This window comes from Vibrio xiamenensis (assembly GCF_900100015.1).
GTDB classification, from domain to species: domain Bacteria; phylum Pseudomonadota; class Gammaproteobacteria; order Enterobacterales; family Vibrionaceae; genus Vibrio; species Vibrio xiamenensis.
On the sequence record NZ_FNDD01000012.1, the window covers coordinates 1 to 57671 of the forward strand.

At 47.4% G+C, this 57671-nt stretch carries 41 protein-coding genes and 2 tRNA genes; 20 read left to right on the forward strand and 23 right to left on the reverse strand.

The window, feature by feature from the left end; all coding sequences use genetic code 11:
* The 10 genes from BLS03_RS11145 to BLS03_RS11190 form a co-directional block, all read right to left on the reverse strand.
* The coding region (locus BLS03_RS11145) for a beta-N-acetylhexosaminidase (protein ID WP_093273629.1) at positions 1–1560 on the reverse strand (1560 nt) is incomplete at its 3' end.
* Between the two features lie 45 nt (positions 1561–1605).
* Positions 1606–3327: a glycoside hydrolase family 9 protein gene (locus BLS03_RS11150; RefSeq protein WP_093273633.1), complete on the reverse strand. Its 1722-nt coding sequence runs from the start codon at positions 3325–3327 to the stop codon at positions 1606–1608.
* 129 nt (positions 3328–3456) lie between these two features.
* Complete coding sequence (locus BLS03_RS11155; RefSeq protein ID WP_093273637.1) at positions 3457–4449, reverse strand: ABC transporter ATP-binding protein; 993 nt, start codon at positions 4447–4449, stop codon at positions 3457–3459.
* 33 nt (positions 4450–4482) lie between these two features.
* Positions 4483–5466 carry an ABC transporter ATP-binding protein gene (locus BLS03_RS11160; protein WP_093273639.1) on the reverse strand — a complete coding sequence of 328 codons (984 nt, stop codon included), beginning with the start codon at positions 5464–5466 and terminating at the stop codon, positions 4483–4485.
* Positions 5467–5468: 2 nt separating this feature from the next.
* A complete protein-coding gene (locus BLS03_RS11165; RefSeq protein WP_093273642.1) occupies positions 5469–6500 on the reverse strand; it encodes an ABC transporter permease in 1032 nt (343 codons plus the stop codon).
* A 2-nt stretch (positions 6501–6502) separates the two neighbouring features.
* Positions 6503–7489, reverse strand: coding sequence for an ABC transporter permease (locus BLS03_RS11170; protein WP_093273646.1), 987 nt, complete (start codon positions 7487–7489; stop codon positions 6503–6505).
* A gap of 167 nt (positions 7490–7656) precedes the next feature.
* A complete protein-coding gene (locus BLS03_RS11175; protein ID WP_093273648.1) occupies positions 7657–9339 on the reverse strand; it encodes an ABC transporter substrate-binding protein in 1683 nt (560 codons plus the stop codon).
* Positions 9340–10031: 692 nt separating this feature from the next.
* Positions 10032–13421, reverse strand: coding sequence for a hybrid sensor histidine kinase/response regulator (locus BLS03_RS11180; protein WP_093273651.1), 3390 nt, complete (start codon positions 13419–13421; stop codon positions 10032–10034).
* Between the two features lie 183 nt (positions 13422–13604).
* On the reverse strand, positions 13605–14627 hold the full coding sequence (gene rsmC / locus BLS03_RS11185; protein WP_093273653.1) for a 16S rRNA (guanine(1207)-N(2))-methyltransferase RsmC: 1023 nt from the start codon (positions 14625–14627) through the stop codon (positions 13605–13607).
* Between the two features lie 62 nt (positions 14628–14689).
* Positions 14690–15775: an AI-2E family transporter gene (locus tag BLS03_RS11190; RefSeq protein ID WP_093273656.1), complete on the reverse strand. Its 1086-nt coding sequence runs from the start codon at positions 15773–15775 to the stop codon at positions 14690–14692.
* A gap of 77 nt (positions 15776–15852) precedes the next feature.
* Between BLS03_RS11190 and BLS03_RS26020 the strand changes: the two genes are divergently transcribed.
* Entirely contained in the window at positions 15853–15975 is a 123-nt protein-coding gene (locus BLS03_RS26020; RefSeq protein WP_281241229.1) for a hypothetical protein, read from the forward strand.
* 44 nt (positions 15976–16019) lie between these two features.
* Here BLS03_RS26020 and hemL read toward each other — a convergent pair whose 3' ends face one another.
* Positions 16020–17318, reverse strand: coding sequence for a glutamate-1-semialdehyde 2,1-aminomutase (hemL, locus tag BLS03_RS11195; RefSeq protein ID WP_093273659.1), 1299 nt, complete (start codon positions 17316–17318; stop codon positions 16020–16022).
* A gap of 272 nt (positions 17319–17590) precedes the next feature.
* Here hemL and erpA point away from each other — a divergent pair, with 272 nt between their 5' ends.
* Positions 17591–17932, forward strand: a complete 342-nt coding sequence (erpA, locus tag BLS03_RS11200; protein WP_093273661.1) for an iron-sulfur cluster insertion protein ErpA — start codon at positions 17591–17593, stop codon at positions 17930–17932.
* 66 nt (positions 17933–17998) lie between these two features.
* Here erpA and shyC read toward each other — a convergent pair whose 3' ends face one another.
* Complete coding sequence (gene shyC / locus BLS03_RS11205) at positions 17999–19285, reverse strand: peptidoglycan DD-endopeptidase ShyC (protein ID WP_093273664.1); 1287 nt, start codon at positions 19283–19285, stop codon at positions 17999–18001.
* Between the two features lie 127 nt (positions 19286–19412).
* Here shyC and tyrS point away from each other — a divergent pair, with 127 nt between their 5' ends.
* Entirely contained in the window at positions 19413–20600 is a 1188-nt protein-coding gene (gene tyrS / locus BLS03_RS11210) for a tyrosine--tRNA ligase (protein ID WP_093273666.1), read from the forward strand.
* Between the two features lie 47 nt (positions 20601–20647).
* Here tyrS and BLS03_RS11215 read toward each other — a convergent pair whose 3' ends face one another.
* Positions 20648–21052 (reverse strand): YbaN family protein, encoded by a 405-nt coding sequence (locus tag BLS03_RS11215; RefSeq protein WP_093273669.1) that lies wholly within the window; start codon positions 21050–21052, stop codon positions 20648–20650.
* A gap of 333 nt (positions 21053–21385) precedes the next feature.
* Here BLS03_RS11215 and BLS03_RS26190 point away from each other — a divergent pair, with 333 nt between their 5' ends.
* Positions 21386–21814: a magnesium transporter gene (locus BLS03_RS26190; protein ID WP_143015621.1), complete on the forward strand. Its 429-nt coding sequence runs from the start codon at positions 21386–21388 to the stop codon at positions 21812–21814.
* A gap of 68 nt (positions 21815–21882) precedes the next feature.
* Here the strand turns inward: BLS03_RS26190 and dacB are convergent, their stop codons facing one another.
* Together dacB and BLS03_RS11230 are read right to left on the reverse strand one after the other, a co-directional pair.
* Complete coding sequence (dacB, locus tag BLS03_RS11225) at positions 21883–23307, reverse strand: serine-type D-Ala-D-Ala carboxypeptidase (protein WP_093273674.1); 1425 nt, start codon at positions 23305–23307, stop codon at positions 21883–21885.
* A gap of 115 nt (positions 23308–23422) precedes the next feature.
* Positions 23423–24430, reverse strand: a complete 1008-nt coding sequence (locus BLS03_RS11230) for a porin (RefSeq protein ID WP_093273676.1) — start codon at positions 24428–24430, stop codon at positions 23423–23425.
* A 547-nt stretch (positions 24431–24977) separates the two neighbouring features.
* Here BLS03_RS11230 and greA point away from each other — a divergent pair.
* Positions 24978–25451 carry a transcription elongation factor GreA gene (greA, locus tag BLS03_RS11235; RefSeq protein WP_093273679.1) on the forward strand — a complete coding sequence of 158 codons (474 nt, stop codon included), beginning with the start codon at positions 24978–24980 and terminating at the stop codon, positions 25449–25451.
* 92 nt (positions 25452–25543) lie between these two features.
* Here greA and yhbY read toward each other — a convergent pair whose 3' ends face one another.
* Positions 25544–25840, reverse strand: a complete 297-nt coding sequence (yhbY, locus tag BLS03_RS11240; RefSeq protein WP_093273681.1) for a ribosome assembly RNA-binding protein YhbY — start codon at positions 25838–25840, stop codon at positions 25544–25546.
* Positions 25841–25950: 110 nt separating this feature from the next.
* On the opposite strand from yhbY, the gene rlmE reads away from it, so the two are divergent.
* From rlmE to truB, 12 genes are all read left to right on the forward strand, one after another.
* Entirely contained in the window at positions 25951–26580 is a 630-nt protein-coding gene (rlmE, locus tag BLS03_RS11245; protein WP_093273684.1) for a 23S rRNA (uridine(2552)-2'-O)-methyltransferase RlmE, read from the forward strand.
* Positions 26581–26689: 109 nt separating this feature from the next.
* Positions 26690–28663 (forward strand): ATP-dependent zinc metalloprotease FtsH, encoded by a 1974-nt coding sequence (gene ftsH, locus BLS03_RS11250; RefSeq protein ID WP_176765580.1) that lies wholly within the window; start codon positions 26690–26692, stop codon positions 28661–28663.
* A gap of 67 nt (positions 28664–28730) precedes the next feature.
* A complete protein-coding gene (folP, locus tag BLS03_RS11255; RefSeq protein WP_093273689.1) occupies positions 28731–29561 on the forward strand; it encodes a dihydropteroate synthase in 831 nt (276 codons plus the stop codon).
* 28 nt (positions 29562–29589) lie between these two features.
* Positions 29590–30930 (forward strand): phosphoglucosamine mutase, encoded by a 1341-nt coding sequence (gene glmM, locus BLS03_RS11260; RefSeq protein WP_093273692.1) that lies wholly within the window; start codon positions 29590–29592, stop codon positions 30928–30930.
* Between the two features lie 222 nt (positions 30931–31152).
* On the forward strand, positions 31153–31491 hold the full coding sequence (gene secG, locus BLS03_RS11265; RefSeq protein WP_093273694.1) for a preprotein translocase subunit SecG: 339 nt from the start codon (positions 31153–31155) through the stop codon (positions 31489–31491).
* 9 nt (positions 31492–31500) lie between these two features.
* Positions 31501–31584, forward strand: a tRNA-Leu gene (locus tag BLS03_RS11270).
* 56 nt (positions 31585–31640) lie between these two features.
* Positions 31641–31717: transfer RNA gene (locus tag BLS03_RS11275), tRNA-Met, on the forward strand.
* Between the two features lie 205 nt (positions 31718–31922).
* Positions 31923–32378, forward strand: coding sequence for a ribosome maturation factor RimP (gene rimP, locus BLS03_RS11280; RefSeq protein WP_093273697.1), 456 nt, complete (start codon positions 31923–31925; stop codon positions 32376–32378).
* Positions 32379–32413: 35 nt separating this feature from the next.
* Positions 32414–33901, forward strand: a complete 1488-nt coding sequence (gene nusA / locus BLS03_RS11285; RefSeq protein ID WP_093273699.1) for a transcription termination factor NusA — start codon at positions 32414–32416, stop codon at positions 33899–33901.
* A 27-nt stretch (positions 33902–33928) separates the two neighbouring features.
* Positions 33929–36640, forward strand: a complete 2712-nt coding sequence (infB, locus tag BLS03_RS11290; protein WP_093273701.1) for a translation initiation factor IF-2 — start codon at positions 33929–33931, stop codon at positions 36638–36640.
* Positions 36641–36768: 128 nt separating this feature from the next.
* Complete coding sequence (gene rbfA / locus BLS03_RS11295; RefSeq protein WP_093273703.1) at positions 36769–37164, forward strand: 30S ribosome-binding factor RbfA; 396 nt, start codon at positions 36769–36771, stop codon at positions 37162–37164.
* Positions 37164–38111, forward strand: coding sequence for a tRNA pseudouridine(55) synthase TruB (gene truB, locus BLS03_RS11300; protein WP_093273706.1), 948 nt, complete (start codon positions 37164–37166; stop codon positions 38109–38111). Before rbfA ends, truB begins: the two co-directional genes overlap by 1 nt.
* Positions 38112–38161: 50 nt before the next feature.
* Here the strand turns inward: truB and BLS03_RS11305 are convergent, their stop codons facing one another.
* The 5 genes from BLS03_RS11305 to gltB (BLS03_RS11325) form a co-directional block, all read right to left on the reverse strand.
* On the reverse strand, positions 38162–38584 hold the full coding sequence (locus tag BLS03_RS11305) for a DUF1499 domain-containing protein (RefSeq protein WP_093273903.1): 423 nt from the start codon (positions 38582–38584) through the stop codon (positions 38162–38164).
* 73 nt (positions 38585–38657) lie between these two features.
* Positions 38658–40070 (reverse strand): FAD-dependent oxidoreductase, encoded by a 1413-nt coding sequence (locus BLS03_RS11310; RefSeq protein WP_093273710.1) that lies wholly within the window; start codon positions 40068–40070, stop codon positions 38658–38660.
* 22 nt (positions 40071–40092) lie between these two features.
* Positions 40093–44556, reverse strand: coding sequence for a glutamate synthase large subunit (gltB, locus tag BLS03_RS11315; protein WP_093273713.1), 4464 nt, complete (start codon positions 44554–44556; stop codon positions 40093–40095).
* A gap of 406 nt (positions 44557–44962) precedes the next feature.
* Positions 44963–46432, reverse strand: coding sequence for a glutamate synthase subunit beta (locus BLS03_RS11320; RefSeq protein WP_093273717.1), 1470 nt, complete (start codon positions 46430–46432; stop codon positions 44963–44965).
* Positions 46432–50970 (reverse strand): glutamate synthase large subunit, encoded by a 4539-nt coding sequence (gene gltB / locus BLS03_RS11325; RefSeq protein ID WP_176765581.1) that lies wholly within the window; start codon positions 50968–50970, stop codon positions 46432–46434. Before gltB (BLS03_RS11325) ends, BLS03_RS11320 begins: the two co-directional genes overlap by 1 nt.
* A gap of 509 nt (positions 50971–51479) precedes the next feature.
* Here gltB (BLS03_RS11325) and mnmL point away from each other — a divergent pair.
* Both mnmL and arcB read left to right on the forward strand, forming a co-directional pair.
* Positions 51480–52430: a tRNA modification radical SAM protein MnmL/YtqA gene (mnmL, locus tag BLS03_RS11330; protein ID WP_093273721.1), complete on the forward strand. Its 951-nt coding sequence runs from the start codon at positions 51480–51482 to the stop codon at positions 52428–52430.
* 137 nt (positions 52431–52567) lie between these two features.
* Positions 52568–54916 (forward strand): aerobic respiration two-component sensor histidine kinase ArcB, encoded by a 2349-nt coding sequence (gene arcB / locus BLS03_RS11335; RefSeq protein ID WP_093273722.1) that lies wholly within the window; start codon positions 52568–52570, stop codon positions 54914–54916.
* A 109-nt stretch (positions 54917–55025) separates the two neighbouring features.
* Here the strand turns inward: arcB and arcA are convergent, their stop codons facing one another.
* A complete protein-coding gene (arcA, locus tag BLS03_RS11340) occupies positions 55026–55742 on the reverse strand; it encodes a two-component system response regulator ArcA (protein WP_093273724.1) in 717 nt (238 codons plus the stop codon).
* Between the two features lie 747 nt (positions 55743–56489).
* Between arcA and BLS03_RS11345 the strand changes: the two genes are divergently transcribed.
* Entirely contained in the window at positions 56490–56975 is a 486-nt protein-coding gene (locus BLS03_RS11345) for a putative 4-hydroxy-4-methyl-2-oxoglutarate aldolase (protein ID WP_093273725.1), read from the forward strand.
* Here BLS03_RS11345 and BLS03_RS11350 read toward each other — a convergent pair.
* The gene (locus tag BLS03_RS11350; RefSeq protein ID WP_093273727.1) at positions 56972–57454 is read right to left on the reverse strand and encodes a hypothetical protein; all 483 of its coding nucleotides are present in this window, start codon (positions 57452–57454) and stop codon (positions 56972–56974) included. The genes BLS03_RS11345 and BLS03_RS11350 overlap by 4 nt on opposite strands.
* Between the last annotated feature and the right edge of the window lie 217 nt (positions 57455–57671).

Consider the following 57671-nt stretch of genomic DNA (forward strand, 5'->3'; position numbering starts at 1 on the left):
CAAAATAACATCAAAGCCTTGTTTGGCACACTTAAGCGCCGCGTCTTCACTGAGCCAAGAATAGATCACCGTATCCTTGCTGACCTTGTCTCCATGTTGCGCTTCTTCCCATCCGACCATGCGTTTGCCCAATGCTTTAAGTTTGGTTTCTACGTAGCGCAGCAAGTGACCTTGCAACTCACTTGGCTGCTCGTAACCGTGCTTAGCCATTAATTCAGCGCACGCTTGGCTATCGCTCCACACTCCTTTTGGCACATCATCAGCACCAATGTGTATCCACGGCGCGGGAAACAGTGCCGCCACTTCTTGTAACACGGTATCAAGAAACTGGTAAGTGCCGGGCAGCGCCGGAGACAGCACGTTATCGGTGTAATGCTGTACGCTACGATAACGAGAGTGATCGCTTGGATCTTTTAACAGCTCAGGCAATGAAAAAATAGCGGCCCGTGAGTGACCGGGAATATCGATTTCTGGAATCACACTGATACCACGCGCATCGGCATAAGCGATGACGTCTTTGATCTGCTCTTGGGTATAGAAGCCTTGGTAAATGTCATTGATATGGCTAAATTGCGGCTTCAGTTCACAGCCATGGCCGCGCTTAGCGCCGATTTGGGTCAGCTCAGGAAACGCTTTGATCTCGATTCGCCACGCTTCGTCATCAGTGAGGTGCCAATGGAAAGTATTGAATTTATAACGTGCCAGTTGGTTGATAAGGCGTTTAACTTGAGCCACAGAGTGAAAATGGCGCGCGCAATCTAGCATCATGCCGCGATACTGAAAACGCGGCTGATCGCGAATCACCACGCACGGTGCAAATAACGGTTTAGCGTTGTCTGGAGAGTGTGTAAGCAGTTGCAGCAGCGTGGCACTGGCGTGAATAAACCCACAACGTTCGCGCGCTTCGATGGTGATATCGCACGTGGTGACTTTTAAACGGTACTCGCTAGCGTTGAAACTTGGGTTGAGCTTAAAGTGAATGCTGTGCTCGCCGTGTTCAGTGCTTGGCTGGCAGCTAAATTGGTTTGCAAGTTCTGCGCTAAGCCAATCGATGGCATTGGCGGCAAGTGGCGTATGACATTGCAGATGCACTTTGTTTAAGGCGAGCTCTCCCTCATAGCGCTCAAGATGATTTGGCATCGGCAGCAAGGCGAATTCGCTTTGCTCAACATTGGGCAATCGCGTTTTTTGACTGTATGGTGCGGCAAGTGCGATGGGAGTAATCACTACCTCAAAACGTTCACCTGCCGAGGTCACCAGCGCTGCATCTTTGAAGCCATCAGTATAAAAGCGAATTGGCATCGATTGAGCAAACAGTTCGCAGTAGAAATGACCATTGTCGGCCAGCAGAGGCTGATGCGGGGTCAAACGGCAAAAACTGCCAATTTGCTCGATGTCGGCGTTTTGAAGACTGCTTGGCTCAATATAACGGTCATAGAGAAATTCGAGCGACCAGTGGTGCAGCGCGTGGTCATTCAGATTATGCAGCGCCAGAGCAAGACGACATCCAGGTTTAGCGTCGGTTTCGGAAAGAACGGTCAGGTCGAGGCGATAATTCATGGTGCTTCCTATCAGATAATGGAGTGTTGTCGTAATAGCGTTCGCTTAAGCGACGTTCGTCGAATGGTAATGATGTGAGTGATGGCTTACCGCGAGTAAAAACCACGCCGCATGAGGAATCCATTGTTCCCCCCAGCGCCAGTTTTGCAGTAGATCGTTAGCATAAGGTTCGGGATTAAAAGCAATGCTGTGCGGGTCGGAAAACCCAGCGGTAATGCCATTACAGATCCCGCCTTTGGCGTTGCAAAAACCAAGCTCGGGTAAATAATTCGGGTTGTTGCGTCCGTGGCCGTCTAACATGCAAATATCAAACGGATTCAGGCCTAATATCCAGTTCAGCGCTTGCTGCGCATAACCGGCGAGTTGGGAAGTAAGTTTTTTATCGTCAATCACTTGCGCCGATTGATAGGCAAAGCATGCCAGTGAGCTAAGGCGCGCATTTTCACCTTGCCACCAATAGCCAGTTTCATTGTGCTGGGCGATAAAAAACGCGCTGCGTTTGGGGCCATCGAGGTCTTTTACGTACTGGCGTGGATAGCCAAATGGATTACTGACCTCAGCACTTATCGCCAGTTCAAACTGCGCTGCTTGAGTGATGGTTTTAACTATTTCTGTGCGGCGCTCGGCATCGGTTTCAATACGAACGTATTCACACAACGCAATGCCAGGCAGCCCAGCTTCAGCAGCATGAAAGTAGGGACGCGAGCCATCGTGATTGGCCGCCCAAAAATGGCGTATATGGCTGTCGCTTTGTTGGCGCGCAGCTAAGCGCTGGGCGAATTGACGGCTGCGGTCGAGATACTCAAGTTTCTGGCAGCTTTTATACAGCTCAACACTGGCAAGCAGGGCGCAGTAATCATCGATGATGTTTTCGATGCCATCGTCAAGATAGGCCGTATTGTGCTCAAGTAAATGTTGGTAGCCACGCTCGGCGGCGTCCAAATATTGCTGAGGGGAGTATTCACCGCCTTCACTTCCACGCGCCGCCCGAGCAAGTGCGGCTATGCTCACACCGCCACCTTGGCGAAATCCGGCTTGATAAGCTGCGGATTTAATGCCTTGCTGAGTAGCATACGCGCACACTTCGCGTTGCTCTGTCTGTTTGCTCCATTGGTCAAACACCGTCATATAGAAGAAGCCTTGCGGCGCTTGCATTCGCACTAAAAAGTCGGCGCCATGCAGTGCTTCTTCATTTAGGCGCCTGAGTAAAAACGGCGCAAACTGGTCATTTTCATTCACCAGTTCGGCGCTTTTGAATAGATTCCACACCAGCATCGGAATTTGTTGAGGGTTAAAATAGTTGGCGTAAGAGAGATGACTTAAGTACTTACTCACATCGCCTGAGGCGTCATACCATCCGCCGCGTGCGTCAATTCGTTGCTGTGAATCATAGAGTTTGATTTGCCGATCATGGCGTTCAAATTCACCACTGCAACGCTGCGATTTAAAGTAGTGCAGCAGATCGGAAAAGGTCGTCGTGAGCATGTTTTGATCTTTGATATCAAAAACTTGTGAGTGGGTCTTCGCATGAGCAAGATAAAACTGCCCGCTTTGCGTCAAGTGGGAAAAATCAATGCGATGGAAGTAACCGCGCTGCCAATTTGCCACGTCTGGCTGAGCAACCGCGTTTAGGCTTGCTAACACTTCGCCGTTATCGGCATTGACCAAACGCACTTTTGTATCGTCAAGTTGTGGCTGCTTGGTCACCAGAATCGCATGCTTTGGCGCTTGAGGTTCATAGCCTAGATGATTGATCAGTAACTGCATGCTTGTCTCCGCAGCCAAAATTGTTCAATTCAAAGCGGCACTGCATGCCGGATTGAGGTAATAACGCGCCATTTCAACCAAAGCAGGGCAGTGCGCTGGGGGGAAATGGCGGAGTAACGGTGCTTAGTGTTATTGGTACAAGTAACAGCGCACAAAATGGTTGTCGGCCAATTTGGTGACCTCGGGAAGCTGCTGCTGACATTGCTCGCTAGCGTGCTCACAGCGACCCGCAAATGGGCAGCCGACTGAGCTTGGCGTCCAGAGTGGAATCTCACCTTTGTTGCCTTTCAGTTTGGTATGAATCGATTTACTCGGATCCGGCACCGCTGAAACCAGCAATTGAGTGTAAGGGTGCTGAGGATCGTGAATGATTTGCTCAGTATCGCCCCATTCCACCATATGGCCGACGTACATCACCGCAAGATCTTCGGCGATGTAGCGTGCGGTGGCGATGTCATGCGTGATATAAAGCAGCGACATCTGCCGCTCAAACTTCATCTCTTCCATCAAATTCAGCACGCCGGCGCGAATCGATACGTCGAGCATCGAGGTGGGTTCGTCAGCCAATACCACTTCGGCACCGACGGCAATATTGCGCGCTAAATTGACCCGTTGTCTTTGCCCGCCTGATAGTTGGTGGGGGAATTTTTCGGCGGTTTCTTTAGGCGGAATCAGCCCCACTTGTTCAAGCAGTTCATGCACGCGCTCTTGCAGCTCTTTCTTGTTACCGCGTGCGACCTTATTGTGGATCAGCAGCGGCCGCGCAATATGATGAAAAATATTGTGAGTGGGATTAAGCGAACCAAACGGATCTTGCCAAACCATCTGAATGCCTTGACGGTAATTGATCAGATCTTTTTTGCCACGAATGGTTTCGATATCGCGGCCTTTGTATTCAATCGCACCGCCGCTCGGCGCGTACATTTTGGCGATCATTTTCGCTGTGGTGGATTTACCCGAACCCGATTCACCGACCACCGACAAGCCACGGCTTTTGTACATTTTGAATGACACATCATTGATCGCGCGCATCATAGGTTGATTGAGCGAATGGCTATTGATCGGAAAGTCTTTGACCAGATTCTTTCCTTCGATCAGTAACTCACCGTATTGATTACTCATAAAAAACTCCAAAATTCAGTTTGTTATCCGCGATTACAACTTACTGTGCACGATAGGTTCGCCATACAGATGGCAATTGGAAAAGCGCCCTTGCTCGATTTGACGTAGCTGCGTTGGGGTTTGAGTACAGGTTTCATGCACCCGTTCACAGCGAGCTTGAAAGCGACATCCAGTTGGAATGTCGAGTAAATTTAACGGGTTACCGGGAATGCCCGTCAGCTTGGTTTTCGGCCCCGTTAACGGTGGAAAAGAGCTACCCAAGCCTTTGGTGTAAGGGTGATAAGGGCTTTGTAGAATCTGCTTGGATGGTGCGACTTCGATCAGTTCACCGGAATACATGATGCCGATCCGGTCAGAAAACTCGACCATCAGCGACAGATCGTGAGTGATGAATAGGATCGAAAAGCCAAACTCTTGTTTTAGCGCGTAGATCTTTTGCAAGATTTCGCGTTGAACTACCACATCCAGAGCAGTGGTCGGTTCATCCATAATGATCATTTTGGGGTTAAGCGCTAGCGCGATGGCGATCACTAAGCGTTGGCGCATGCCGCCAGAGAATTGGTGCGGGTAATCGTTTAAACGGCTCGGATGAATATCGACGATCTCAAGCAAGCCTTCGGCGCGATTTTTCGCTTGAGCGCGAGTCATATTGGTGTGGCGCATGATCACATCGCAAAACTGCTCTTCCATGGTCAACACCGGATTAAGCGCATTCATGGCACTTTGAAATACCATCGACATTTGACTCCAGCGAAACGCCTGCATTTGGCTTTCGCTGTAACGGAGTATGTCTTCACCATTAAAAATCACCTCGCCGCTGGTGATGAATGCTGGTGGCTTGTGTAAACGCATCAGCGAAAACGCCACGGTAGACTTACCGCAACCAGACTCGCCAGCGAGACCAAAGATTTCACCAGGCGCGATATCAAAACTCACGTCGCTGCAGGCGCGTACGTCGCCTGCGTCGGTTATGTAGTCCACGCACAAGTTGCGGATTGAAATGAGAGCGTCCGTCATGGTTATTTGTCCCCGCTAATAATGGCATTGTGAGTAGTGATGGCTGGTTCGACTTGGCGCTTGCTTTGCTGCTGGGCGGTGAGCTTTTTCCAGCGCTTCATACCTTTTTGCGCGCGCAGTTGAGGGTTGGCAATTTCATCTACGGCAAAGTTAAGCAGCGCCAAGCCAGTGACCAGCAGCGTGAGTGCGATACAAGGTGCAAGCAGTTCCCACCAGGCGCCGATCAGCATTGAAGAGGAGGTTTGCACGTTGTAGAGCATGATGCCCCAGCTGATGGTATTGGGGTCCCCAAGCCCTAGGAACGAGATGATCGATTCCATGGTGATGGCGTACATCACCGAGCCGATAAAGCTGGCGCCAACAATCGGAATGAGGTTAGGTAGAATTTCAACGAAAATGATTCGAAACGAGGTTTCGCCAAGCACTTCAGCGGCTTTGACAAACTCTTTTTCGCGCAGCGCCAGCGTCTGTGAGCGCACCACGCGCGCGCCCCAAGCCCATGAGGTGCAACCGATGATAATGGCGATGGTCAGCGGCCCCGCTTCGCCGATAAACGCGGCGAGGACAAACAGCAAAGGGTATTGCGGAATCACCAGCATGATGTTCATCGCGGCGGTAAGAAAATCATCGATACGCCCGCCAAAATAGCCCGCAGAAATACCGATGACGGTTGCGAGAAAACACACGGTGATTCCTGCGCCAAAGCCAACCGCCAGCGACACGCGTGCGCCGTGGGCGAGTTGTGACCACACATCGCGTCCCATACGCGTAGTGCCCAGAATATGATCTTGTTTTTTCGATAGCGCTAGCGTTCGGCGATCGTCAGCTAAGTGGGTCGCCACCCAACCATTTGGGTTGGTTTTGGCCGCGTGAGTTATCCAACTTGGGTATTCGTGTGGATTGCCAGTGCGTTTATCCGGTGCGTGCTTGGTCAATAATGGCGCGGCTAAGGCGACAAAAATGAACAGCCCGACGATGATAGAGCCTGCACGCGCAACCTTATTACGCATTATGAGTTGAAATAGAGCTTGCATGATTATTTGCCTCCTTTGCGCAGACGCGGGTCAAGCACGACATACAGCATGTCGGCGAGCAAATTGAACGACAGCATAAACAGCGTCATGATCAGCAACTGACCTTGCAGCACTTGGTAGTCGCGTGCGTTGATGGCGTTTAGCAGCACTGTGCCAAGGCCTGGGTAGTTAAAGATGATCTCGACAATTAACTGACCGCCAATCGCCATCCCAAGTGACATCGATAGCGCCGTGACGCTCGGCAGCAGCGCATTGCGCGCCGCGTAATTAAATACCACTCGGTTTTCGCTCAGACCTTTGCCTTTTGCCATGGTGATGTAATCTTCTGCCAGCAAGTTGATCATGTTGTTACGCATATTGACCAGAAACCCGCCGATCTGAACCACCGAGGCGCACACCAGTGGCAGCACTGCGTGGTAGCCAACATCTTTAATAAATGCCCAGCTGGTCCAATCCGGCGTGGTGCCTGGTGTGTAGGCGTACCCGGTTGGGAACCATTTGAGACCGATAGCGAATACAAACAGTGCCAGCATTGCGATGACCACTTGCGGTACCGCTTGCAGTATCAGCGTGCCAGGCGTGATAAAGGTGTCGTATTTACTGCCTCGTTTCCAAGCCGCGAAAATGCCGAGAATCGAGCCAAGCGAGAAGGATAAAATCACCGCACTGCCCGCTAAAAACAGCGACCAACCAAACGCACTACCCAGCAGCGTATTCACCGACAGCGGATAGAATTGAATTGAGGTGCCGAGTTGCCAGCTAAGAATGTTTTTCATATAGGCGATGTATTGGGTAACCAAACCGCCATCAACAAAGCCCAATAACTCTTTCATTGCCGCAATGCGTTCCGGCGTGACCTGAACCGATGCGTTAGCAAACATCATGGTCACCGGATCGCCGGGCATTGCACGTGGAATAACAAAATTAAGCGTCGCAGCCACGATAAGTGCGACCAAATAAAACGACAGACGTCTAAAAAAATAACCCATAACTTACACCTTAAACTCACCCAGATATTGTTGGTTCTGGCTTGAGGTCACTTCAAAATTGCCAAATTCAAAGTGAGCGTCCCCCTAGCGTTGTGCGCTATACCTTAAATAGTTGAAATTGAGGGATAAGTTGCGGCGCGTAGGCCACGCCGCAACGATTTACGTCGTTACTGAACTGGTTTCAAATCCAGCACTTGCAGTAGACGCTCAGGAATGCCTGCCCAGATGTTCGGACGGCCTTTTGGATTTTCTTCGTTCCACCAACCGGTAAAGCGTGTGGTGTTGTATTGGAACATGTAAGCGCCCGACATCACTGGAATCGTCACTTGATCCTGAGCGATGATTTGCTGAATACCGTGGGCTATATCCATTTGCTCTTTTTTATCAGCCGTTTTGTAGAAGCTGTTGAGCAAGCCATCTAACTTATTGTTTTTGTAGAAGTGCATCGCGAAACGCGGCATACCTTCACCAGCTTGCAACGCTGAGTTATAGGCGCTGTTCCAGTAGGTGTATGGGTCTGCACCGTGGAAGTAGTTGGTGTAAGCCACATCATAACTGCCTTCCAACATTGCTTGGTTGTACACCGAGAAATCTGGCGTACGCGCTTTGGCTTTAATTCCAGCTTCTGCCAATTGCTCAACCGCCAGTTGCACTGTGTTGTTAAAGTCAGTCCAACCGTTTGGTGATTGAATCAGAAGCTCAAACGATTTACCTGATGGTGTTTCAACAAAGCCATCGCCATTGACGTCTTTAAAGCCCGCTTTTTTAAGCAGCGCTTTTGAGCCGTCAAGATTGTACGAGTTGTACTGCTTGTATTGGCTATGCACTTTTTCATCCGACCAAGCTTCAAACGCATAACCAAGGCCAGAGGCAAAATCGTTCACCGTACCGCCACCATAAAAAGCGATATCGATGATGGTTTGACGGTCGAGAGCCATCGAAAACGCGCGGCGAAAATCGACGTTAGTCAGCGCTTCGTTTTTAGCCGGATCAGGGTTTTTGAAGTTGACCACAAACGCTTGTGTGCCTGATGGCGGATACCAGTAATGGTGATTCGGACTTGCCGCTGCGTAGGTGCGGTCGATGTCGGGAATAAACGAAGAGGTCCAGTCCATTTCACCGTTAACCACTTTGCCAAGGAATTGATCGTTGTTGGCAATTTGCGGCACGCGTAAACAATCCACATCTAGATTGGCGTTGTCCCAGTAGTTTGGATTGCGACATTGAATGTAAAGCTGCGCCGTAAAGGTGTCGATTTCGGTAAATGGCCCAGAACCGACAGGATTTTCGTTGGTGAAGGTTGCAGGGTCTTTAACGTTTTTCCAAATATGCTCAGGCACAACGGGTACCTTAGCAATTTCATAAGGAACGTTAGAATTGGCCTCTGTTAGACGGAAACGGACTTGGTAATCGTTAAGTTTTTCGACACTTGCGACCCAAGAGTTAATGCCGCTCTGATCGAGTTCCGGTTTTTGTTTCACTAACTTAAAAGAGTACACCACATCATCGGCGGTAAAGGCTTCACCATCGGACCATTTCACGCCTTTACGAATATCAAAGGTAACACTCATTAAGTCATCAGACATGGTGTAATTTTCCGCTAGGCGAAAAACTGGAGTATTGCCGTGCATTTCGTTAAATACCACCAATGGTTCATACATAAAGTCGGTGGTGGTGTGAAGGTTCGTCGCACCTAAATACGGGTTGAAGTTACGAACAAAGGTGGTGAACTCTTTTGGGTGAATCGTTAACTCACTGCGCTCTGCAGCGACTGAAACTGAGCTGTATCCAGTTGCAGCGGTTGCGATCATCGCAGTTGCGAGAGCGGTTTTTTTTATATTGGCAAGCATAGCTGTTCCTTACTATTTGCTTTCATTTCACTTGTGTGTCGAATGTCACCAACGGGTTGAACATTCTCTAAGACCCACCTCAGTGATTCGCGGTTTGATAACGGCGTGATATGAGTGGCCTGTAGGCCTTAGTTAGGATTAAGAAAACACCTTCTCGAAGTGATTGGCAATTGCCTTGCTCGTCAAAACCGTCAAAACTACGCGTCGTTTCGTTAATAACGTCAAAACCGTCATATTGATCCCCAAACTGGCGTGGATTTTAACCATGAAGTCACTCGCAACTTTCTGGCTTTACAAAATTTAATGTAAGTGTTTACTTACTTTGTGGTCCTTTAAATATAAAGTGATTTAGCCTTTATTTCCTTTGGTGAGATCACCATCACTCGCGCTTTAATGGTTGTTTTTTTTGTTTAAATTAAAGCTGTCATAATGTTGTGATAGCACTCGCATTCTCACTGTTTTAGCGTCAAATTCGGCGTATATAGAGCCAATTTCAGCACTATTTGGCGTTAACTTATCCTTATTGGGACGGATTTTCAGGTTCGTTTTTGCGGTTAATTTTTGATGAATATAAAGCCGCGATTGCCAATAAATAAACAGACAAAAGCGGCGTCAATGACATTAAGCAGTATGGTCGTGAGTGGGGTGATAAATCATCGCTAGTTTACGCCGCCAGGCAATTTTCTGGCGGCTTAGTGAGTGAGCAGGTGCTGAAGTTTATCACGCAACATTTCAATATGTGAACGCTCGGGGCTTTGCTCTTTACAGTGGTCAAGAATGTAATCCAGGGTGCTGAGAACGGTGCGCCAACGTGGCGTTTTCGGCAATGTTTCAATGCGTAAGTACTTATCCAGCGTACGCGTTTGCAGCGTGCTACGATCGAGATAAACTCGCCACAAACCGCTTTGCTCGGCAAACGCAAACTTGGTTTGCCCGGTGACCCTTTCCCAATATTCCATGGCGTTGGTCATCGACTCGACTAAAATTTCCCGCATCAAATCTTGCTTAGATAGGTTGTCGTCACCGGTTTTGCTGACCAGTTGCGAGAATTCGCCACCTAACTGTTTCAGCGTATCGAGTTGGCTGGTGTCACCTTCAAACGCATAACTGGATAGGGCGGCGACGGCGGTTTCCAAATCATTGATTCGATTGTTATTGAGGTTGTGATTACTGGTAAAAATGTACATGGCTTTGAGTTCGCTGCCTTGTGGCAAGGTCAAAATGTCACAGCGAATCGATTGGCGCAGGCCGTCAATGTAAATATCGATGTCGCCGCAGTAGTGCTCTTGCGTGACACTAAGGTATTTGTCGGCAATCACTTCATTGGCGTTAGAGCGTTTGAGCTGCTCAGGACGACGTTTAAACAGTTGGCAGGCGGCATCATTGATGTAACGGATGCGGTTATCGTCACGCACGCATAAAATGGCTTCTGGGGCAGACTCCAGCTGTTCAAGCAAGCGACCTTGGGTTTCTAGCAAACTCGCTTCAACCATAGCGCGCTGTTTGATCTCAAGCTTCAACTGCTGGTTTTCGACGCGACGTTGCTCGGCTTTACTGGCGCTAAGATGAGCGTTAATACGGGCAGACAATTCCTGCTTATTAAAGGGTTTGGACAGATAGTCGTTGGCGCCGGATTCAAAGCCTTTCAGGCGATCATTTGGTTGATTTAAGGCCGTTAACATAATGATTGGCAAGCTGGCGTGGTCATAGGTTTCACGAAGCTTTTCACACACTTGATAGCCGTTTAAGCCCGGCATCATCACATCCAAAAGCAGCAATTCAGGCTGGTACAATGCCACTTGTTCAAGGGCCTCGACACCGTTCGCGGCGCTGCGAACGCGATAACCTTCCATGCGTAAAAAACTGTCCAAAATTCGCACGTTGACTGGCTCATCATCGGCGATCAACAGCAGCGGCGCATTGGGATCTTCTTCAATTGCAGGCGTGTCGCTGGCCAGCAGTTCATTACTATCTGGCAGGCTAAAGTGTGGATTATCATCGTGACTGGCAGCGATTTGCTCTGCACTGGCCGCAGGTAGCGTGAAGCTAAAGGTCGTGCCCACCATTGGCTGACTGCTGACATACAGTGAACCGTGCATCAACTCAACCAATTGGCGGCTGATCGACAGGCCAAGTCCTGCTCCTTGGCGATAACGGTTGGCATCGTTGCCTGCTTGAATCAAAGGTTCAAAGATGTGCTCAAGCTGATCGGCCGGAATGCCTTGCCCTGTATCCACGACTTGCACTCGAATTTGCGCGTCAATTTCCGCTGCAGAAATAACGATTTTGCCTTCGCTGGTGTATTTGATCGCATTGCCAACTAAGTTATACAGCACCTGCTCAAGACGCTGCGGATCGGCGTTCACCCACAGGGGCGTGTCTTCGATCTGATTAATGATTCGCAGTGGCTTATTACCAAGTAAGTGTGATGACAACTCAAGCACCAAGCGAGTGGAACTGGCGAGATCCACCGCCGAAGTTTGAATATCAAGGTTGCCATAACGCATCTTGTGGTAATCGAGTAAATCATCGACTAAGTTGGCCAAGCGTTGACCGCTACTGATGATGATGTCGAGTTGATATTTATGATCTGAAGTAATCGGGCCATTGGCGCCGCTGACCAGCGCTTCGGCAATGCCGACCATACCATGCAGCGGAGTACGCAGTTCATGCGAGGTGGTGGCTAAAAATTCATCTTTGAGTTTATTGGCCAGTTGTAGCTCATCATTTTGTTTTTGAATGAGTTTTAGGTTGTCGGCTAACTCTTGGTTTTTCTGGCTGATCAGCTGGATTTTATCGTGAATCGACCGCTGCATACGCTCAAAGCTTATTGCCAGACGGCCAATTTCATCTTTACGCTCGGTATGGATGATCTCGGTATCCAGTTCGCCAGCCGACACTTTCTCCGCCGCCCAGGTCAGTTTTAATAGCGGAGCGGTGATGAAATTCGATAAATAATGCGAAGCGATCACCACCACCACAATCGCAATTAACATCGCGAAAATAAACACGGTTTCAAGCTGGTTGACGCGCGCAAAGGCTTCTTTTTGCGGCACTTCGACCACGATAGCCCAGTGAATATTTTTGAGCGAAATCGGCGCGTAGGCAGCGATCATCTGTTCGTTATCGGTATTGGTGTAAGTCCCGAAACTGGCGATGCCAGCGAGGGCTTTGTCGATGACACTGACACTTTTGTTGATGGTTGGCTGCTGATACGCGAGGGTACGAGAGTGGTGATCTTGGCCAACCACTAAGGTTCTTAAACCTGACGAGCTGCCGGACTTATCGGCCACCAGTTTGGTTAAGCCATTATTTGGCAGGCGAAACATGGCGTAGCTGTGCAAATAACCTTGCTGAATAATCGGCGCGCCGAGCCAGGCAACGACGTGTCCATTACGATCGGGGACGAAATCAGAAATCACCACTGGGGTGTAGTCTTCGTTCGACTTACGTTTTTCCTGAACCTGTTGTTCCAGAAGGCGAAAAGTTTTGCCTAGATTGTCATTCTTGTAGCGACCACTGTGTAAGTTGGTGCCAAAGTTATCGTATTTGTACACCGAGTAGGTGACGTTTCCATCACGATCAACCAGCAAAATGTCGTCAAAGTCGGAGCGTTTAAGCAGCTCAAGGTAGCCCCAATGGTAGCGTTTATGCAGCAAACGGTAGCGCTCAGTGCCGTTAAACAGTGGCGATTGCGGTAAAATCGCCGTTTTGATTTGGTCACCAGAACCTTTGATATAACGTTGCTGCGCCGTTTCGCGTGCTTGTTCGGCATCTAGCCCTAAGTTTTGAAACGCGTTAACTAGGCCGTAGAAGCGCCCGCCACTGGCGTAAGCGAGTTCTGAGCGCACAAAACCCATCACCTCTGATTCTTTAGCTTGTAAGTAATCAATCACTTGCTGTTGTTTGCTGTCTCTGAGAGACAACAGGTGTGAAGTACTTTGTTCTTGGAGATCTTTACTGTGAGATTGGAGAAAAAACAGCGCGGTAATGGTGAGTGGGGTAATACTGAGCACCAGAAATGCCAGCATTAGTGTGTTGTGAAGACGTTTAAATTTCTGTTTTTTATACAACTTTAACATAAGTGCTGCTTTTATCCGTACCAGGAAGGCGAACGTCAAGGGAAGGGGAAACCTTTATCAGCACCAAATTAACGAGTTTTTTTTCTTTGACAAGTAAGTCCGCTGGGAATCGTGGTTAATCGCTCATTTTTGGCGAAATACGATGAAAAAGCCCGAAAAACACGCGTTTTTCGGGCTAGAAGGTTATTTTTTTGCGTAATAAATGTTGAATTTATTGGTCTTATTTAGCGTCTCGCAATGACCGTATGCTTGTTCGATGATCGGCGGGTAGCGCAGGAAACTGTTGGCCACGATATAGAGTTCACCATGCTTTGCTTGATGTGCGGGACCTTGCTCAAGCAGGGTTTCAGTCGCGTTATAGCTAGTATCCAATCCTGAATGAAATGGGGGATTACTGATGATGAAATCGTAATCTTTGCCGGTATCCGAAAAGATATCGGATGCGTACACTTTGGCGTTAAGGCCGTTGGCGGCGAGAGTCGCTTGGCTTGATGCTACCGCTAAGGCGCTAACATCGATCATTTCCAGTTCAATGCTTGGATTGAGTTTGGCTAATACGCTGCCGATAACGCCAGCACCGCAGCCAAAATCTAAGGTTTTACCTTTAATTTCAGGCAGCGTGTCTAACAGTAAGCGGCTGCCGAGATCAAACTCACCGTGGCTAAATACGCCGGGTAAACTTTTGACCGTTAAAGACTGACCTTGATATTCCACTTGGTAAGTTTTAAACCAATCGTCGAGCTGAAATGGTTTGGGAACTTGCTGACATTGTCCCCAGTAGAAAGAGCAACGACGTGCTGAATCATACTTTTTCACGCTGCCGTATTGGCTAAATTGCTTTTCAATACTTTTGATTCCGGAGCGGTTTTCACCAACGACGACAATTTCACATCCAGCGCCCAATTGACTCATGAGCATTGATAGCAAGAAGTCGGCTTCTGCTTTGGCTTTTGGCCAGTAGAGCAGCAACATGTCTGCGGGTTGTTGGCTCTGCCACTCGGCGCCAAAGCATACATTCAGCTCAGAATAGTTGCGCAACTGGCGATAATAACCGTAGTGGGTGGTAAACACGGATACAGACTCACAGTGGCGTGCGAGTTCGACCGGAAAGAGGTCTTCAATTTCGCCAGCGACGAGAACGTTTTTACCAGCAAAATAGTCGATCTGACGTTGCGCGATTTGGCTTGGGGCTGTGTAGGCAGACATAAATACTTCGTTGCAATGAGATTGGGGGCGATTTTCGCACAAAGCGCCCCCGGCTTGAAGTATTAGCTTTGATCTTGGTTATCGAGGAAGTGGGCGAATTCTTCTTCATACAAATTGAATAGCACGGTGGTAATGGCAAAAATCAGTGGCCCGTAAATTAAGCCAATTAAGCCAAACAGTTGCAAGCCACCCAGCAGTGAGAAGAAGATCATCAAGGTATTCATGCCGTTACTGCCTTGCATTAACAGCGGACGTAATAGGTTATCAATCGAACCAACTACCACAATGCTCCACACCGCAAGGAAAATCGCCCAGCTGGTATCGCCAGTGAAGAACAGATAAATCGCTGATGGAATCCAGATTAGCGCGGTACCGACCACAGGAATAAACGAGGCAAACGCCATCATGGTGCCCCAAAACAGCATCGGAAAACCTGTGATGCCCATACCGATACCGCCGGCGATGCCTTGTGCCAGAGCAGTGAGAAATGAGCCCATGACAGCAGACTTAGATACCTTCTCAATCTCTTCAAACAAACGGTCTTCTTGACTGCGAGAGAAAGGCAGAATGTGGCGCAAAATACTGAGAATGCGGTCGTGGTCGCGAAGCAAAAAGAACAACACAAACAGCATCAAAAAGAAATCGAGCAGGAAGTTGGTAGCATCACCGAGGATTTTGGCGCTAATACCGACTAATCGAGTCCCAAAACTGGAGGCAAACTTTGCTAGTTTCTGTGCTATCTCTTGCGGGCTCACAGCATCAAAAGGCAAATAATGATTAGCCCAATTGAGCGTATTGGTGACCCAAGGATGTTTGAATGCGGTCTGAATGCCGTCATGAGACACCCAGTCATAAATATTTTGCGATAGTACCGAGCCTTGCTGCACGATAGCGGATAATACAAACAGCAGCGGAATAACGATGATCACTGTGAGTACGATACAAGATAAAAATGCCGAAATATTTTTATGCGTAGGCAGTTTTTGTTCGATTTTCTCATGCAGAGGAAACATCAATAATGAGATGATAAACGCGAGAATGATCGAGTTGATGTAAGGCTCAAGCAGTTGATAACATGCAAACATCGCTGCGAGTAGCGCGATGATCAATACCCAATGGCTTGATGAAATTTTTATGTTGTCTCTCACTGAGTTAGTCCAGTCATTGGTTGGAATGGGAGTATAATGACCGCAAAGTGGTTTGTTAGCAATGGAGCGAAATAAAAATGGGATGTTGTGATAAAGGTGGCGATTGCTGCGGTAGTAAACCTAAAACCAGCAAGCGTATTCCGTGGTTTGCGTTAGTGGTTGGCGTGTTAGTGGTGCTGGTGGCATTAAATTGGCAATAAATCAGGCCACCGAAGTGGCCTGAGCGGTACTGATACTCGTAAAGTTAAGCTTCTGCTTCTTGAGCGATTTGCGCAAAACTGCGCTCTGCGGCTTCAAGAGTGGCTTCAATCTCTTTTGAGCCGTGTGCCAGTGAAGTAAAGCTTGCTTCAAATGCTGATGGCGCTAAGTACACGCCGTAACCAAGCATCAAGTGGAAGAAGCGTTTAAAGCGTTCTACATCGCACTGTGTCACGTGTTCATAGCAAGTGACTTCTGGCTGATCGGTAAAGAAGAACCCGAACATGCCACCAACTTGGTTAACCACCAAAGGAATGCTGTATTTGTCAGCTAATTCTTTAAAACCATCAGCAAGTTGCTTAGTTTTTGCTGCTAAGCGTTTCTCGTTGCCTTCTTCTTTAAGCATGTTCAAACATGCGTAACCTGCCGCCATGGCCACAGGGTTGCCTGATAGCGTACCAGCTTGATAGACAGGACCGGTTGGCGCAATGTGCTGCATCACATCTTTACGGCCACCAAATGCGCCGACTGGCATACCGCCGCCGATAACTTTACCAAGTGTGGTGAGATCTGGTTTGATGTTGTAGTGGGCCTGAGCGCCACCTAAAGCGACGCGAAAACCAGTCATCACTTCATCAAAGATCAGCAGTGCGCCTTCTTGGTCACAAATTTCACGCAGACCTTCGTGGAAGCCCGCAACCGGAGGAATACAGTTCATGTTACCGGCAACCGGTTCAACGATGATACATGCGATTTCACCTTGGTTGGCAGCAAATAGCTCACGCACCGAGTCAAGGTCGTTAAAGGTGGCAGTTAGTGTGTACTTGGCAAAGTCCGCAGGTACGCCAGGCGAGCTTGGTTGGCCTAATGTCAACGCACCAGAACCTGCTTTTACTAACAAGCTGTCCGCGTGACCGTGGTAACAACCTTCAAATTTGATGATTTTGTCACGACCTGTATAACCGCGAGCGAGACGAATCGCACTCATAGTGGCTTCGGTACCTGAGCTCACCATACGAATTTGTTCCATTGAAGGTACCAATTCGCTGACCAATTCCGCCATGCTGATTTCGAGCTCGGTTGGCGCGCCAAAACTGAGCCCGCGCTGAGCTGCTTCAATTACCGCTTCACGAATTACCGCATGGTTATGACCGAGGATCATCGGGCCCCAGGAGCCAACGTAATCGATATAAGCTTTACCGTCTGCATCAAAGATCAACGCACCGTCTGCACGCTCGATAAACAAAGGTGAACCACCAACACCGTTAAAGGCGCGTACAGGTGAGTTAACACCACCAGGAATACGTTGCTGTGCTTTTTCATAAAGCTCTGCGGATTTGGTCATTGGTATATCCTCTTTTGATTGCTCGGACCAATTTGCTGGGCATTGTACCTGCCCAGACCGAGACGAGAAATGATAACTTGGAAATAATCGCCAAATTGATGAAAAAAACGTCGCCGAATAAGAAAAACCTTTAACAAATGGCTTTGTTATTGGTGAATACTTGAACGCAGAACTCAGGTATTAGATAATTAGCGGATTGCAAAGAATGATGTGCGGTTGAATATGTCATGAATGGCAATAAATTCAACACACTAAAAATAAGAGAGGTCGTCGTGAGCGAAGTCAATGTCCCGTTAACGTTTTCCAATGCAGCGGCAACGCGTGTGAAAGCCTTAATTGCTGAAGAAGAAAATCCTGAGCTTAAATTGCGTGTGTACATCACAGGCGGAGGCTGTAGCGGCTTTCAATACGGTTTCACGTTTGATGAAAACGTTAATGATGGCGATACCACGATCGTCAACAGCGGTGTCACTCTAGTGGTAGACCCGATGAGTCTGCAATACTTGATTGGTGGTGAAGTCGATTATACCGAGGGCCTTGAAGGTTCACGTTTCTTCGTCAATAACCCAAATGCGACCACTACCTGTGGTTGCGGCGCGTCTTTCAGCGTGTAATTCAAGGTTTTGCAAAGTAAAAAGCACTGACTTGGTCAGTGCTTTTTTTGTATCGGAATTATGGTGTTATTGTTTGGCCAGTAATTCACTGTAGCGTTCTAGTTTGTTCAAGCGCAATTTAGCGTTGGCAATAAAGGTGGTTTTGTTTTGCCCGGTGAGTGAGGCTGATTGCGGCAGCGAAACCGTTCTTGGGTTTTTATGTACCCCATTGACTAAGAACTCATAATGCAGGTGCGGGCCGGTAACTCGTCCGGTGCCACCCAGAGTACCGATGGTTTGGCCCTGTTTAACCCGTTGACCCGTTTTGACTTTGCGCTTGGTAAGGTGAAGGTACTTAGTCACATAGGTGCTGCTGTGACGAATGAATACATAATTACCATTGAATTGGTTATAGCTGGATTTGAGTACCACACCATCACCCGCCGCCCAAATTGGCGTGCCCACCGGTGCGACGTAATCGGTGCCACGGTGCGGCTTCACTTGCCCAGTTACTGGGTGGAGACGGCGCGGGTTAAAGTTAGAGCTGACGCGACGAAAATCGAGTGGCGAGCGTAAGAAGGCTTTCTTCATAGCGCGACCATTTTCGTCGTAGTAGTTTTCACTGTGATCATCGAACACCGCTTTGAACGTTTGACCTTGGTTGGTGAAAATTGCCGCCATGATTTTTCCGCGGCCAATCACTTCCCCTTCCAACAACTCTTCTTGGTATAACACTTTAAATTGGTCGCCTTTGCGAATGTCGAGGGCGAAGTCGATATCCCAACCAAAGATTTTAGCTATTTCGATAATTTGGTTGGCGGTCAGGCCGGCAGAACGACCAGCATTCCAAAAGCTCGATTCAATCGAGGCTTGAGCATAATTGTATTGATAGTGGACTTCCTTTTTCTCGAGCTCAGAGACAAAACCAGTGTCGGCTTTGGTGATAATAAAGGTTTCATAAGGGCTTAAGCTGCGTTTAAGTTGAACCAATTCGTGGTCTGAATCAAAGCCAAACATCAGCACATCATTAGGCCTTAAATGCGTCAGCTGTTGTTTGATGTCTTTATCAGCCGAAGTAAGTTGATAAAGAAGTCGGGATGAAAGCCCTAAACGTTTGAAAAGTAGCGCAGCGCTTTCGCCGCTTTGCACAGTATGTTTTTCCCAACTGAGCTGAGCGGCTGACGGCGGCGCTTCAGGTGTGGTTAAATTTTCGAGGTTAATATCGACCGCATAGGGCTGGCCAATCTGATAAAAACTCGTCTCTTGATGCAAACTTCGCGGTGAAGGCAGAAAAAATGCGAAGATCATGAATACAAAACAAAGGGTAATTAAGACCCGGTGGAGCCTAGGTAAACGAGTAAAAATAGATAACATTATAAAATCGTATCGTTAAAATCATAAAAAACGGCTCTGTTAAGTCTAACTGGTTTCAAAAAGCATCGCTATTCAAGTAAGATGTGGAATTATCAAATTTTTGCCAAATCTGTGGGAGAGAACAAGAATGGCGAGTATTGAAGCAGCACTGGCCGAGATAAAGCGTGGTGTGGAAGAATTAATTCCTGAAGAAGAGTTAATTGCAAAGCTGAAAGAAGGGCGTCCTCTTCGTATTAAGTTAGGCGCGGATCCAACCGCACCCGATATCCATCTAGGTCACACAGTGATCTTTAACAAGTTACGTACGTTTCAAGAACTTGGTCATGATGTGACGTTTTTGATTGGTGACTTTACCGGTATGGTCGGTGACCCTACGGGTAAAAACACCACTCGCCCACCGTTGACGCGTGAAGACGTTCTGCGTAATGCCGAAACCTACAAAGAGCAAGTGTTTAAGATTCTTGATCCAGCCAAGACCAAAATCGAGTTCAACTCATCATGGTTATCTGAACTGGGCGCGGAAGGCATGATTCGTCTTGCGGCGAATCAAACTGTTGCTCGTATGCTGGAACGTGACGATTTCAAAAAGCGTTACGCGAATGGCCAGCCTATTGCGATTCATGAGTTTATGTACCCGCTACTGCAAGGTTATGACTCAGTTGCGATGGAAACTGACGTAGAACTTGGCGGTACAGACCAGAAATTTAACTTGTTGATGGGCCGTGAGCTACAAAAAGCCAACGGTCAGAAACCGCAAGTAGTATTGATGATGCCATTGTTGGTCGGCTTAGACGGTGAGAAGAAGATGTCTAAGTCTGCGCATAACTACATCGGTATCAGCGAGTCGCCAAGTGAGATGTTCGGTAAGATCATGTCGATTTCTGACGTCCTGATGTGGAGCTACTACGAGCTACTGTCATTCCGCCCATTGGAAGAAATCGCGCAGTTTAAAGCCGACGTTGAAGCGGGTAAAAACCCTCGCGATATCAAGATCCTGCTAGCCAAAGAAATCATCGCTCGTTACCACTCTGAAGCCGATGCGGACGCCGCAGAACAAGAGTTCATCAATCGTTTCCAAAAAGGTGCGATGCCAGATGAGATGCCTGAGTTCACCTTCGAAGCGGGTATTCCAGTGAGCAATTTGCTTAAAGATGCCGGATTATGTGCATCAACTTCCGATGCGATGCGCATGGTTAAGCAAGGCGCGGCGAAGCTAGATGGTGAAAAGATCGCAGATGCGAAGTTCACCCCAGAGGCTGGAACATACGTGTTCCAAGTGGGTAAACGTAAATTTGCCCGAATTACGATTCAGTAATAAAGCCAGACATAAAAAAAGCGCCTTAGGCGCTTTTTTTATGTCGATTATTCGGCGTTGGGCGTATAGGTCTTAAAACGTAAAATAAACCAAGTTTCAAACACTAACAGACTAATGATCGCGTATTGCCAATGGGTTCCGTAAGCAACAAAATACAGTACGCTGCCCATCGATAGCCAAATTAAGATCAGAGACTGCCATTTTTCGCGTCGAGTCAGGCCTTGCTTATCTTTAAGGCGACGCGCGATAGGACCAAGGGTTTTATGTTCAAGTAACCATTGCTGAAATTGTGGTGAAGAACAACCAAAGCAATAGAGAGCCAGCAAAATGAATGGCACGGTCGGTAGCAAGGGGACGGTGACACCAATTAAGCCAAGAATTACACATGTCCAGCCAACGCAGCTATATCCTTTACGTTTGATGGCTTGTTTTCGGGAGTTCGCTTGGTTCATAACTCTCAATTTAGTTTGCATTTGATACTAGTAGTATCGTCATCGCAATATTGATAAGCAAATAGATTTCAGCAATAGATAAATTTGGCTGCTTTTATTAACCAGTTTTGCTATAATCCGCCGCGCTGCCAGTTGGGCAGTTTATTTGGAGATTTTCATGAACAATACCGACCATCCTCCTAGTACGAAGGGAGAAAAATAACCGTATTTGGTATTGATATCATGATCTCTACCTTGCGGTAGGGTGCTTCTGTTTTACTTCCCCTTCATTTTTCTCCACTTCTTTCTAGTCAGAAATATTCGTAACTCACCAATCTAAATCACAGGTTTTGCGTGAGTGACTTTGTTTCGATGGTCGTTACCTATCAGCTAATCGGGAGATTTGCCATGACGGTAATGAGCAATACTTATTTCGACAACCGTAACCATTTTTCTAAACAGGAAATTGGAGCAGCACGCAATGCATGGTTGCGCTACGAGCGTCAGCAACAACTGCATTTACTTAATGTGATGCCAATTGATGAAGCTGTGGCTATTTTGCAACATTGCAGCATCAGTTATGCACAAAAAATGATTTTGGCTTTGGAAGCCCAAGGCAAGCAGTCACGTGCCAATCATTATGCTAAACAGCTTGGATTGAAGACTTCTAAGCAGCTTAAACCGAACTGGTGGCGCAAGATGATCAGCAAGCCGCTACGTATTGTCCTTACTTGCGGGCTATTGAGTTTGGCATCAGGTGCAAGCGCTTATATGTATTGGTAAACGCATTTTTATACTAATAACAAAGATAAAAGACCTTATCGGGAATCGATAAGGCCTTTTTGATCGAACTATTTTTTCGCTGTGGCTTGGCTGGCGTTGATAATTCTTTCGTACAGTTGCTGTTCAAATAGAGCCAGTGGTGTCTGCGTAGCACTTTGCGTGGGCTGCGGATAATAATCCGTCACATACTGAACAAACATCGTCTTTGGTTTGCCAAAGCTGTCGAGCGCAAAGCCGGCCATATTATGGCTGCCGTACAAAGATCCACTTTTGGCCACGATGTTACTTTGTACTGGTGCTCGGCGCATGCTGCTGCGATATTTCAAGGTGCCATCGACACCAGCGATAGGCATATGTGAGATCAAATTTAAGCTCTGATCATTTTGCCAAATGTAACGAAGCACGTTACTCATCATTTTTACTGTCATGCGGTTATTGCGTGACAACCCAGAACCATCCGCCATGGGCACATTTTCTAGATCGATACCAGCACGAGCAAACAATACCTGTTTGATCGCTTCCGTGCCGTTGGTAAAGCTGCCTGATTGAATATAAAAATGCGCACCAATGGTTTTGGTTAAACTGTCTGCAATCAGGTTATCGGAATTTTTCAGCATGCTATCAAGCAGTTGATCGAGATTTTCTGATTGATGGATCACTAAGGTTTCGATGCGTCGCCCCGGCGCTTTGCCGATTTTGATTTGACCATCGAGCTGAATTCCAAGCTGGCGCAGCTGGGCATAGATAACTTGTGAGGCGTACAAATTCGGGTTTTGCACGGCAAAACGCAGTGGCAGAGGTTTGTTGCGCTCGACTAAGCAGCCTTGAAGCTGGTAATGATTTTCTTGAGTTGGGAGTAATTCCAAGTCGCATTGAGCACTTTCTTGGCCTGCTTTGGTGACGGTAATCGCCTTGGTGGTAACTTGAATAGGGTAATGCTTTGGTACAAAAACGCGAGTTTTACCATTGTCTTGAGTGTAAATCGACGACTCTATGCAGTTGCCATCGATGATCGCAGAACTTGCTGGAGCGCTATAGCACACACCGAGAATATCCCAAGGAGAGCCAACCGCTCGGTCGTAGCCAGAAAAGGCATCGACGTCTAGCCAAATATCACCACGGATATGTTCTAGACCTTGCTTTTTGGCTTGTTCAAGCATTGATTTCAGATGTTCTGAACTGAGCGTCGGGTCACCTGAAAAGTGAAAGACCAGATCTTGACCAACTTGAGATAATTGAGTTTGATAGTGAAAATCATTGCCGAGCTCAAGCTTAGCCGCGAGGGCGGTCACCAGCTTTAGTGTGCTCGCTGGCGGGAAATACACCTCGTCGTTACTTTTCTCCAGCACCTCTCCGGAGGTGAGATCTTCAACGTACAGACCAACGCGAGTGCCTTCTGGTAATGGCGCAGTCGAATTAGATGCGAAGCTATAACTGGCGAAACACACAGAAAATAGGGTGGAGTAAATCAGAAGTCGAACACTATTGGTCATAAAAATGCTATGTAAAACGCCAGAAACAACAGCCAACAGTATACCTAGTAAAAAAAACGCCTGCTAGCAAGCAGGCGTCTTATCTTTATGACTTCAATCGAGTGATTGAATTTGATTAGAAGTCGAAACGTAGACCTAGAGCGATAGAGTCTTCAGAATCTGCTTTAGAAGCTGAACCGTTAGCGGTTGCTACTTCACCGATAGTATCGCCTTCGCTGATTAGGTTAAAGTTGTATGAAACATAACCACGGAAGTTAGGTTTGAAGTAGTAAGTTGCATCAATCGCGATGTTTTCTGCAGAAGTTTCATCGTTGGTTTCTGCGTTGTTGTACGTGGTAGTGAATACAGTGCGGTCGATAGTGTATGCCGCTGCAAATTCGTAACCAGTGTAGTCAACAGTATCTTTGGTTGTCTCGATTTGTTTTTCACCGTCAGTGAACAAGCCTGCTAGGTATAGGTCATCAAATGTCCAGTTCGCACCAACCATGTACTCGTTTGATTCGTCTTCAGACGCATAACCAGCACCTAGGTTGATACCTGTATTGCCTAGCGCTGCGATAGCTGAAACTGAGTAGCCGTCTGCATCGTTGTCGCCGCTTAAATCTTCGTCTGCATCAGCAAAACGGTAGCTTGCTTTCACGTTTAGGTTTTGGAAGCTGCCTTTGTACGCAATCATGTTATCAGTACGGTCTGCAACACCTAGTTTATCTGCAGCAGAGTTACCGTGGTAAGCCATGATATCGGTAAAGTCAGTGATAACACCGAGTGCACCTTCGGTTTTACCGTAAGCCACTTCACCAAAGTTGCCACCTAGACCAGCGTAAGCAAGACGGTTAGTTAAGTCGCTTCCGTCTTCTGCATCTGTTGAGCCTTCATCGGCAGTAGTGAATTCGCCTTCCCAAACGCCAAGACCGTATAGGTTCTCGTTGATTTGAGCTTTACCAGTGAAGTTTAGACGAACGCGAGAGTTATCTGTTGCTTTTCCATCTTGTAGGAACAAACGTGCTTCAGCACGACCACCCATGGTCAAAGTGTTGCCGTCTTGGTTGTAAAGTTCCGCGGCATTTACACCTGTCGCCACTGCTGCGGCTGATACTGCTAGAGCAATCAGAGTCTTGTTCATTTTATTAGTCCTAATTTACTGTCCATAAATAAATTTGTGTTAGGGAACTCACTTCAATTATTCAGAGCGCCCTATGGGGAAATCCTCAACCAACCTTCTTATATCTAAGACCTTGAGAAAATATAGAAAAGGTCGAACTAGCGCCAAGGAATCGTGGTGCTAGTTGTAACTCTAAAGTTCCGTAAGTAGATAGTAAAATGATATAAATTTCACTATTGAACGGTGTTTTATTTTTGTCGCTAAAAATATCAAAATACTGTTTTGAAAGGTTTTTTATGTATTTTTACTGATTTTTTTTCGCGGTGATATTTTAGTTTTTTTTAGTTAAATAACTATTTATATGCTCAAAATTGACCACAGTTATGAATTTGCCTAAATTCGTAACCTTTCATATTTTTTGAACCAGATCACACCCACTGGAATTTGAGTGATTTCGGCGCTAACTTTGTTTACACTACAAGAAATTGAATATTCACCACACTACCTAACCTCACAGGGTTGGGTAGTTTTATTTTGTCCAAAAATTACTTTGGCATAGAGGTATGAAATGGAAAAAGTCCCAATGACAGTGAGTGGCGAAGCTCAGCTACGCCAAGAACTTGATAGACTGCTAAAACTCCGCCCACAAATTTCACAAGCCATTGCTGAGGCGCGCGAGCTAGGCGATTTAAAAGAGAATGCAGAATACCATGCCGCTCGTGAAGAGCAGGGTATTTGCGAAGCGCAAATCCGCGATATTGAATACAAGCTATCGGTTGCTCAAGTGATCGATGTGACCAAGATGGAAAATACCGGTAAGGTTATTTTTGGCACAACAGTAACGCTTATCGATATTGATACCGACGAAGAGAAGAAATTTCAGATCGTTGGCGACCATGAAGCGGACATCAAAGCTGGGCGTATCTCGGTGAGTTCACCAATGGCGCGTGGTTTGATTGGTAAGATGGAAGGCGACGAAGTGTCGATTACCACTCCAGGTGGTGTTAAAGACTACGAAATCGATCGTGTCGATTATATCTAACCTCGAGTTGGGTCTCGTATATCTTCATTAAACGCCTCAGAAAATAAAAAAGGTCGTATCTACGACCTTTTTTTAATACCGAACACAGCAAATTATTTACGTGGTAACTCGATTTTTCGCTCTTCGCTTTGGCGATAAAGCACTAACGTTTTACCAATCACTTGAACTTTTTCTGCTTTGGTTTCACGCACAATCGCGTCAACAATCAAGTTTTTCGTGTCGCGATCTTCAGAGGCGACTTTCACCTTGATCAGTTCATGATGGTCCAGCGCGATTTCAATTTCCGCCAGCACAGCTTCGGTTAAGCCGTTTGCGCCCATCAGTACGACAGGTTTGAGGTTGTGAGCTAGACCTTTAAGATGCTGCTTTTGTTTGGTGCTTAGGTTCATTACGCGGCCAATTTTATTTACTATTAGGGTTGAAAAACTGCATTTTAACGCCATCTATCCCACAAGACTATAATTTATTGGGCTAGAGCGCACGCTACCGGTCAAAACGAATGAGTAAACAAAAACACTCAGCCAGCTCTGGTCGCTGGTTGAAGGAACATTTTGATGACAAGTATGTGAATGAGGCTAAGAAAAAAGGCTATCGTTCTCGTGCTATTTTCAAAATTGAAGAGATTCAAAATAAAGACAAGCTACTGAAACATGGAATGACGGTTGTCGATCTTGGCGCGGCCCCTGGTGGCTGGTCTCAGTATGCAGCAGGAATTGTTGGTGATGAAGGGCAAGTGATAGCTTGTGATATTTTGCCGATGGATTCGATTGCTGGTGTGGCTTTTTTGCAAGGCGATTTTCGTGAAGAAGCTGTGCTTGATGCACTACTCGAACGTATTCAACCGGACATGGTCGATGTCGTGATGTCGGATATGGCGCCCAATATGGCAGGCAATTTATCCGTTGACCAACCTCGTGCAATGTATCTGGTTGAGCTAGCATTAGATATGTGTCGACAAGTTCTGGCACCTAATGGTAGTTTTGTGGTCAAAGTCTTCCAAGGTGAAGGTTTTGACCAGTATGTGAAAGATGTCCGTGACATGTTTAACGCGGTGAAGATTCGTAAACCGGATTCCTCTCGTGCTCGTTCACGTGAAGTTTATATTGTAGCCACTGGTTACAAAGGTTAACTATTTAGCTCCCCGAAGCTAAGGTTTACCCTATAGCTACAGTTTATAATCTGTAGTACCCTACCTTTTAATTACAATTAGTTATCGAGAGGCTGACACCTTGAGTGACATGGCAAAAAATTTAATTTTGTGGCTCGTAATCGCTGTCGTATTGATGTCTGTTTTCCAGAGCTTTGGTCCTGGAGAGAGCAACGGCAGAGCGGTTGATTATACGACCTTTGTACAAGAAGTTGGCCAAGGCCAGATTCAAGAAGCAACCTTTAAAGACAGTGAAATCACGTTTACCCGTCGTGGCAGCGGTGCGCGCAACGTAACCTACATGCCTGTTTATGATCAAAAGCTTCTCGATGATTTGATTAATCAAAACGTCAAAGTTCAGGGTACTCCTCCTGAAGAACAAAGCTTACTTGGCACCATCTTTATTTCATGGTTCCCAATGATTCTGCTGATCGGCGTTTGGATCTTCTTTATGCGCCAAATGCAAGGCGGTGGTGGTAAAGGCGCGATGTCGTTCGGTAAGAGCAAAGCGCGCATGATGAGCGAAGAGCAAATCAAGACCACTTTCGCGGATGTTGCAGGCTGTGATGAAGCTAAAGAAGACGTTAAAGAACTGGTGGATTATCTTCGCGATCCAAGTCGCTTCCAAAAACTTGGCGGTAAAATTCCAACTGGTGTGTTGATGGTTGGTCCTCCAGGTACTGGTAAAACCTTGTTAGCAAAAGCGATTGCTGGTGAAGCCAAGGTGCCGTTCTTTACTATCTCTGGTTCTGACTTCGTTGAAATGTTTGTTGGTGTCGGTGCCTCTCGTGTACGTGACATGTTTGAACAAGCGAAAAAGGCCGCGCCTTGTATCATCTTTATTGACGAAATCGATGCTGTAGGTCGCCAACGTGGCGCGGGTGTCGGTGGTGGTCACGATGAACGCGAACAAACACTAAACCAAATGCTGGTTGAGATGGATGGCTTTGAAGGTAATGAAGGTATTATCGTCATCGCGGCAACCAACCGACCAGATGTTCTTGACCCTGCCTTACTTCGTCCTGGTCGTTTTGACCGCCAAGTTGTGGTTGGCCTACCGGATGTGCGTGGCCGTGAACAAATTCTTAAAGTACATATGCGCAAAGTGCCACTGGCTGGCGACGTTGAGCCGTCTTTGATTGCTCGCGGTACGCCTGGCTTCTCTGGTGCTGATCTTGCTAACTTAGTTAACGAAGCAGCATTGTTTGCAGCCCGTGGCAACAAACGCAATGTATCAATGGTTGAGTTTGAATTAGCCAAAGACAAAATCATGATGGGTGCTGAGCGCCGCTCGATGGTCATGACTGATGACATTAAAGAGTCAACCGCTTATCACGAAGCAGGACACGCAGTTGTTGGTCGATTGGTTCCTGAACATGATCCAGTGTACAAAGTTTCGATCATTCCTCGTGGTCGTGCTCTTGGTGTCACTATGTATCTTCCAGAACACGACCGCATCAGTATGTCGCGTCAACATCTTGAATCGATGATTTCAAGTTTGTACGGCGGACGTCTTGCTGAAGAACTTATCTACGGTAAAGAGAAAGTTTCAACGGGTGCTTCGAACGATATTGAACGCGCGACTGATATTGCACGTAAAATGGTGACTCAGTGGGGCTTCTCAGAAAAGCTGGGTCCGCTTCTCTATGCTGAAGAAGAGGGCGAAGTCTTCCTAGGTCGCAGCGTGACTCAGACCAAACATATGTCTGACGATACCGCCAAGCTTATCGACGACGAAGTCCGTCAAATCATCGATCGTAACTACGACCGTGCCAAGCAAATTATTCAAGACAATATGGATATCATGCATGCAATGAAAGATGCATTGATGAAGTATGAAACCATTGACGCTGGTCAGATTGACGACTTAATGGATCGTAAAGATGTGATTCGTGAGCCTGCCGGTTGGGGCGACAATGATCGTAGCGGTGGTTCAAGCAGTGCTCAGCCGCAAGCTGATGCTGAAAAAGAACAGCCAAAAGCTGCAGATGCAGAAACGTCAAAGCCAGCCGCTGATGCAGACGCCAATATCAGTGAATCTGCTGAAAAGAAAGACAGCGAGTAACTTTCTGTAGTAATCAAAACCCCGAGTTTACTCGGGGTTTTTCCGTTTAAGGACGACGAGTTTAAGCATGAAATTAGAAGCAAATAATCGAGTTCTCGATCTGACTCAACCTGTGGTAATGGGGATCTTGAACGTCACCCCGGACTCCTTTTCTGATGGTGGTCGTTTTAATAGTGTGGATACAGCGCTTGAGCGTGTTGAACAAATGGTCAAAGCCGGTGTGACTATTATTGATATTGGCGGAGAGTCAACGCGTCCTGGCGCACCGGAAGTCAGTGTGGAAGAGGAAATTGATCGTGTCGTCCCAGTGGTTAAAGCGATTCGAGAAAAATTCGATATTTGGTTATCCATCGACACCAGTAAAGCGGAAGTCATGCGATTAGCAATTGAAGCTGGGGCGGATATTATTAATGATGTGCGTTCGCTTACCGAACCGGGTGCACTTGAGGTGGTGGCGAAGGCGAATGTGCCAGTCTGTATCATGCATATGCAGGGCGAACCGAGCACTATGCAGCAAAATCCTCAATATCAGAATCTTCTGACTGAGGTGCATCAGTTTTTAGAAGAGCGCATTCAAATTTGTGTCGATGCAGGTATTAAACGTGAGAAGCTGATTCTAGACCCAGGATTTGGATTTGGAAAAACCGTGGAACATAACTACTCTATGCTGGCTCATTTGGAAGAGTTTCATCAATATAACCTGCCAGTATTGGCGGGAATGTCTCGTAAGTCTATGCTCTTCAAACTGTTAGATAAGCAACCCCAACAATGCATGGCAGCGAGTGTCGCCAGTGCGACGATCGCAGCGATGAAAGGGGCTCAAATTATTCGCGTTCACGATTTCGAAGAAACGCTTGATGCGGTTCGAGTGGTGAACGCTGTCTCAGCAAATTACTGAGGCCATAAAAATATAAAAAGGGTACATCATGTCAAATCAAAGACGTTATTTTGGAACTGATGGTGTTCGCGGTAAAGTGGGTCAATACCCAATCACCCCGGATTTCGTATTGAAGCTAGGTTGGGCTGCCGGACGTGTACTTGCAAAGCAAGGTACAAAGAAAGTTATCATTGGTAAAGACACGCGTATTTCAGGCTATATGCTGGAATCTGCGCTAGAAGCAGGGCTTGCCGCAGCAGGTCTTAAAGCTATCTTCACTGGGCCAATGCCAACCCCTGCGGTTGCGTATTTAACTCAGACATTTCGCGCGGAAGCGGGCATTGTTATTTCAGCCTCGCACAACCCGTACTACGATAATGGCATCAAATTCTTCTCGTCAGAAGGCACCAAACTGCCTGATGATATTGAACTCGCTATTGAAGCTGAATTAGATAAAGACATCGAATGTGTTGAATCTGCGATGCTTGGTAAAGCCGCACGTATGACCGATGCTGCGGGTCGTTATATCGAATTCTGTAAAAGCACTTTTCCACATAACTTGAGCTTGTCTTCGCTAAGAATTGTGGTGGACTGCGCTCACGGTGCGACGTATCACATTGCTCCAAGTGTTTTCAGTGAACTAGGCGCAGAGTTGGTGACTATGGGTGTTGAACCCAATGGCACTAACATCAATGACAAAGTCGGAGCAACCGATGTAACTGCGCTTCGCGCTAGAGTCATTGAAGAAAGAGCTGACCTTGGTATTGCCTTTGATGGCGATGGTGACCGAATCATTATGGTTGACCACAAAGGTAACAAAGTCGACGGTGACCAAATCGCGTATATTATTGCTCGCGAAGCTCAGCGCCGTGGCTCGTTAAAAGGCGGAGTAGTGGGTACTTTGATGACCAACCTCGGTATGGAGAACGGCCTCAAAGAGTTAGGTATTCCATTTGAACGTGCTGCGGTGGGCGATCGCTATGTCATGGAAAAACTGCTTGAAAATGATTGGCAGATTGGCGCTGAAAACTCAGGCCACGTCATTTTGCTAGATAAAGTGACGACGGGTGATGCCATTGTGGCGTCTTTGCAAGTGCTGCGCTCTATGGTGAGCACCAAAACGTCCCTTTACGATCTCTCTCAAGGCATGACGCTTTATCCGCAAGTGTTGGAAAACGTGCGTTTCGCTGGTGATTCTAACCCAATGGAGTCAGATGAAGTAAAAGCCGCAGTCGCTGAAGTGGAAGCTGAACTGGGTGATAAAGGCCGTGTACTACTGCGTAAATCAGGCACTGAGCCTTTGATTCGCGTTATGGTCGAAGGCGAAAGCACTGAACTGGTTCAGTTCTCTGCTCTAAAGATCGCCGAAGCGGTGAAATCAAACAGTTAATGTTTGGCCGAGTATCCTAATTATCTGGATACTCGGTGTTTTATTGGCGAACTTGCCCTTTTTTTGAGCATTTGATTCGTATCACGGGAAAAATTAATAAATACCTCTTGTCAGCGCTACTGGGTTCCGCTAGTATTGCTCCGCCTTCGCAGAGGAGGTCGCTAGCCTTGTTTAAGTAAATTAAACGGCGCTGGCTCAACAATTTGGAACATAGGTGGAAAAATGTTTACTGTTCTACTTGTGATTTACCTGTTGGCGGCGCTTGGTGTAATTGGCCTAGTGTTGATTCAGCAAGGTAAAGGCGCAGATATGGGAGCCTCATTCGGTGCAGGTGCTTCAAACACAGTTTTTGGCGCTGGCGGCTCTGGTAACTTTTTAACCCGAATGACTGCAATTTTTGCAATCGTATTTTTTGTCATCAGCTTAGTTCTTGGCAACATGTCGACTCACAAAACTGAGTCGAAGTGGGTAGACCCTTCAAAAGGCGTCACTATTGAGAAAAAAGCTGATGAATCAGTGAGTGAAGTTCCAGCCCCAACAGGCGAAGACATTCCTCAATAAGAATTCGCTGCCGAGATGGTGAAATTGGTAGACACGCTAGCATGAGGTGCTAGTGCCTTAGGTGTGAGGGTTCGAGTCCCTCTCTCGGCACCATTCTTTTACAAACTTGTAAAACACTTTGTGGAGCGTATAATTGCTCACAAGTCGGACGCGGGGTGGAGCAGCTTGGTAGCTCGTCGGGCTCATAACCCGAAGGTCGTCGGTTCAAATCCGGCCCCCGCAACCAATCTTTCTTTAAGAAAGTCGATTGGGCAAGTTTGCGCAGTGTTAACCCGCTGCGGGTTAAGTGAAGATTCACTTAACATTCAGGGTCCAGCAACAAAAAACCCCGACTTTCGGGGTTTTTTGTTATCTGACTTTTTGAAAGTCGGATAGTTGCTTGGTATTTAAATTGGGCTCTGAGCCCTTTTTTTGTTTCTGGAGTGGTTTAAATGACTGGTTTAGAAAGACAACTTACTGAATTGCTTGAAGCTCCGGTTTCAGCAGCTGGATATGAGTTAGTTGGATTAGAATTTATTCGTGCTGGCGAGCACTCAACATTGCGTATTTTTATCGATCATGAGAACGGCATTACAGTAGATGACTGTGCAGAAGTGAGTCATCAAGCAAGTGCGGTTCTTGATGTTGAAGATCCAATCTCAGTGGCTTACAACCTAGAAGTGTCTTCACCAGGTTTAGAACGTCCACTTTTTAAGCCAGCACATTATGAACAGTTTATTGGTCACGAGGTAAGCATCGTGTTGAAAATGGCGGTTGGTAATCGTCGTAAGTGGAAAGGTGAGATTCGCGCTGTTGATGGCGAGATGATTACGGTCCATGTCGATGGCCAAGACGAGCAGTTTGCTCTGAGCAATATTTCCAAAGCGAACCTGATCCCTAAATTTTAGTTCTCCTAGAGAAAAGAGCTGAAGAGGCTAATTAAATGAGTAAAGAGATTTTAGCGGTTGCAGAAGCGGTATCCAACGAAAAAGGTGTACCTCGTGAGCGTATTTTTGAAGCGTTAGAAATTGCGCTAGCAACGTCGACAAAAAAGAAGCATGAGATTGAAATCGATGTGCGTGTTGCTATCGATCGTAAAACTGGCGAATTTGAAACTTTCCGTCGCTGGTTAGTGGTTGAAGAAGTTGAGTTTCCAACTAAAGAGATTTCGCTTGAAGCAGCACAATACGATGATGAAACTGTGCAACTTGGCGACTATGTTGAAGATGAAATCGAATCTGTAACGTTTGATCGTATCACTACTCAGACAGCAAAACAGGTTATTGTACAAAAAGTGCGCGAAGCTGAGCGTGCTCAAATTGTCGAACAATTTATCGATAACGAAGGTGAGTTGGTGACTGGCGTGGTTAAGAAAGTTAACCGTGACACAATCATTCTTGACCTTGGTAACAATGCAGAAGCGGTGATTCTACGTGATGACCAATTACCACGTGAAAACTTCCGTCCTGGTGACCGTGTACGCGGCCTGCTTTACGCAGTACGTCCTGAAGCGCGTGGTTTCCAATTGTTTGTTACTCGTTCTAAACCCGAAATGTTGGCCGAACTATTCCGTGTTGAAGTTCCAGAAATCGCGGAAGAAATCATTGAACTGAAAGGCGCAGCACGCGATCCAGGTTCTCGTGCGAAAATCGCAGTGAAAACCAATGACCGTCGTATCGACCCTGTTGGTGCGTGTGTTGGTATGCGTGGTGCTCGTGTTCAAGCAGTTTCCGGTGAGCTTGGTGGTGAGCGTATCGATATTGTGTTGTGGGACGATAACCCTGCGCAATTTGTTATTAACGCAATGGCACCTGCCGATGTAGCTTCTATCATCGTTGATGAAGATGCTCACTCAATGGATATCGCCGTTGAAGCCGATAACCTAGCTCAAGCGATTGGCCGTAATGGTCAAAACGTTCGTCTAGCGTCTCAACTTTCTGGTTGGGAACTGAACGTAATGACGGTTGAAGATCTGCAGAAGAAACATGCAGAGGAATCTCAGGCGTCACGTGAAAACTTCATGAAGTATCTTGATATTGAAGAAGATTTCGCAGAGTTATTGGTCGAAGAAGGTTTCTCTACACTAGAAGAAATCGCTTATGTACCTGTAAACGAGCTGCTTGAAGTCGACGGCCTGAATGAAGAGTTGGTCGAAGAGCTACGTACACGTGCAAAAGATGCGTTAACAACGATTGCACTTGCTCAAGAAGAATCATTTGATGGCGTTGAGCCTGCTGATGACCTTCTAGCTCTTGACGGTCTCGAACGTGAAATGGCATTCAAACTGGCAGCGAAAGGTGTAGCAACACTAGAAGATCTCGCTGAACAGGGCATTGATGATCTAGAAGGTATCGAAGGTCTAACCGAAGAGCGTGCTGGAGAGTTAATCATGGCGGCTCGCAACATCTGTTGGTTCGGCGAAGACGCATAATTATTTCAGCAAGGGGGAGGAAGCGGCATGACACAAAGAACAGTTAAAGCACTCAGTGAAGAAATTGGTACGCCAATTGACCGCTTATTAGAACAACTTGCTGATGCGGGGATGAATAAAGCGAGTGGCGATAGCGTTTCTGACGATGAAAAGCAAAAACTGCTGACGCATCTAAAGAAAGAGCACGGAGACAGTACCAACGACTCTGGCCCGACTCGCTTAACCCTGCAACGTAAAACTCGCAGCACACTCAGCGTGAATGCTGGCGGCGGTAAGAGTAAGAATGTTCAGGTTGAAGTACGTAAAAAACGTACCTACGTGAAGCGTAGTACAATCGAAGATGAAGCGAAGCGTGAAGCTGAAGAAGCAGCGAAACGTGAAGCGGAAGAAGCTGCGAAGCGCGCTGAAGAGCAAGCTAAGCAAGAAGCTGAAGAAAAAGCCAAACGTGAAGCACAAGAAAAAGCTCAGCGTGAAGCACAAGAGAAAGCGAAACGTGAAGCGGAAGAAAAAGCGAAACGTGACGCTGAAGGAAAAGCGAAGCGTGATTCGGTAGAAACCGTTAAACGCGATGCTAAAGATAAATCTAAGCAAGAAGCAGCGCAAAAAGAGGCCGAAGAGCTTAAACGCCGTCAGGAAGAAGAAGCTAAGCGTAAGGCCGAAGAAGAAAGTCAACGTAAGCTAGAGGAAGCTCGCGAATTGGCTGAGAAAAACAAAGAGCGTTGGTCTGCTGAAGAAAAGAAAAAGGGTGATATGGAAAATACAGATTACCATGTAACGACTTCACGTTATGCACGTGAAGCCGAAGATGAAGCAGACCGTCGTGAAGAAGCCTCTCGTCGTAATAATAAGAAGAAGAAAAAGCCTTCTTCTAAAAACGAAGAGCAGGAACGCGGTGGTCGTAACACTCGTACTCGAGGTCGTAAAGGCAAACTCGCTAAACCAGCGTCTATGCAACACGGCTTTGATAAAACTGCGACCGTTGCAAAATCTGATGTTGTGATCGGTGAAACTATCGTAGTTTCTGAGCTAGCTCAGAAAATGTCGGTAAAAGGCGCTGAAGTTATCAAAGTCATGATGAAGATGGGCGCAATGGCGACGATCAACCAAGTCATCGACCAAGAAACAGCACAACTGGTTGCTGAAGAAATGGGCCACAAGGTTATTCTTCGCAAAGAGAACGAGTTGGAAGAAGCGGTACTACAAGACCGTGATAACGACGCTGAATCAGTGCCACGTGCGCCGGTTGTGACCATCATGGGTCACGTTGACCACGGTAAAACGTCAACACTTGACTACATTCGTCGTACTCACGTTGCTTCTGGCGAAGCGGGCGGTATTACCCAGCACATCGGTGCTTACCACGTTGAAACTGACAACGGTATGATTACCTTCCTTGATACTCCTGGACACGCGGCGTTTACCGCAATGCGTGCTCGTGGTGCTCAAGCGACGGATATCGTTGTTCTTGTGGTTGCAGCTGACGATGGTGTAATGCCACAAACGGTTGAAGCAATTCAACACGCAAAAGCCGCTGGCGTACCTTTGATCGTTGCAGTGAACAAGATCGATAAAGAAGGCGCGAACCCAGACAACGTGAAGAACGAACTTGCACAGTACGATGTTATTCCTGAAGAGTGGGGCGGCGAGAATATCTTCGTTCACATCTCTGCAAAACAGGGTACCAACATCGACTCGCTACTTGAATCGATCTTGCTACAAGCAGAAGTATTAGAGCTTCATGCAGTTGCTGACGGTATGGCGTCAGGCGTAGTTGTTGAATCTCGTCTTGATAAAGGCCGCGGCCCTGTTGCGACAGTCCTGGTTCAATCAGGTACGCTACGTAAAGGCGACATCGTACTTTGTGGTCAAGAATATGGCCGTGTACGTGCAATGCGTGACGAAACAGGTAACGAAGTGTCAGAAGCAGGTCCATCAATTCCAGTTGAGATTCTTGGCCTGTCTGGTGTTCCAGCATCAGGTGACGAAGCGACTGTCGTTCGCGATGAGCGTAAAGCACGTGAAGTTGCAAACTACCGCGCTGGTAAGTTCCGCGAAGTGAAACTGGCTCGTCAACAGAAATCCAAACTTGAGAACATGTTCTCTAACATGGAAGCAGGCGACGTTGCTGAACTTAACATCGTACTTAAAGCGGACGTACAAGGTTCGGTTGAAGCTATCGCTGATTCACTACTGAAACTGTCTACAGAAGAAGTGAAAGTGAACATCGTGGGTTCAGGTGTTGGTGGTATCACTGAGACTGACGCGGTTCTAGCAGCAGCATCTAACGCAATCGTTCTTGGCTTTAACGTTCGTGCTGATGCTTCTGCTCGCCGTACTATTGAAGCTGAAAGCTTGGATCTACGTTACTACTCAATCATTTACCAATTGATTGATGAAGTGAAACAAGCGATGAGCGGTATGTTGGCACCAGAATTCAAGCAAGAGATCATTGGTCTTGCTGAAGTTCGTGACGTGTTCAAGTCGCCTAAACTAGGTGCTATAGCAGGTTGTATGGTGACCGAAGGTCTTATCAAACGTAGCAACCCAATCCGCGTACTGCGTGATAACGTGGTTATCTACGAAGGTGAGCTTGAGTCACTACGTCGCTTCAAAGATGACGTTCAAGAAGTTAAGAACGGTTACGAATGTGGTATCGGCGTTAAGAACTACAACGATGTTCGCGTTGGCGACCAGATCGAAGTGTTCGAAACTGTCGAAGTGATTCGTACACTCGACTAATTGACTAAAATTGCTGTGAAACAGTAATTGGTTGTTGAATACACCATGGGGGGCTGGTTTAACCATCCCCCCATTCTTTCGTTACCGATGACGTAAATTATGCGACTCGGTATAGAGTGAGAAAAGATATGTCAAAAGAATTTAGCCGCACTCAGCGCGTTGCGCAGCAGTTGCAAAAAGAACTCGCCATGATTCTACAACGTGAAGTCCGTGACTCGCGTTTAGGTATGGTGACCATTTCCGATGTTGAGGTTTCTCGAGACCTCGCTTATGCCAAAGTATTTGTTACCTTCCTATGTGTCGGTGAGCAAACGCCAGAATCTTGTTTAGCCGCACTTCGCGAGCATGAAGTTCATGTGCGTATGATGCTTGGCAAACGCATTCGTCTGCGTCTAACTCCAGAAATTCGTTTCTACTACGACAATACCTTGGTTGAAGGTATGCGTATGTCAAACTTGGTTACCGAAGTGGTTCATCAAGATAAGCTCAAGCACAAAGATTCAGGGAATGAGGATCAAGAGTAATGGCTCGTCGTCGCAAAGGTCGTCCAATCAATGGTGTTGTGCTGCTCGATAAGCCGACTGGAATTTCTTCAAACGATGCGTTGCAGAAAGTCAAACGCATCTATTTTGCAGAAAAAGCAGGCCACACCGGCGCGTTGGATCCTCTTGCAACCGGCATGTTGCCGATTTGCTTGGGCGAAGCGACCAAGTTTTCGCAGTTTCTGCTTGATTCCGATAAGCGCTACCGTGTGATTGCCAAACTGGGCGAACGCACTAACACTTCAGACTCCGATGGTGAAGTGGTGGAAACGCGTCCGGTTGATGTTGAACTTGATACCTTGACCGCTTGTATTGAGAAGTTTCGTGGTGAAACAGATCAAGTGCCGTCGATGTTTTCGGCGTTAAAGTATCAAGGTAAGCCCTTGTACGAATACGCACGCCAAGGTATTGATGTACCGCGAGAAGCGCGCAAAATTACCGTTTACGATATTATTTTGCATCGCTTTGAAGGTGACGAAGTTGAGATGGAAGTGCACTGCTCAAAAGGTACTTACATTCGCACTATCGTCGATGACCTTGGTGAAATGCTTGGTTGTGGCGCACACGTAACCATGTTGCGTCGTACTGGCGTGGCGAACTATCCCTACGAAAGTATGGTGACGTTAGAGCAACTGAACGCGTTACTTGAACAAGCCAACGAGCAAGAAATTGCACCGAAAACGCTGCTTGATCCACTGCTGCTAGCGATGGATACTGCGGTACAAGCGTTGCCTGAAGTCAACGTCAATGCTGAATTGACCGACCTGATTCAACACGGTCAGCCAGTGCAAGTGTTTGGCGCACCGACCGAGGGGCAGGTTCGTTTAACCTCTGGCGCAGAAAAGCTGTTTATCGGCGTTGGTGAAATGAACGATGATGGCAAGATAGCGCCCAAGCGCTTAGTCGTTTTTCGCGACGAACAAGAATAAATCGCAAAAGCCGAAGTTGTTAGACTTCGGCTTTTTTGTGTCTATCGTCATTACTCAATCAGATTGGCTTGCTGCAACGCCGCACGCAGTGTTTGCGCGCGTTTACGGTTAACGCCAAAATCGTAGTAACCAACGCGAGACTGCGAGCGTACCCACAGCTTGCTGTTTGCCATTCTTAGTTCCAAATCATCGACAAAGCCAAACACCCGCGAGGTGTACTCAATTCTTAGATAGTTGTCTTTCTTTACTGCCGTATTGGCTCTAGGCAGGCTTAAAGCGACCTGTTCGATGTTGTCGAGTGTTGCTGAGTCTGTCAGTTCAAAAGGGGCTAACTGATGAGATTCGCGCGAATCTTGCGTGGATACACAATTGGGGCTATCAACACACGGCTTCGCGCTGCGATCATCAATCATTCCTTGCGTTTGGCTGCAGGCGGTTAACATCAGCGCGGCAGCGAAAATAAGCACTTTCATTTGGACCCTTATCATTGGCAATAAAAAAGGATTCATCACTGAATCCTTTTTAGTATACGAATGTTTAAGCGTTTTAAACCTCGAGGAAGTCCAAAATACCTTCTGCAGCTTTACGGCCTTCATCAATAGCGGTTACAACCAGATCCGAGCCTCGCACCGCATCGCCACCAGCAAAAATTTTCGGGTTGGTGGTTTGGTACATAAACTCTTGGCTAACTGGCGCTTGAATACGTCCCCATTGGTCGAGAGATACGTCAAACGGTTCTAGCCAAGACATCTGGTGCGGTTGGAAACCAAACGCCATGATGACGGCGTCAGCGGCCAGTACGTGTTCGCTGCCAGCGACAGGCTCAGGACGGCGACGACCCGCAGCATCAGGTTCACCCAGCGCGGTTTTAACCACTTTTACGCCGCTCACTTTGCCCGACGCATCAAGCTCAATACCCAGAGGCTGCAAGTTGAACATGAAATCGACGCCTTCTTCTTTGGCGTTTTTCACTTCGCGTCTTGAACCTGGCATGTTTTCTTCGTCGCGGCGATACGCACAAATCACGTTAGACGCGCCTTGACGAATTGAGGTACGCACACAGTCCATTGCCGTGTCACCACCGCCAAGCACGACGACTTTTTTACCCGCCATGTCGATAAACGCTTGGTCGTGCTCAAGGTCCATCACTTTATAAGTGTTGGAAATCAGGAACGGCAGTGCATCGTAAACGCCAGGTGCATCTTCGTTCTCAAGCCCGGCACGCATATATTTGTAGGTACCGACACCTAGGAATACCGCATCATACTCATCAAGTAGCTGCTGCATTTGAATGTCTTTACCGACTTCCACGTTTAAGCGGAACTCAACACCCATGTCGCTAAAGATGCGGCGACGGTTTTCCATCACGCCTTTTTCTAATTTGAAGGATGGAATACCAAAAGTGAGTAGGCCACCGATCTCAGGATAACGGTCAAACACCACAGGTTTGACGCCGTTACGCACTAGGATATCTGCCGCAGCAAGGCCTGCTGGGCCTGCGCCGATGACAGCAACTTTTTTGTCGGTCCATTCCACGTGTGACATGTCTGGTTTCCAGCCCATCTCAAACGCTTTATCAGTAATGTATTTTTCAACGTTACCGATAGTGACCGCGCCAAAGTCAGCGTTTAGGGTACATGACCCTTCACATAGACGGTCTTGAGGACAAACGCGTCCACACACTTCCGGTAGGCTGTTGGTTTGGTGAGACAGCTCAACCGCTTCCAAAATTCGCCCTTCGTTAGCGAGTTTCAACCATTGTGGAATGTAGTTGTGAACCGGACATTTCCACTCACAGTAGGGGTTGCCGCAGTCCAAACAGCGATCCGCCTGAGCGGTCGCTTGTTGTTTGGTGAACGGTTCATAAATTTCAACGAACTCGATTTTACGTATGTTGAGTGGCTTCTTGGCTGGGTCAACACGTTGTACGTCGATAAATTGGTATACATTCTGGCTCATTGTGTTTGGCTCCTTCCAATTCTTATTGTGCTTGAACACGCAGCTCTGCTGCACTGCGGCTTTGATGGCCTAAAAGCGTATTGAGATCCGCAGCTTGAGGTTTGACGAGGTAGAACTTAGGAATCCATTCATCAAAGTTAGCTAGAATTTTCTCTGCGTGAACAGAGCCTGTTTCCTCAAGATGCTCAGCAATTAAGCCGCGCAGATGTTCTTGGTGAATATACAAATCAGACAGTGAAATCGCTTCGACTGATTCGTTATTCACACGACCTTGGAAGTCGTCATTTTCGTCCATTACATAAGCAAAACCGCCCGTCATACCGGCGCCAAAGTTAACGCCTGTAGCGCCAAGAATCGCGACGATACCGCCAGTCATGTATTCACAAGCGTTGTCGCCAGCACCTTCAATTACAGTGATGGTACCCGAGTTACGAACGCCAAAACGCTCGCCCGCTTTACCTGCAGCAAACAGTTTGCCGCCAGTTGCGCCATACAGACAGGTGTTACCAACGATGGTTGCCTCGTTACACTTAAATGCGGTACCTAAGTGTGGTTTGATCACAATCTTACCGCCAGCCATGCCTTTACCGACGTAGTCGTTGGCATCACCCGTGAGGTACAACTCGACACCACCTGCGTTCCACACACCAAATGATTGGCCTGCCGTACCGTTTAAGAAAATCTTAATCGGTGAACCAGCCATGCCTTGGTTGCCGTAACGTTTTGCCACTTCACCTGACAGGCGAGCGCCGACAGAGCGATCGGTGTTGATGATGTCGTAGAAGAAACTCGCGCCGGTTTGTGCTTCTACAGCCGCAAGTGCATCTTCGACGATCTTGTTGTTTAGCACCGCTTTATCAAACGGTTTGTTTGGCTGAGTCCAATACAGCGGGTGATTTTCCGCAGATACTGGCGCTTCAAGAATGCCAGACAGATCAAGCTTGGTTTGCTTCGCTGTCATCCCTTCGACCACTTCAAGCAGATCGGTACGACCAATCAGGTCGGTCAGCTTTTCAACACCAAGTTCAGCAAGTAGGCCGCGCACTTCTTCGGCCAAACCAGTAAAGTAGTTCATGACCATTTCTGGTAAGCCTTTGAAGAACTCTTTACGCAGTGTTTCATCTTGGGTCGCTACGCCTGTTGCACAGTTATTTAGGTGACAGATGCGTAGGAATTTACAGCCCATCGCGACCATAGGCGCAGTACCGAAACCAAAGCTTTCTGCACCCAAAATCGCGCCTTTGACCACATCAAGGCCGGTTTTTAGACCGCCATCGACTTGCAGACGAATTTTATGGCGCAGACCATTGGCAACCAGCGCTTGTTGAGTCTCGGCAAGGCCAAGCTCCCAAGGGCTACCGGCGTATTTGACTGAAGTCAGTGGGCTTGCAGCCGTGCCGCCGTCATAACCGGAAATGGTAATCAGGTCAGCATAAGCTTTGGCAACGCCAGTGGCGATGGTGCCAACGCCAGGCTCTGAAACCAACTTCACTGAGACCAAGGCATCTGGGTTGACCTGCTTCAAGTCAAAGATCAGCTGAGCCAAATCTTCGATGGAGTAGATATCGTGGTGCGGCGGCGGCGAAATCAAGGTTACCCCTTGCACCGAATGACGCAGCTTAGCAATTTCAGCGGTGACCTTATGACCGGGCAACTGACCCCCTTCACCTGGTTTTGCACCTTGGGCGACTTTGATCTGTAGCACGTCAGCGTTAGTGAGGTAATGCGGCGTAACACCAAAACGGCCAGAAGCCACTTGCTTGATACGTGAGTTACGCTCAGTACCAAAGCGGCGTGGATCTTCACCACCTTCACCGGAGTTTGAATAACCGCCTAAACGGTTCATGGCGGTTGCGAGTGCTTGGTGTGCTTCAGGACTTAAAGCACCAATCGACATTGCCGCTGAGTCAAAGCGTTTAAACAGCTCAGTTTTAGGTTCGATTTTTTCAAGCGCCAGTGGCTTATCGGCTTTTTTCAGCTTCATTAGGTCACGAAGCATCGCAACAGGGCGCTGGTTAACGTTGTTAGCAAAGCTTTGATAATCGGCGTGTTCACCCGATTTCACTGCGGTTTGTAAAGTGCCAACCACATCAGGGTTATAGGCATGGTATTCACCGCCGTGCACGTATTTCAGCAAACCACCGTGTTCAATCGGCTTACGTTTGGTCCACGCTTTACGCGCTAGGTTGAACAAATCTTGCTGGAAGTCTTCAAAGTTTGCACCTTGAATACGACTTGCCACACCTTTAAAACACAGCTCAATCACATCTTGGTGCAGGCCGACGGCTTCAAATAGCTGCGAGCAGCGGTATGAAGCAACGGTCGAGATGCCCATTTTTGACATGATTTTGTACAGACCTTTATTAATGCCGTACTGATAGTTTTGCATCACTTCGCGGTAGCTCTTGTTCAGAGCGCCATCGTCAATCACTTTACCCAGCACTTCGTAGGCTAGGTATGGGTAGACAGCGGTCGCACCAAAACCGAGGAGCACAGCGAATTGGTGAGGGTCGCGCGCCGCGCCAGTTTCAACCACAATGTTGGCATCGCAGCGTAGGTTGGTTTCCACCAAACGTTTTTGTACTGCGCCAACCGCCATAGCCGCAGGGATCGGTAAACGGCCTTTCACTAAAGCCCGATCCGATAGGATCACTAGAACGGTACCGTCACGGACGACTTTTTCGGCGTGATCACACAGTTCAATCAGCGCTTGCTTAAGATCTTTTTCGCTTGGATCGTAGTTGATGTCGAGCGTGGTATTACGGTAGTGATCGTCGCTCAGAGCTAACAGCTGCTGCATATCAGAGTACAGTAACACTGGCGATTCAAACGTCACGCGATGCGCGTGGCCATCAGTTTCGTTAAACACGTTCATCTCTTGGCCGATACTGGTCGCAAGTGACATGACGTGTTTTTCACGCAGTGGATCGATAGGTGGGTTGGTCACCTGCGCAAACTTCTGACGGAAGTAATCAGTGACCAAACGCTCTTTCGATGATAGGACTGCCATCGGCGTATCATCACCCATAGAGCCAACGGCTTCTTGGCCCATATCGCCCATTACGCGAATCACTTGATCCACTTCTTCGTTGCTCATCGCAAACTGCTTTTGGTAAGTCTGCAGTACGCTTTCATCAAACTCGCGTTGACCGACTTTGTCTTCTGGTAATTCAGAGAACGGTGTGAGGGTGCGAACGTTGTGCTGCATCCACTCTTTATACGGATGACGGCTCTTAAGATCGTTATCGATTTCGCTCGATTGCCACAACTTACCTTTACGGGTATCGACCACCAGTAACTCGCCTGGGCCAACACGGCCTTTTTCAGCCACTTCATCCGGTGCGTAGTTCCAGATACCGACTTCCGAGGCCAGAGTGATGAACTTGTCTTTGGTAATGACATAACGCGCAGGGCGAAGGCCGTTACGGTCTAAGTTACATGCCGCGTAGCGACCATCAGACAATACGATGCCTGCAGGGCCGTCCCACGGTTCCATATGCTTAGAGTTAAAGTCGTAGAACGCGCGCAAATCTTCATCCATATCTGGGTGATTTTGCCACGCTGGCGGCACCAGCATGCGCATCGCACGGAACAAGTCCATACCACCTGACAAGAACAGATCCAGCATGTTATCTAGGCTTGATGAATCCGAGCCTGTTTCGTTAACAAATGGCGCTGCGCTTTGCAGATCGGGTAGAAGTGGCGATGAGAATTTATAGCCACGGGCACGGGCCCATTGGCGGTTACCTTCGATGGTATTGATTTCACCGTTGTGCGCGAGATAGCGGAACGGTTGAGCCAACGGCCAACGTGGCTGGGTATTGGTTGAAAAACGCTGGTGGAACAGACAAATCGCTGATTCCATACGTAAATCGGCAAGGTCCAAATAGAAGCGTGGCAAATCTGCAGGCATACATAGGCCTTTGTAGACGATGACCTGTGTAGAAAGGCTACACACATAAAAGTCACTGTCTTCGGTGATTTGCTTTTCAATACGACGACGAGCGATGTACAGACGACGCTCGATATCGCGTTCACGCCAACCCGCAGGCGCAGAGACAAATACTTGTTGAATATTTGGTAGCGAAGATGCGGCGATTGGACCAAGCACTGCAGCATTGGTTGGAACTTCACGCCAGCCTGCAACGGTCAGGGTTTCTTGGGTGAGTTCTTTATTAATGATGTCTTTGGCAAATTGGGCTTTAACGGGATCTTGACTAAAGAAAATCATCCCGACAGCGTATTGTTTGCTCAGTGTAAAACCATTGTCTTTGGCAATGAGTCTTAGGTAGGAATCGGGCTTTTGAAGGAGTAAACCACAACCATCACCTGTTTTACCATCGGCAGCGATGCCCCCACGGTGGGTCATCCGGTCAAGTGCTGAAATTGCGGTTCGAACCAATTTATGACTTGGTTCACCTTCCATATGCGCGATTAAGCCAAATCCACAGTTATCTTTTTCAAGACGAGGATCGTAAAGAGCCATTGCAATTCTCCCTTTGCTTCCTGCCGCCCTTGGCAGAGAAATGACTAACTATTATGAATTTTGTTATATTTTTGTATAATTATTCAGTTATTGTCGATATTAATTTAACGGTTTGTGATGAGATAATTTTCATCGACTTCACAACGTATAGGTTATTGTGAAAAAGGTCAAGTTTTTGGTGGAATATCACGTTGAGTAAGGTTTTACGACTAAATTATCTGAATAACTTTATTAATTTCAAATAGATAAGAATTTTGTCGTTGCAATAATGCAACATTGACGAAACAAAACCAAAAAAAGACCAGCACAATATGCTGGTCGAAGAAAAAAGTTTGGAAGGAATTGACGTCTTTATGCGTTTAAGGCAGTCAGATCGTAGATACTGCAATCTGACTGCTTGTCTCCATTACACCGATAGCATTAGCGAATCGGCTTTCGCTTCAAGGTTTGAACCGCCCATCAAGTAAGCATCAATTTCTCGAGCGCATTCACGCCCTTCATTAATACAACGTACCACCAGAGATTGACCTGTGCGCATATCACCAGCGGCAAACACTCCTTTTTGGTTGGTTTGGAAACCTTGCGTTGCGACATTACCGCGATCATCGAGTTTGATGTCCAGCTGTGCCAGCACGCCGTGAGGCTCTGGGTGTAAAAAGCCCATTGCCAAAAAGGCCATGTCACAATCAATCACTCGTTCGCTGCCTGCCACTTCCTCAAAGCTTGGACGTTCACCGGCTTTTGCTGGTTGCCAAGTGATATCGGCGATACGCAGGCCGGTGACTTGGCCTTGCTCGTTACCGATAAATTCTTTGGTGAGAATATTCCAGTGACGCTCACAGCCTTCTTCGTGGGACGTTGAAGTGCGCAGAATCATCGGATATTGCGGCCACGGCATATTGGCTGGGCGCTTTTCGGGTGGCATCGGCATGATCTCAACTTGAGTGATGCTCGCCGCGCCATGACGGTTTGAAGTGCCGACACAGTCTGAACCCGTGTCGCCGCCACCGATCACGACGACGTGCTTGCCTTTGGCATGAATCTCGTTAGTTTTAAGATCCATGTTGTTAGCGCGGCGGTTATTCTGCCCCAGAAACTGCATCGCAAAGTAAACGCCATCAAGTTCGCGGCCGGGAATTGGCAAATCGCGCGGCACGGTTGAGCCACCAGTTAGCAGTACGACATCGTATTCTTGACGTAGCTGCTGAGCGTTAACATCAACGCCGACATGCTGATTGACCTTAAATTCCACCCCAGCTTGCGCCATCAAATCGATTTTACGATCGATAACCGCCATGCTGAGTTTGAAATCGGGAATGCCAAAACGCAGCAAACCGCCGACTTTTTCATCGCGTTCAAATACCGTGACTGAATGTCCAGCACTGTTAAGTTGCTCTGCAGCAGCCAAGCCCGCCGGACCACTACCAATAATGGCGACGCTTTTACCACTACGCGAGCGCGGCGTTTTCGGTTTCGCGTAACCCTCGCGATACGCGGTTTCGACGATGGTTTTCTCGATATTACAGATGGTGATTGGGTCTTGGTTGATACCCAGCACACAGGCGCTTTCGCAGGGCGCAGGGCAGACTCGACCGGTAAACTCTGGAAAGTTGTTAGTCGAACTTAAAATGTTCCATGCTTCTTCCCAACTGTCGCGATAAACCGCATCGTTAAACTCGGGAATGATGTTGCCAATCGGGCAGCCGTTATGGCAAAACGGCACGCCACAATCCATGCAGCGTGATGCCTGAGTGTTGATTTTACTGCCGAATTCATCATTAAGAACAAACTCTTGGTTGTTTTGAATTCGCGTTGCTGGGTCGATTTTTTTCGGTAGCTCACGACCATGCTCCAAAAATCCTGTCGGCTTGCCCATTATACGGCCTCCACTGCGCTAACTTGTGCCTGTTCCTGGCGTTTCTTCAATGCGGCTTTGTAATCACGTGGCATCACTTTCACCAGTGAGGTTAAGCTCGATTCAAAATTATCCAAGAAGGATTGTGCCACTTCGCTGCCGGTGTAGTTGACATGCTTAGTGAGCATGCTCTTGAGCAGCGTACGGTCTTCCGCTTCAATTGGATCGATGTCGACCAGTTCGTCATTGAGTTTGGCGCGAAAATCGCCAGACTTATCCCAAACGTAAGCCACACCGCCGCTCATACCCGCCGCGAAGTTGCGACCTGTCGAACCAAGAATGATTGCCACACCGCCAGTCATGTATTCACAACCGTGATCGCCGATACCTTCAACTACCACTTTAGCGCCTGAGTTACGTACGCAGAAACGCTCGCCAGCTAGGCCGCGAATGTACGACTCACCTGAGGTCGCGCCATAGAAACACACGTTACCCACTACGATGTTGTCTTCTGCAACAATGCTGGACTGAGCGTTTGGATACAGCACCAAAGTGCCGCCAGAAAGACCTTTACCCCAATAGTCGTTGGCATCGCCTTCGACTGTAAAGGTGACACCTTTAGCAAGGAAAGCCCCAAATGATTGACCTGCCGAGCCGTTAAACTTCACCGTCATCGGTTTTGGCAAGCCTTGGTCTTTGTACACTTTAGAAATTTCGTTGGACAGCATAGTGCCGACCGAACGATCGGTGTTGATGATCGGCAGTTTGATATCTACCGCTTGGCCATGCTCAAGCGCAGGTTTAGCCGCATCGATCAGAGTGCGATCAAGCACTTGTTCCAGATGATGGTTTTGCTCGGTTTGGCAGAACACACCATCTTGCTCGCGCGGCGCTTGCATGTGCAATACCGGAGAAAGATCGAGGTGCTGATATTTCCAGTGAGCGATATCGTCGCGCACTTTCAGTTTATCGCCTTGGCCGACCATTTCATCAATGGTTCTAAAGCCGAGTTCAGCCATGATTTCACGTAGGCCTTGCGCCATGTATTGGAAGAAGGTGATGAGATCTTCAACGCGGCCATCAAAGCGCTCACGCAAGGTTTTGTTCTGGGTTGCGATGCCCACAGGGCAAGTGTTCTTGTGGCATTTACGCATCATAATGCAGCCTTCGACCACTAGAGCTGCGGTCGCAACCCCCCATTCTTCAGCGCCAAGCAGGGTCGCTACCGCTAAGTCGCGTGGGGTTTTCATCTGTCCGTCGGCTTGAACTACGATGCGATTACGCAGGCCGTTTTTCAGTAGCGTTTGGTGAGTCTCAGCGAGGCCGAGTTCCCATGGTAAGCCAGTGTGACGAATCGAAGACATTGGCGATGCGCCTGTACCGCCATCGTAACCTGCGATAAGCACCACATCGGCTTTGGCTTTGGCAACGCCGGAGGCGATGGTGCCGACACCCGCTTCTGAAACCAGTTTGACGTTAACGCGTCCTGCACGGTTGGCGTTCTTGAGATCGAAAATCAGCTGGGCCAAATCTTCAATCGAGTAGATGTCGTGGTGTGGCGGCGGTGAAATCAACCCGACTCCTGGCGTTGAGTGACGCGTCGCGCCAATCCAATCATCGACTTTATCCCCAGGAAGCTGTCCGCCTTCACCCGGTTTCGCCCCTTGTGCCATTTTGATTTGCAGCTCATCGGCGTTGGTCAAATAGTAAGAGGTGACACCAAAGCGGCCAGAGGCGACCTGTTTGATTGCCGAGCGCTCCCAATCACCGTTTTCTTTGCGTTCAAAGCGCGCCGCATCTTCGCCACCTTCACCGGAGTTGGATTTAGCGCCAAGACGGTTCATTGCCACAGCAAGCGTTGAGTGCGCTTCGTAAGAGATAGAACCAAACGACATCGCGCCCGTTGCAAAGCGTTTTACAATGCTTTCAATCGGTTCGACTTGGTCAATGGCAATGCTACCGGCAGGATTTTTGACAAATTCCAGCTGACTACGCAAAGTCACCGCATTATCTAATTGCTTGTCGACCGCTTGCGCGTACTGTTTGAACTGCGCGTAGTCTTTGTTGCGCGTTGACTGCTGCAACAAAGAGATGGTTTCTGGATTGAACAGGTGCTTTTCACCGCGCTGTTTCCATTGGTATACACCGCCGACATCAAGCATTTGCACTGGAATTTCACGGGTTGGATAACCGACGCGGTGGCGAACCACCACTTCTTTGGCGATGTCATCTAAGGTTAGGCCTTGAATACGAGTCACCGTGCCGGTGAAGTATTTGTCGACCACGGCTTTGCTGATACCAAGTGCTTCAAAGATCTGCGCGCCTTGATAGGATTGCAGGGTTGAAATGCCCATTTTCGAGAAGATCTTCAGCAAGCCGCCATTGACCGCTTTACGGTATTGATCAAAGACTTTTTCGCTGCTGATGTCTTGAGGCAGCTTTTTACGACGCTGCAGATCAACGCAAGTTTCAATCACCAAATAGGGGTTAACCGCATCTGCGCCATAACCAATTAAAGTGGCGAAGTGGTGGGTTTCACGCGCATCACCCGTTTCAACCACGATGCCGCATTTGGCGCGTAAGCCTTTACGAATCAGGTGGTGATGCACCGCACCGACAGCCAACATCGCCGGAATGGCAGCGTGGTTAGAGTTAACCGCGCGGTCGGTGAGCAAGATGATCGAGTAACCGTCAATCACCGCATCTTCTGCGTATTGGCAGATCCGTTTTAGAGCGCGTTCAAGTTTGCCGGCATCGCCGCTGGCTTGGAACACTATGTCCAAGGTTTTGGCTTGCAAGTGCTCGTTGTCAATTGCGCGCAGTTTTTCTAATTCGGCATTGGAAATGACTGGCGATTCCAGCTCAACTTTACGGCAGTGAGCCGGAGTTTCGCTGAGTAAGTTTTGATCTTTACCAATATAACTATTGAGTGACATCACCATGCGTTCACGAATTGGATCGATTGGCGGGTTGGTCACTTGTGCAAATAACTGTTTGAAATAGTTAGAAAGATGCTGAGATTGATGGGAAAGCACCGCGAGCGGCCAGTCGGCGCCCATCGCACTGAGCGGCTCTTTACCGTCGCGCGCCATTGGCGTGATGATTTCGTTCACTTCTTCATTGCTAAGGCCAAATGCTAACTGGCGATGCAATAAACGCTCTGGGTTAGGTTGGCTATGCGCGTTGTCCGCTTCTGGCAGCTTTTTCAAACTCAGCAGGTTGTCGTCAACCCATTTTTGATACGGCTGCGCTGAAGCAATGCCATCTTTGATCTCTTCATCAGAGATGATGCGTCCTTGCTCAAGGTCGGCAACGAAAATACGTCCCGGTTGCAAGCGGCCGCGGTATTCGACATTTTCCGGAGCCACTTCGACCACACCAGACTCGGAGGCCATGATCAAGAAATCGTCTTTGGTCACGGTATAGCGGGATGGGCGCAGGCCGTTACGGTCAAGGGTTGCACCCACTTGCACACCATCAGTAAAACAGACAGAGGCAGGGCCATCCCACGGTTCCATAACGTTGGCGTGATATTGGTAAAAGGCGCGGCGGGTTGGATCCATGGTTTTGTTTTCTTGCCACGCTTCAGGAATCATCATCATTAACGCGTGTGGCAAGCTACGACCAGAGAGCACCAGCAGCTCTAGCACCATATCGAAGTTAGACGAATCCGAGCTACCTTCTTGGCAGATCGGTAGCAACATATCGATTTCTGGTTGAGTAAACAGCTTTGAATCGAGAATCGCTTCACGCGCGGTCATCCAGTTCAAATTACCGCGAACTGTGTTGATTTCCCCGTTGTGGGCGATATAACGAAATGGTTGGGCTAAGCGCCATTTCGGGAAAGTGTTGGTCGAAAAGCGCGAATGGACAAGAGCCAGCGCAGTCACCATGGTTGGGTTTTGTAAATCGAGAAAGTATTGTGGCACTTGCTCGGTGGTGAGTTGGCCTTTATACACCAATGTTTTGTAAGACATTGAGTTGATGTAGAAATCATCGCCAATATTGGACACGCTTTCTAAGCACACTCGCACTGTGTAGTTACGCAGTACGTAGAGTTTGCGTTCCAACTCTCCAGCTGACATGCCTGGGCCGCCAGCGACAAATACATGTTCGAATTGCGGCTCTGTGCTGAGCGGGTCGGCGCCAAGCATGCTGTTGTCGGTCGGTAGAATTCGGTAACCGATAATGTCCAAATCAAGGCGCTTGGCATTACGCTCTAAAATGTCACGACATTGCGCACGTTGATGCTCATCTTTAGGGAATAACACCACGCCCACACCGTATTTCTCAAAGGAGGGCAGTTTAATGCCTTCTTTCTGAGCTTCTTGAAGTAGAAATTCGTGGGGTTTTTGCAGCAAAATGCCCGCGCCATCACCGCTGCAAGGATCGCATCCTTGACCGCCGCGATGCTCCATGCGCGCAAGCATATCCAAAGCTTGAGTTAAAACGTGATGAGATTTTCGGTTTTTGAGGTGGGCGACAAAACCGATACCACAGGCGTCGTGCTCCAGTTCTGGAGTATAAAGGCCTTGTGGCTCCTGTTTAATATCTACCATAGATACATCCTTCCAGTTTATTGCAAACCACCAGACGCACGTGTGCTGTATGTTGGGGCTGCAGTTGTCCTTGAAATTGAGTCGAAACCAGCTTAGGCAACTGGCTTGAGTCCGTTCTCTCTCGCAGGAAATGTGTTGCGAGAAAATTAATCCCTAGTGATATCCATAGTTTTTATATGACTTATATAGTGCTTTATAGCGGAGGGGGCGGATATCACAGAATGTCCTACACAAATTATGGAAATAAAATAAACAAAAAGTGCCGGATCTGTAAGTATCCTACATTTTTAACTGTTGGTTTGGCAATCAGAACAAAGTCGCAAATTTGAATTTTTATGAATAACAAGCCGTTAACATAACGAATTTTTGCGTATTTTAGTGCATTTTTATTGATTTTTCGCATAAGGGGAAAATACCGAATCAAGTACAATATTCGGCCTAAGTAAACTAACGTTGTAATTTTATTACCAAATGCGATTGAGAGTTATTGTTGTTTGGGCGGAGGTAACATGCAGCTGCACGAATTGGTGAATACGCTAGGCCAAGATCTATCAAGGCGCTATGGCGAGCGCGTTCATAAGCTAACTCTGCATGGTGGATTTAGTTGCCCAAACCGCGACGGCACGATTGGTCGTGGTGGATGCACGTTTTGTAACGTCTCATCGTTTGTTGACGAAACCACGCAAGTACAAACCATCGAACAGCAACTCCATGATCGTGCGGGTGAAATCAAACGCGCACGCAAATATTTGGCGTATTTTCAGGCTTACACCAACACCTATGCCGAAGTTCAGACGTTAAAAGCCATGTACGAAAATGCATTGCATGCCGCGGATATTGTCGGCTTGTGTGTGGGTACGCGGCCGGATTGCGTGCCTGATGCGGTATTGGAGCTATTGGCAGACTACGTTCAGCAAGGCTACGAAATTTGGTTAGAGCTAGGCTTGCAAACCGCGAATGATCAAACCCTTAAGCGGATTAATCGCGGCCATGATTTTGGCTGTTACGACGTGATTACTCAAAGAGCACGCACGCTTGGCATTAAAGTGTGTACTCACTTGATTGTTGGTCTGCCTAATGAGCAGCGCAGTGATAATGTGCAGAGTATGGAACAAGTGCTGGCAACCGGTACAGATGGCATTAAATTGCATGGTTTGCACATTGTTGAAGGCAGCACCATGGCAAAAGCATGGAAAGCGGGGCGTTTACAGGCGCCGAGTCTTGAAGAGTATGTCGCTACCGCAAGTGAACTGATTCGTATGACTCCGCCTGAGATCATTTATCATCGCGTCAGTTCTGCGGCGCGCCGCCCAACACTGCTTGCGCCATTGTGGTGTGAAAATCGCTGGTTAGCGATGACAGAAATTGGCCGCGCATTGGACCGAGAGGGCGCGCAAGGTTCCAGTATTGGACGACCTTTTCAATATATTCAGCCTGAGTTTATCGCTTCAAAATCATAATGTTATTCTAGGATTTTGAAGCTTGGCATTATCCGTCTCACACATCTGTAATTTAGCTGTCGCGCCACAGCGTTCACTCTTACCTCGCTAGCAGAAAAACGGTAAACTTCGCTTATCGTAATCCGCTAGGACGCGCAATGAAAACCATCAAAAATCTTGCTCAATATTACGTTGATCTGCTGGTTAAACTCGGCATTTTACGTTTCTCTATTCTTCTTGCGCTGGCCTTAGTGGCGCTTGCGGTTGTGGTTCAAGTCGGCATCACCCTGTTTCTTAATGGTCAAGTGGATAACATCGATATTGTTCGCTCGGTGTTCTTTGGTTTGATTATCACGCCGTGGGCGGTGTATTTCTTGTCGGTGGTGGTCGATCAATTGGAAGATTCACGCCAACGTTTGTCAAAGTTGGTGTCGAAACTCAAAGATATGCGCTCGCGAGATCAAGAGCTTAACCAACAGCTGCAGCAGAACATCGCCAAATTGAACCTCGAGATCGAAGAGCGGATCAAAGCTGAATCGGCGCGCGAAAACGCGATGAAAGACTTGGAAAATGAGGTCTATCAGCGCGAACGCACGCAGATGGAATTGGCTGAGCGTACAGCGTTGCTGCGTTCTTTCATCGATGCATCGCCTGACCTTATCTATTACCGCAACGCCGATGGTGTGTTCTCGGGCTGTAACCGAGCGATGGAAGAGTTAACCGGGCGCAAAGAAAGCCAGTTAGTCGGATTAACCCCTTGGGATGTGTACAGTAAAGAGGTCGCGCAACCGATTGTTGAAACGGACCAACAGGTGTTTGCCAATAATAGCGCACTGACTTATGAGCAATGGCTTGAATATCCCGACGGGCGTAAAAATTATTTTGAACTGCGCAAAGTACCGTTTTACAGCAAAGATGGTCGCCACCTTGGTCTGGTCGGGTTTGGCCGCGACATTACGGAGCGTAAACGCCACGAAGAGTCGCTGGAAAAAGCCAGCCGTGACAAAACCACGTTTATTTCCACTATAAGTCATGAGCTGCGCACGCCACTCAACGGTATCGTGGGCTTGAGTCGTATGTTGTTGGATACACCGATGACGGCGGAGCAGCGCAAGCACATGCAAACCATCAATGTTAGCGCGATTACTCTGGGTAACATTTTCAATGACATCATTGATATGGATAAATTTGATCGCCGCAAGCTCGAACTCTTCCCTGCGCCTTTGAACTTTGAACAGTTCGTCACCGAAATGGAAAGTATTTCCGCGTTAATGGCCGAGCAGAAAGGATTGCGTTTTGATCTCGAACGCTTGAGTGATTTTCCTGCGGTGATTGAAGTGGATGCTACCCGTCTTCGTCAAGTGCTGTGGAACTTGATCAATAATGCGATGAAGTTCACCAAAGAAGGGGGCGTGGTGATGAGTGTCAGCGCTGAGCAAAACGCCGGCTTTGCCGATATCACCATTGAAGTGGAAGATACGGGTATCGGTATTCCAGATGCTGAACTCGAGAAAATCTTTGCCATGTATTATCAAGTCAAATCGGGCAAAGACAACTTGCATGCGGTCGGCACCGGAATTGGCTTAGCGGTTTCCCAGCAACTTATTCATATGATGCAAGGGGAGATTCTGGTCAGCTCAGAAGAAGGATTTGGCAGTACTTTTACGGTCAATATTCACGTCCCGATCGGCAGTGAGCAATCATTGGAAGCGCCAGTGATGAAAAACAACCGTCAACTTAATATCTTTATGGTTGAAGATATTGAACTCAATATTACCGTTGCGCGTTCACTGCTTGAAAGTTTGGGCCACTGCGTCACGGTTGCCATGACGGGTGAAGAGGCCAAACTTAACTTTGAGCCACAAGAGTACGATTTGGTGTTCCTAGATATCCAACTGCCAGATATGACCGGTTTTGACATCGCCCAATATTATCGTCAAACCTACACAAATCTACCACCGCTGGTGGCGTTGACTGCTAACGTTCTCAAAGACAAAAACGAGTATATGCGGCAAGGAATGGATGATGCGATCAGCAAGCCGTTGTCCGTGAAAGCGGTTCAGAACGTGATTGCCAAGCATTGCATGAATGAAGATGTGAGTACGCCAGAGCAGCCGCCTCAAGAAGCGATAGATTCTCATCAAGTTGATGGCAACGACTACGAGCAGCTACTCGATCTGGCGATGTTAGAGTCTTATGTTGATATTGTCGGCGCAGCTCCCGTGCTGGAAAGTATCACCATGTTTGAAAAAATGATGCCAGATTACATTCAAGTGCTTGATTCTAACATGGTCGCGAAAGACCAAGATGGCATAGTGTCTGAAGCTCATAAGATTAAAGGCGCAGCAGGTTCGATTGGTTTGCAACGTATTCAGCGTGTAGCGCAAAAAGCGCAATCTCCGGATATGCCAGCATGGTGGGAAAATATTAACGACTGGGTGGAAGAGATCAAAAATGAATATCAAAGCGATATTGAGGTTCTCAAGCAGTGGTTAGCAGAGCGTTAAGCGCGCCAATGCGCCAATAAAAAAGGCTTGCCATGATGGCAAGCCTTTTATTTTTTCTTAGCTTGAGCGACATAGGCTCATGATATCGAAGCTTATTCCTCGATATCGCTTATTCCTCGATATCACCACAGAAGCGGTAGCCTTCACCGTGGATAGTCGCAATGATTTCAGGTGTACCTGAAACCGATTCAAAATGCTTGCGAATACGGCGAATGGTTACGTCTACAGTACGATCGTGTGGCTTAAGCTCGCGGCCAGTCATTTTTTTCAGTAGGTCAGCGCGAGTTTGAATCTTGCCTGGGTTTTCACAGAAGTGAAGTAGAGCGCGAAACTCTGAACGAGGCAATTTGTAGCTGCTGCCACTTGGGCTGATCAACGAACGGCTGTTGATGTCTAATACCCAACCATTGAATGTGTATTTTTCAACGCTACGTTTTTCTTCTTGAACCGTGTTGGCATTCATTGAGCGATTCAACAAATTGCGTGCACGGATGGTCAATTCACGTGGGTTAAATGGTTTTGTAATGTAGTCATCAGCACCGATTTCTAGGCCCAGGATCTTATCGACTTCGTTATCACGGCCAGTTAAGAACATCAGTGCCATATTTGCTTGTTCACGAAGTTCGCGAGCAAGTAGCAGGCCGTTCTTGCCTGGAAGATTGATATCCATGATCACCAAATTGATCTGATTTTCAGACAATACGTGGTGCATTTCTTCACCATCGCTTGCCTCAAAAACAGCGTATCCCTCGGCTTCAAAAATACTCTTAAGAGTGTTACGAGTTACTTGCTCATCTTCTACGATAAGAATATGCGGGGTTTGCATTGGCGGTACCTAAATTTGTGAATAAACTTGTGCTAATAGAATAAATTCTAGGCAAAAAACATAACATACAGGTAATGAGGTGTTGATAATAAACGAAAGGCTGAAAAATTACATCGCCTTTAACTGCCCGCCATCCGTGGTACAGCGTTCTGATAATTAGAGGAGTCCCGACCTCTTAACCTTCTACTAGTCTTTGAGCGGATTCTATAATGTTAACAGCTTGCTAACAACGGCAGAATGTTAATTCCAAACACTTTGTTGATTTATATCAATAGAACAAATGTAACAAATATGAATAGTCTCAGCCAAATGTAAAATTGTTACTTATATGAAAATTTCCCAGATATTATAGCTGGCATACTGTCAGAGTATGTTGTTATTTGATAAGCCAATAGCAACTGCACCATTCGCGAACATGAGTGTATGGAACCCAAACAGTGAGCCGTTGTCGAAATAACAAAACCAGAATAATAATGCGGATTTAGCAAAGGATATTTATCCCTTATCCCACCTCAAAGTACTTATCGTCGGCCCTGATTATTATTGGGCTGAAGGGTAAGTTGTCACTGTGGTAGACATTGATGAAGCGATGATTGTCGCGCGTAAATATCAATAAAATACCATTTTCTATGTTGGTGATGACAGACCTAATTGACGACTGTATATCGGTGGTCAACAGCTCGAAATAGGTAAGCTAAGTTTTCGATTAAAATAAGGATTTCTAACAATTCGTATCACGGAGGAACAATGATAGACATAACGCCTGATATTTGTGACAAGTTCGAGAATCAAGTCACTTTAGTTAATTTGCCGTTACAAAACTTCGGCCAGAAGAGTGCGTTCTGGGGGGAGATTGTTACAGTGCGCTGCTACCACGACAACTCAAAAGTAAGAGAAATGTTGAGCCAAAATGGCAAAGGCAAAGTGCTGGTCGTGGATGGCAATGGCTCGTGCCAAAAAGCGTTAATGGGTGATCAATTGGCGATTTTGGCAATCGATAATGAATGGGAAGGCGTGATCATTAATGGGGCGGTGCGAGATGCGGCGGCCATCGCTATGATGGAAATCGGTTTAAAAGCGCTTGGTACCAGTCCATTTAAAACCGATAAGCGTGGTGCTGGGGATGTCAACGTAACCTTGACGATGCATAATCAGATGATTCAACCAGGGGATTACATTTACGCAGATTGGAACGGTATTCTCACATCGGTCAATTTGCTTGACTGGACTTAAAAACGAAACCCGAGTCCAACTTCCACACCTTGCTGCCATTCTTGATAATCGAGGGTAGCATGCACATCGAGGTTTTCAGTCAGTCTCATGCGGCTGGAAACCTCTGCCGAAATCAAGGTGTCTTTCCCTTCCTCAACATTTGAATAGCTCGATGTATGCAGAGTACTTTTGACCGAAAAGCGTGGCGATATTTGATAGCTGACGCCGCTTAAGAATCCGCTTTGATTCTCTGATGAGGTATTGTCGACTCGAGCGCCGACATAGATATCAACGTTGTCAAACAAGCTGTAGGAATAGCCGCTGTCGATTTTCCATGAGTCAAAGGTCTGAACATCTTGCTCGGAAGAGATAAAGAACTTAAATGGGGATGAAGGAGTTGTCTGATGCGCAGGGAGTTCAGGCAAAAAAGCGGCAAGCGCCTTGGTGCTTAATCCTAGACATACCAAGGATATTAAGCACGAGCTGATTATTTTTTTCATCTAGCGCTCCTTGCTTGTTGTTCTCACTGCCTGTTAATTAAAGCATAAAATTTGAGCTTGTTGAGGGTTAACGATGAAAATTTATTCGCGCTTTGGTTGTTGATAGAGGTGTCATTTATCGCTGAAAAGTTTATAAGTTATCGATTTAAATAAGAAATAGGTAGAGTAAGCTTAAAAAATACAAAGTTTTCGTTGACGCCGCTGCTTTAAATAAGGT

Excerpts from the sequence above, each read along its gene's own strand:
- yhbY (WP_093273681.1), bottom strand. The coding sequence starts at position 25,840 with ATGAACCTAAGCACCAAACAAAAGCAGCATCTTAAAGGTCTAGCTCAC.
- BLS03_RS11215 (WP_093273669.1), bottom strand. The coding sequence starts at position 21,052 with ATGAACCAAGCGAACTCCCGAAAACAAGCCATCAAACGTAAAGGATAT.
- rlmE (WP_093273684.1), top strand. The coding sequence starts at position 25,951 with ATGAGTAAACAAAAACACTCAGCCAGCTCTGGTCGCTGGTTGAAGGAA.
- gltB (WP_176765581.1), bottom strand. The coding sequence starts at position 50,970 with ATGGTAGATATTAAACAGGAGCCACAAGGCCTTTATACTCCAGAACTG.
- greA (WP_093273679.1), top strand. The coding sequence starts at position 24,978 with ATGGAAAAAGTCCCAATGACAGTGAGTGGCGAAGCTCAGCTACGCCAA.
- truB (WP_093273706.1), top strand. The coding sequence starts at position 37,164 with ATGGCTCGTCGTCGCAAAGGTCGTCCAATCAATGGTGTTGTGCTGCTC.
- BLS03_RS11170 (WP_093273646.1), bottom strand. The coding sequence starts at position 7,489 with ATGGGTTATTTTTTTAGACGTCTGTCGTTTTATTTGGTCGCACTTATC.
- BLS03_RS11155 (WP_093273637.1), bottom strand. The coding sequence starts at position 4,449 with ATGAGTAATCAATACGGTGAGTTACTGATCGAAGGAAAGAATCTGGTC.
- folP (WP_093273689.1), top strand. The coding sequence starts at position 28,731 with ATGAAATTAGAAGCAAATAATCGAGTTCTCGATCTGACTCAACCTGTG.
- glmM (WP_093273692.1), top strand. The coding sequence starts at position 29,590 with ATGTCAAATCAAAGACGTTATTTTGGAACTGATGGTGTTCGCGGTAAA.
- BLS03_RS11345 (WP_093273725.1), top strand. The coding sequence starts at position 56,490 with ATGATAGACATAACGCCTGATATTTGTGACAAGTTCGAGAATCAAGTC.
- ftsH (WP_176765580.1), top strand. The coding sequence starts at position 26,690 with ATGGCAAAAAATTTAATTTTGTGGCTCGTAATCGCTGTCGTATTGATG.
- BLS03_RS11180 (WP_093273651.1), bottom strand. The coding sequence starts at position 13,421 with ATGTTAAAGTTGTATAAAAAACAGAAATTTAAACGTCTTCACAACACA.
- gltB (WP_093273713.1), bottom strand. The coding sequence starts at position 44,556 with ATGGCTCTTTACGATCCTCGTCTTGAAAAAGATAACTGTGGATTTGGC.
- BLS03_RS11150 (WP_093273633.1), bottom strand. The coding sequence starts at position 3,327 with ATGCAGTTACTGATCAATCATCTAGGCTATGAACCTCAAGCGCCAAAG.
- infB (WP_093273701.1), top strand. The coding sequence starts at position 33,929 with ATGACACAAAGAACAGTTAAAGCACTCAGTGAAGAAATTGGTACGCCA.
- BLS03_RS11310 (WP_093273710.1), bottom strand. The coding sequence starts at position 40,070 with ATGAGCCAGAATGTATACCAATTTATCGACGTACAACGTGTTGACCCA.
- hemL (WP_093273659.1), bottom strand. The coding sequence starts at position 17,318 with ATGACCAAATCCGCAGAGCTTTATGAAAAAGCACAGCAACGTATTCCT.
- arcA (WP_093273724.1), bottom strand. The coding sequence starts at position 55,742 with ATGCAAACCCCGCATATTCTTATCGTAGAAGATGAGCAAGTAACTCGT.
- secG (WP_093273694.1), top strand. The coding sequence starts at position 31,153 with ATGTTTACTGTTCTACTTGTGATTTACCTGTTGGCGGCGCTTGGTGTA.
- rbfA (WP_093273703.1), top strand. The coding sequence starts at position 36,769 with ATGTCAAAAGAATTTAGCCGCACTCAGCGCGTTGCGCAGCAGTTGCAA.
- BLS03_RS11350 (WP_093273727.1), bottom strand. The coding sequence starts at position 57,454 with ATGAAAAAAATAATCAGCTCGTGCTTAATATCCTTGGTATGTCTAGGA.
- tyrS (WP_093273666.1), top strand. The coding sequence starts at position 19,413 with ATGGCGAGTATTGAAGCAGCACTGGCCGAGATAAAGCGTGGTGTGGAA.
- dacB (WP_093273674.1), bottom strand. The coding sequence starts at position 23,307 with ATGACCAATAGTGTTCGACTTCTGATTTACTCCACCCTATTTTCTGTG.
- BLS03_RS11160 (WP_093273639.1), bottom strand. The coding sequence starts at position 5,466 with ATGACGGACGCTCTCATTTCAATCCGCAACTTGTGCGTGGACTACATA.
- BLS03_RS11175 (WP_093273648.1), bottom strand. The coding sequence starts at position 9,339 with ATGCTTGCCAATATAAAAAAAACCGCTCTCGCAACTGCGATGATCGCA.
- BLS03_RS11305 (WP_093273903.1), bottom strand. The coding sequence starts at position 38,584 with ATGAAAGTGCTTATTTTCGCTGCCGCGCTGATGTTAACCGCCTGCAGC.
- rimP (WP_093273697.1), top strand. The coding sequence starts at position 31,923 with ATGACTGGTTTAGAAAGACAACTTACTGAATTGCTTGAAGCTCCGGTT.
- BLS03_RS11165 (WP_093273642.1), bottom strand. The coding sequence starts at position 6,500 with ATGCAAGCTCTATTTCAACTCATAATGCGTAATAAGGTTGCGCGTGCA.
- mnmL (WP_093273721.1), top strand. The coding sequence starts at position 51,480 with ATGCAGCTGCACGAATTGGTGAATACGCTAGGCCAAGATCTATCAAGG.
- BLS03_RS11320 (WP_093273717.1), bottom strand. The coding sequence starts at position 46,432 with ATGGGCAAGCCGACAGGATTTTTGGAGCATGGTCGTGAGCTACCGAAA.
- shyC (WP_093273664.1), bottom strand. The coding sequence starts at position 19,285 with ATGTTATCTATTTTTACTCGTTTACCTAGGCTCCACCGGGTCTTAATT.
- BLS03_RS11230 (WP_093273676.1), bottom strand. The coding sequence starts at position 24,430 with ATGAACAAGACTCTGATTGCTCTAGCAGTATCAGCCGCAGCAGTGGCG.
- nusA (WP_093273699.1), top strand. The coding sequence starts at position 32,414 with ATGAGTAAAGAGATTTTAGCGGTTGCAGAAGCGGTATCCAACGAAAAA.
- BLS03_RS26020 (WP_281241229.1), top strand. The coding sequence starts at position 15,853 with ATGGGATGTTGTGATAAAGGTGGCGATTGCTGCGGTAGTAAACCTAAA.
- rsmC (WP_093273653.1), bottom strand. The coding sequence starts at position 14,627 with ATGTCTGCCTACACAGCCCCAAGCCAAATCGCGCAACGTCAGATCGAC.
- arcB (WP_093273722.1), top strand. The coding sequence starts at position 52,568 with ATGAAAACCATCAAAAATCTTGCTCAATATTACGTTGATCTGCTGGTT.